This window comes from Legionella impletisoli (assembly GCF_900639875.1).
GTDB lineage: Bacteria > Pseudomonadota > Gammaproteobacteria > Legionellales > Legionellaceae > Legionella_A > Legionella_A impletisoli.
The window spans coordinates 1-49,289 of the sequence record NZ_CAAAIA010000014.1; the positions used below are offsets into that span (position 1 = coordinate 1).

The window sequence follows — 49,289 nt, forward strand, 5'->3', positions numbered from 1 at the left end:
GGCCTAGAAGAACGTATTAAAAAAATCAGAGCAGAATTTGAAGATACAACCACTAAGCTTCAAGCCCAAACCGCACGCGCTGAAGCCAGTGAAGAGCATCAACGTTTAATTTTATTAGATCATTTAAAAACAAGAATTTCAAAAAGCGAACGACTTCTTGAAAAAACACAACAGGAACACTTTATAATCACCCAAGATCGCATTGATAAGCATCAAGATGAAGTTGATTTAATTACAGCACAATGGAAAAGGTTGCAACATACGCCTGATCAGCGAGAAGCGTTTGATCTATTAGTTTTCCGCTGGCATGAAATTCGTATTGAATTAGATCACGCTTTATCTAAAGAAGACGAAAACGTTTCTTCTCGACTGCCTACACAATCCGTAATTCCTGAGTCACCCTCTAGCGAGCTACCCCCTTCAGGTGCATTTGAAGAAGCGATATATCATGGTATTCCACCTGAAATTCCTAGTCCTGATTCAACACCGCCTAATTCTCCAAGTAGTGAACCTAAGGCACCCGTATCTGAGCAGGTAAAATCTCATCAAGATTCAGAAAGTCCAACTTCTACGCATAAGATTTTTGCGTTATTAAATCGAAAGGGAAGTGCCTCTCAAAATCTCTCAAATAAGGATCTATTCGAACAAATTAATGGTGATTATTTAATCCGAATCAACTTCCCTGAAGCCAAAACCCTTACTGAAGAAGAAGCACGTGAGTTTTTAGCGACCGGGACAAAAGTAACATCGCCTGCCAATCATACTTACACGTTAGGGATTAAGGAAGGCAAACCATGGGCCAGCTTGGCGAAAAAAGATGTTCCAGTCGAACAAGATGAAACCACTGAACAACGTCAACAACGTCTAGCATTGACGGTTATGAATATGGTTGAAAATATTCTAAGCAAAGGAACCGTAATTAATATCAAAACTAAAGATCCTTTTATTGCCAAAGTTGCTGATCAATACATCAATCATTTAAAACAAACTGGCATCAGTATTTCAAAATATAATTTAACGGGAGTTGAGTTGAATGATGCTCAAGACCCTGTCATACAAGCTCAAAAAACATTTGAGAAAATGAAACCTAAATATAGCCAGAAAGAACTAGAATCCAAAGCCCCATGGTATCAAGAAGCTCAAGCCTATCGTGCTAAATTACAAGAAAAGATAACACAAGAACAGACTCAATCTTCGAGTCATGGACCTCGCGGAGGGGGATAAATTTGACTATCCTTGAAAAAAGACTTTAATAAATAATAGGTCATACTTGAGTAAAAACAATGAATAAAGCCCTTGCTATTATCTCCATTCTTTTTGGATGCATACTATCTGCAACTGCTGCAGTGCCAGATGAAGGCGTAACCGTTCCGCTGACCTATTATCCTCAATATGGTATTTATACAGCTCAAATTAAAGTTGGGCACGATCCAGTCCAGGAAGTTGAAGCCATTGTGGATACAGGCAGCTCAAGCATGGTATTTACCGGCGATCCGACTTATTGCCCTGATTGTAAGCATTCTTTAACCAAAGGTGCAATAAAACCTGAAAAAATGAAACCTACTCCGCTTAGTAAAGAGATCCCTTTAAGTTATGGCTCAGCCAACGATACAGCCACAGAATATTTAGCTCCGATTCAAGTCACAGATAAAAAAGAACATGCCATTGATATGCATATTTTTGTGCTGAAAGATAGCAATCAACCATCTAGTATTCTTGGAATGATTCATCATGACTTAAGAGAAGACTTGGTAAAATTTACACCATTCTTGGCGAAATTGACCAATCATTTTAGCAAGTATAAGGAAACGACTTTTGTTCTTTGTGGAGAAGATGGCAAAAGTTATTTTCATGTTGGGAAAATGAATTTGCCTAAACCTTTATTTAGCAGCCGTTTACATGAAAGTAAATTTTACGAAATCACGACGTATGGCTTTTATACGCAAAAAGAAGAGCCTATTCCTGGTTCACCTAAAAAGGAAGGTGAAGCAATTATTGACACCGGTACAGGCGGATTTATCGTTTTAACTGATGAGCTATATAAACCCCTTATTAAATACATCAAAGACCATGCCGGTAAAAAGAACCAAGATCTGGATAAAAAATTTTGGGAGCAAAATTATTGTATCGTTAAAAAGGATGTAGACATAGAGGCCTTCCCCACATTAAAAGTCGGGTTTAAAACGCTTTCTCATCAAACAGGATTTTTAACATTAAAACCAACCACTTATTTAAACGGTGCAGGTTGTGATAAGGGCTATGTCCGTTTGGTGTTTATGTCTGGTTTATATGAAGGTCACCCAACTGCTGCTCGTAATGCCCATTTGCGAAAAGCTGCAAATGTTTTTCCTGAAATGATTATAGGCACATCTGTTTTAAATGAGCACCCTCTTCATATTCATCATCATGACGATCCTTATGTCTCTTTTTTTAATAAAGAAGATTTTTGTAAAGCTGAGCAGGTTAAAAAGAGATAAACCGGCTTTTAGAGTAAAAAGATTGGTTATCGATCTCCTACAGTTTTGATCACAATACCCATCGGACTTGATGGCTTCTAGCATGGGTGCTGTGCTTAAAGCACAGCACATAGGGGGAATCGGTTAGGTTAACGTTCAGTATCTTTTTTAATTTCTTGTTTTAAAGGCAACGCTTTCTCGACTTTGGGAAGCTCAACATGTGCTTTAACCGCCGGAGCATTCGCATCACGAATAATTTCATCTGAAGCGCGTTCGCCAGTAAAAAACAGCAAATAGACTAGCAAAAGAATGACAATAGCAATCACCACCGTCAACACTTTTGTCTTAGTACTTGTTTTCTTTTCTTCCCTATCAATTTTTGCCATTATGCATTCTCTCTTGATGCACCTAACATCCAGCGATACTTTTCATGCGCTTCAATACGGTTAGCTAATAAATTAACCGTTCCCTCATCATTATCACTTTGCGCCATATCCATAGCCTTATATAAATCTTTTACAAGTTGACCATGATCATTCGCCAACTCCGTCACCATTTCATTCGCAGTTGAATTTGAATCACCGTTTTTTAATGTTTTTAATTGTTCATATTGACCGAATGTCGCTGGTGCATTGTGTCCTTTAATAAGAATTCGCTCAGCCACTTCATCAACCGCTTCGGCTAATTCACGGTATTGCATTTCAAAAAGTTCATGAAGCGATTTAAATTGGGGGCCTTTTACATGCCAGTGATAATTCTGGGTTTTCAAATATAAAGCGTAGGTGTCAGCAAGTAGAACAGATAACTTCTTAACAAGATCACTCATAATCAACTCCTGTAATTAACTCAATAACGAATAAGGTAAATGCTTTATAAACATCCTTCAGAATTTTTTAAACGATAATAACAACGGTTACGCGTTAAGGATAGTTCATCTTATTCAGAAAAGAAATGATTGCACAGAACTGGCAGGAGGACCTTCTTAAGACGAGTGTAGGCTGGCGCTGTTAAGCCCAGCGATTATTTTTGAACATCCTTCGGTAACTACTGCCAAGGTATTCTTAATGAGAATTGGATTTATGGTAATAATTTTAATCGAGGAGGGTTTGGAAAGATAATTTCTGGGCTTAACAGCCCAGCCTACACCGGTTTTATTTTTAATCTTAGGCTATTCTTTACGTAGACTTAACGTTTAATCACGCGCCAGAGAACAACATGAACACGAAAGGATTATTTTTGCTGGGTGTCTTAATTTCTTTTAATTGTTTATCTGCAGGCCCGCCTGATATCCTTAAAGTGGGGACCTTAGTATATAACCCCCCTTATGAAGAGGCGCTAACCCATAAGAATATTGCTTTCGGATTCAACATAGAAATAATGAATGATCTTTGTAGCGCGATGAGGAAACCATGTGAATTTATTCCTTTGCGTTTTGATGAACTTTTAATTGCACTGAATAAAAACCAAGTCGATTTAATTATTGTTGGGATAAGCTTGATGCCAGTGAATTCTGACCAATATGTATTTAGCCAACCTTATTTCATTAGTGAGGCTGTTTTTTTAATGCTTAGTACGAATAACACAAATGACTTAAATCACAAAACCGTAGGTATTGTTAAAAATACTCTTTTTCCTTATCGTAACCAATATGAATTAATTTATGAAGAAAAAAATCCTAAACTTACCGAGCATAAAGATCAATTGCAATTTAAATTTTTTAATAATTTACCCGAGCTTTTAACTGCCCTAAAAGTTGGACAAGTGGATGCCGTTATTCTAGATGTAGGGGCTGCCAATTATTGGATTCGATCATCGGGAAATCAATTTAAACGGATAGGTCCTATCATCCCATTGCCCAAAGGAATGGCAATTATGACCACAAAAGCTAATAGTGCGCTTATCGATGAAGTCAATAAAGCCATCAACACCATTGAATCGGATAATCAATTGCTGTCAATTTATGAAAAGTATTGGCAGTTAATCAACATCAACGATAATATGAAGGGCCGCTTAATTCCTAAAGCCAATCAAGATATGGTTATCCCTACAGTCGAAAATAATTAAGTCAATGAGTAATTATCATGAGCGAACCACTTTTTCAAATTGAATCGAAACACTTAAATACAATTTCTGAAGAACAAAAACACTTAGCTTTAAATAAACTTGAATCCGGTCATGTGATTTATTTTCCTTCATACTCCTTTATGCCTTTAGAGCAAGAAGCACTGCTTTTTTCTGAATTAATTCTTGATTCCTCGCAGAAAAACATTAGCTATCATTATAAAACTCAACGTTTAAACGGGCTGGCCGATAAGAAATCTCCCGCTTCTTTCGTATCGCTTCTGCAATCATTTATGCATCGTTATGCAGAATATACCCTTGAACTCATTCATTGCATTTTACCTTATTATAAGGATTCAATTCTTTGGGGAAGAACCAGTTATAGACCCGCTGAAATTAAAGGGCGAAAAAGCTCAAAGCGAAAAGACGATACACGACTGCACGTTGATTCTTTCCCCTCTACGCCAGTCAATGGACATCGAATTTTACGTGTTTTTTGTAATGTGAATCCATATGGAAAGCCGCGAGTATGGAATCTTGGCGAACCTTTCATGGACGTTTTAGCTCAATTTTCCCCAGAAATTCCTAATTACAAGCCTTATAAAGCTAAACTTTTACAACTTGTTAAAGCGACCAAATCCCTTCGCACACCCTATGATCACTATATGTTAGAACTTCATGATCGCATGAAATTGAATGACCGTTATCAAAGCCGAGTCAATAAACACCGCTTTGATTTTCCACCCTTTAGTACTTGGATTGTGTTTACTGATCAAGTCTCTCACGCTGCTCTTTCAGGTCAATATCTTCTTGAGCAAACTTTTTATCTACCGGTTTCTAAAATGGCAGAAGAGGCTTTATCGCCGCTTAGACTATTAGAAAAAGAAAAATCATTCTCTTTAGAGATGACCTGAACGTTAAATAACACCGAATAGGAGTGAATAATCCGCTCTTGTGCATGGCCCGAACAAGTCGGGCCACGTGGGGGGAGGAGTCAGGCCAAGTAGGAGGGGAAATTAGGCAAACGTTAAATAACCCCGAATAGGAGTGGAGAATCCGCCCTTGTGGTTGGCCCGAACAAATCGGGCCTCGCGGGGGAGAAGTCGGGGCAAGTAGGCGGGTGGGTACTGTCCCCTACTTGACCCGATTTATTCCCCCTACTTGACCCGATTTATTCGGGTCATCTTGGCAGATAAATAAAAAAAAGCCCGCCAAATGGCGGGCTTTTTAATGGGTGGGGAGTGGCTTACATCATGCCGCCCATGCCTCCCATTCCACCCATGCCGCCCATATCAGCAGCACCAGCAGCTTCTTTCTTAGGTAAATCAGCAACCATGCACTCCGTTGTTAACATTAAGCTAGCAACAGAAGCTGCATTTTGCAGAGCAGTACGAGTTACTTTTGTTGGATCAAGAATACCCAACTCAACCATATCACCGTACTCACCTGTTGCAGCATTGAAGCCAAAGTTACCTTTATTTTCAGCTACTTTATTAACGATAACGGAAGCTTCGTACCCAGCGTTAGAAACGATTTGACGAAGTGGCGCTTCGATGGCGCGACGTAAAATGTCAATACCCATGTTTTGATCAGGGTTATCGCCTTTTACGTTTTTCAATGCTTTTTGAGCACGAATCAAGGCAACACCGCCGCCTGCGACAATGCCTTCTTCAACCGCGGCACGAGTAGCGTGAAGTGCGTCTTCAACGCGCGCTTTTTTCTCTTTCATTTCAACTTCAGTCGCGGCTCCTACTTTAATTACAGCAACACCGCCAGCGAGTTTCGCAACACGCTCTTGTAATTTTTCACGATCATAATCAGAAGAAGTTTCTTCCATTTGAGCGCGAATTTGAGAAATGCGAGCACTGATTTCTTTAGCTTTGCCTTCGCCGTCGATAATCGTTGTGTTTTCTTTGGTCACAACCACGCGCTTAGCAGAACCAAGGTCTTCTAACGTAGCACTTTCTAAGCTCTTGCCAATTTCTTCTGAAATGACTTGGCCGTTTGTCAAAATTGCGATGTCTTGTAACATGGCTTTACGACGATCACCAAAGCCTGGCGCTTTAACTGCACACACTTTAACAATGCCACGCATGTTGTTAACTACTAACGTAGCTAATGCTTCGCCTTCAACGTCTTCAGCAATAATCAATAAAGGACGTCCAGATTTAGCAACACCTTCTAATACAGACAACATATCGCGAATGTTCGCAATTTTTTTATCAACCAATAAAATGAATGGGCTTTCAAGTTCGGCTGACATATTTTGCTGGTTGTTGACGAAGTATGGAGAAATGTAACCGCGGTCAAACTGCATACCTTCAACCACAGATAACTCGTTCTCAAGGCTGTTGCCGTCTTCAACGGTGATAACGCCTTCTTTTCCAACTTTTTCCATCGCTTCAGCAATAATAGAACCAATGGCTTCGTCAGAGTTTGCAGAAATAGTACCAACTTGAGCAATTGCTTTGCTGTCTTTGCATGGCTTAGACATGGATTTCAATTCTTTGGTAATTTCTAATACTGCTTTATCAATACCGCGCTTCAGATCCATTGGGTTCATGCCAGCAGCTACTGCTTTGTGGCCTTCGACCAGTATAGAGCGAGCTAATACAGTAGCGGTTGTGGTACCATCGCCAGCGGCATCCGATGTTTTAGAAGCCACTTCACGGACCATTTGAGCGCCCATGTTTTCAAAACGGTTTTCAAACTCAATTTCTTTTGCTACAGAAACACCATCTTTAGTAACAGTTGGTGCGCCGTAAGATTTTTCTAAAACCACGTTACGACCACGTGGACCCATGGTAACCTGTACCGCATTTGCTAATGCATTTACACCAGCAAGCATTTGTTGGCGAGCTTCATCACCAAATTTTAAATCTTTAGCCATTGTGTTATCTCCTTAATCGATAAAATTACTTCTCAACAACACCCATGATGTCATCTTCACGCATCACGACTAGTTCTTGACCGTCAATTTTGACTTCTGTGCCAGAATATTTGCCAAATAAAACCACATCACCGGATTTGACAGCCAGGGCACGTACATCGCCGTTTTCAAGCACTTTACCAGCGCCTACAGCAACCACTTCACCTTGCATTGGTTTTTCTTTCGCACTATCTGGAATTACAATACCGCCTGCTGTTTTTAGCTCTTCTTCCAGACGTCTAACAACAACACGATCATGTAAAGGACGAATCTTCATACTTGTATCTCCTGGTTGGTTAATACGTTCAGAGCATTCTCTGACATTCTTGCGATGGTTATGGGACCATAATCACCGCTGATGAAAGGCATATGGGGTCATTGCCGTTTCTTTCAAGGGCAGAATGCAAAAAAATTTAAAAAAATTTTCACATTCCCGCTTTTTCTGACTCCTGACTCCTGACTCCTGACTAGTTTGTTGCGTTGCCTGTTTTGGCTTACAATGGTCATAACGAGTAAGTCATTAGGTTAAGTATGAAGAAGTTTGGGTTGGTTGTATTATTCCTTATGATTCCGGTTTTAGGTTGGGCTGCTCCCTTGCCAGCCCATGAAGTGTTTCAATTGGAAGCTTCTGTCCAAGACCCTAATACACTTTTGCTAACCTGGCGCATACAGCCTGGTTTTTTTCTTTACCAAGAGCGAATTAAATTTAATCCCTCGCCTCATAGTAATTTTACCGTAGGATATATTGCTTACCCTCCTACCGAGGAGAAAACGGATAAACGGGGAAAAACGTATCCGATTTATCGGGATCAATTAAAATTATCTGTCCCAGTGTTGGCTAGCGAACCTGGCGAGTCTCTACTTGAAGTTACCTATCAAGGCTGTGCAGACGATGGATTTTGTTATCCTCCCGAAGCAGTCCACTTCAAGCTCGCGTTCAATCCTAAGCTGGCTTTATCAAGCGTCTCTAAAGAAACGACTGATCTTCATGAACCCATCACGGAAGAACCTCCCTCCGAATTTGAACAATTATTTTCCAGTGATAATTTAGTCTTAATCATTTTGGGATTTCTAGGATTCGGTTTACTGCTTTCTTTTACACCTTGCGTGTTACCTATGGTGCCGGTGTTGTCGGGATTAATTGTTGGCCATGGTAAAGACCTAACGACTCGAAAAGCATTTATGCTCTCCTTAAGTTATGTGTTAAGCATGTCGCTAACTTATGCCGCAGTTGGAGCTATTGTGGCTTTACTAGGCAACAACCTTCAAGTAGCCATGCAATCTCCGTGGATTATTAGTTTATTTAGTCTAATTTTTGTGTTACTCGCCTTATCGATGTTTAATTTTTATGATTTACGGCTGCCTTTATCCTGGCAAAATAAGTTGGCAAGCATTACACGAAGCCATGCAGGGGGACATTATTTAGGGGCTGCCTTAATGGGATGTTTGTCCACTTTGATTCTTTCTCCTTGTGTTACAGCCCCTCTAATTGGCGCTTTAGGCTATATTGCTCAAACTGGAAATATTATTATTGGGAGCGTCGCACTGTTTTCACTCGGGCTAGGTATGGGGCTTCCTCTTCTTTTAGTCGGAATATCGGCAGGCAAGTTACTCCCAAAAGCTGGAAAATGGATGAATGAAGTCAAATCCTTTTTTGGGGTGCTGTTATTAGGAATGGCCATTTATTTAATGAGCCGTATCCTGCCTCCCGTCTTCACCATGGCCTTATGGGGAAGCTTATTAATATTTTCAGGCATTTATCTTGGTGCTTTAACGCGTTCCGTTACAAACCCCGAAAAATTCAATCAAGCATTAGGGATTATCTGCATCGTCTATGGCATTTTAATCCTGGTGGGCGCCAGTCAAGGAAACAATAATCCTTTACAACCTTTGGCTTCAATTTCTAAGCTTGAAGTTAAGCAAGACACACCGTCCATGGAGGTCGTCACCTCGTTAAATCAAGCGAAAAGCATCATCAATGCGGCTAAAGGTAAACCAGTATTGCTCGATTTTTATGCCGATTGGTGCACATCGTGCAAAATCATAGCTGCAACCACACTTAAAGATCCTAAAGTAGTATCTGCATTAGAAGATTTTGTTGTGGTAAAAGTGGATATCACTGCCAATGATGCACAATCAAAAGCTCTGATGAAACATTTCGACGTGGTTGCTCCTCCTACTTTTTTATTCTTGAATGCTACAGGAAAAGAACTAACACCATTACGTGAAGTCGGTGACATCACAGCTGAACAGTTTGCAGCAAAACTAAATAAAGTATTAGCCATCATTCGTTAATCACGTTTAGACAAACTCGCACAAAATCCGCTATAATTCGCCCAATTTTAAACACTAGTACTATGTTATGAACAATCGTGTTGGATTTGTAAGCTTAGGATGCCCTAAAGCATTGGTAGACTCAGAGCGCATCATTACTCAATTACGTGCACAAGGATATGAGTTGGTTTCCAGCTACCAAGAAGCAGGTGTCGTCGTCATCAATACGTGTGGGTTTATTGATTCTGCTGTGAAAGAATCTTTGGACACGATAAAAGAGGCAATGGCCGAAAATGGCCGTGTTATCGTCACAGGCTGCCTTGGAGCAAAAGCAGATATCATCAAAGAAGCCTGTCCTGATGTACTCCATATCAGCGGTGCTCATGCTTACGAATCCGTTGTAAAAGCCGTGCATGAACATTTACCTCCCCCTAATGATCCGTTTTCACAACTTATTCCCCCACAAGGGATTAAACTGACTCCACGCCATTACGCTTATCTTAAAATTTCAGAAGGATGTAATCAAAAATGCACCTTTTGCATCATTCCAACTATGCGTGGAAAACTACAAAGCTATCCGATGCAACAGGTATTATCTGAAGCCAAGAAACTCAAAGAGGCTGGAGTGAAAGAATTGCTGGTAATTTCACAAGATACCAGTGCCTATGGAGTCGACACGCGTTATCAAACAGTACAATGGCAAGATAAAACCATTCAAACTCGATTTTACGATTTATGCCAACAACTTGGAGAGCTTGGTATTTGGGTGCGCTTACACTACGTATACCCTTACCCTCATGTAGATGACATTATTCCTTTAATGCGCGATGGAGCGATTTTGCCTTATCTGGATATCCCTTTACAACATGCCAATCAACGCGTTCTAAAAGCAATGAAACGCCCCGCGAGCAGTGAAAATACTCTAGCTAGAATCACAAACTGGCGTAAAATATGCCCTGATATAACCATTCGTTCAACCTTCATCGTAGGCTTTCCGGGTGAAACCGAAGAAGAGTTTGAAGAGCTGTTAGACTTTCTTCAGAAAGCTGAGCTAGACCGAGTCGGTTGCTTCCAATACTCTCCAGTCCATGGAGCAAAAGCCAATGACTTACCGAATCCTGTACCTCCTGACATTATGGAAGAGCGTTATCATCGGTTTATGCAAATTCAAGCAGAAATCAGTCGCAAAAAGCTGCAGGCTAAAATTGGCAGTCAACAAACCGTTCTTGTGGATTTTATTGCAGAAGATAACATCATTGCTCGTAGCGCGAGCGATGCGCCTGAGATTGATGGCCTAGTTTATTTACCGACCAATCCGAATATCAAAGTCGGCACCTTCGTTAAAATCATCATAACCGATAGTGATGATTATGATTTGTATGGGGATTATTTTTCTTAGAGTGATTTAGGATCTCGCCTCAGTCATCTTTTCTGAGACCTGTAGTCCCCTGATAAACCCGCTGACTAAGTTCAAAGACTGCTTGTTGCTCTTTTTCAACGTCTAACCGTTTTGATTGCAACAACGATTGATGTAACGCTTTATGAAAACGCCTGAAAGCGTGGTTTAATGTTTTAAGCGCTTCGTCGCTTAAAACCTTTTCTTCATGTAGGCTTCTTAATTGCAAGAGCGTACTGGTCTTTTTAGCGAGCGTTTCATTTGGATAAGCGAGCACTAAATATTGGATTAAGAATTCCAAATCAATAAGCCCCCCTTCAGAGTGTTTAATGGGATCATTTTCCGTATGAGCATTCATCTTTTTTCGCATTTTTTGGATCTCATGCGCCAGTTCAACGCGGTCTCGTTCGCGAATTAAAACATTCTGTTTTAATTGCTGAAACTGTTTTTGAATCGTTTTGTTGCAAAAAATAATTCTTGCTCGAGCAAGCGCTTGATGCTCCCAGGTCCAGGCTTGGTTATTTTGATATTCAACAAAAGCGTCCATATGACTCACTAAAAGTCCAGCGGAACCAGAAGGGCGAAGTCGTGTATCGACTTGAAATAAAACGCCACTTTGAGAAGGTAAAGTAAGGCCATGAATAATTTTTTGCGTCAGTCGATTAACAAGCGCTTCTTCAGAAGGTTTAGCTCTGTGTAAAAAAACCAAATCCACATCCGAGTTATAATTCATTTCTCGAGCTCCTAACTTACCATAGGCGACGATGGCAAAGCGATTGAGCACTTGTGTAATTGCTGGGAAACGAGGTAATAATTGTTTACAGGCTAGTGTTACCACCTCATGAATAACCACTTCCGCCACATCTGCTAAAAATCGACCCGTGTGCACCGAATTACACTCTCCGTATAACTCTGCTCGAGCTACCAGTAGCCAACACGTTAATTTGAATTGTCTAAGGGTTTCTATTTGTAATTCTTCATCATCGCTATGAAGTAGTTTGGCTTGTAACTGCTTTTGCAAGGTTGCTTTACTAAGTAGCCTCCAACTCTTATCTTGATCAATGAGAACTTCAAGTAAAAAAGGCTGGTTAACTAATAAAGACGTGATGAATGGACTATGTTCAAACCAATGCAACAATTCTTGTAAAACAGAGGGATTTTCAATTAATAAAGCCAAATAGGCACTTCGACCTACTATACTCTCAAGCAAATGAATAACCTGGAGTAATACAACATCGGTCTTTTCAACACCCGTCAATTCATTCATTAAAAGAATCATAAAGCGATCAAGTCTTAATCTTGCAATCTGTGAGAGTCTTCGACAGCGCGGGCCGTGACGAAAGGCACTGAGGATCTGATAACATCGCTCGGGTTCTTGATACCCTAAGCTTGATAATAAATTAATCGCTAACCCTGATTCAACATGGCCGTGCCATAAATTCATTAACTGGTTTGCCAAAAGACGCTTCTCATCTTCATAAATATCCGCTTTAGCCAATACTTTTGAAAATGAATGATTAATAATTCTTCGATATTGTTCAATAAGCTTGGAAGCTTCTTCCCAATCATCAAATCCTAAAGCTAAAGCGACTTGTTTACAGGCTGTTTTCTCAAAGGGTAAGTGATGAGTTTGTTGATCCGCTCTGGCTTGCAACGCATTTTCTAATCGACGCAAAAACCAATAGGCTTGTTCTAGAGATTTTGTATGCGATACAAGTCCTTCCTCTCTTAACACCTGCAATGCGCTCATAGCACTTTGTTCTTGTAATTGAGGTAATCGTCCTCCTCGAATCAGTTGAAACGATTGAATAATAAATTCGACCTCGCGAATACCGCCACGGCCTCGTTTAATATCATCAAACATAGGGTTTAATTGGACTTCTCGCTCAATCATCCCTTTCATACTTCGTAACGACTCAATGACACTGAAATCAACATAACGTCGATACACAAAAGGATTTATCAATCGTTCAAACCATTGACTATTGCCATAAGGATCCAATTCTATCAACCTTGCCTTAACCATGGCATAACGTTCCCAATCTCTGCCCTGCTCTTGATAATAAGTTTCCATGGCCGCTATCGAACTCACCAATGGACCACTATCTCCGTAAGGCCTTAGACGAAGATCAACACGAAATACAAACCCATCTGGTGTAACAGATTGTACTATTTGCATAAACAATTGGACTAATTGGGTGAAATATTCTTGATTAGTAATTTCTTGTTTCCCGTTGGTCTTACCAGTTGACGAATAGGCGAATATCAGATCAATATCCGATGAAAAATTTAATTCTCGACCACCAAGTTTGCCCATGGCTATAGCAAAGAACCCTACAGGGCATCCCACTCTATCGCAAGGAGTCCCATGGAGAGGTTGTATCAGGTTATGACAAAATTTTATGGTGTGTCTAACGATTGCTTCTGCAAAAAAAGACCAATCGGTTGTGGTCATATTTGTGCTGGCGTAGCCAGCAAGCTCTCTTAAATAGAGTCTTAACAGGTGGCGATGTCGAAGCTGTCGCAATGCGCTAGCAAATTGGTGCTGTGTTAAATCGAGAGATATTTCTCTAATCAACTGTTGATAATCAGATTGTGTAAGTCGCGTGACACAATCATCTTCTAACAGCAACTGCTTTAAATGTTCTTGTTGTTTTGCAGCATAGTCACTAACTAAGAGCAATTTTAATACAGGAAGCGAATGTGAAATCGCTTCGAAATGGCGGATGTATAATGACTCTCTCAATTCAACTAAATTAGGCAAATTCGACTCTCCTATTTTCCCGCCATAATGTTCTGACTATACTTTAATCTTTCAAAACGCGAGATTAAAGCCGCATTTATTTAAAGTATAAAACTCGCATTATGAAAGATTACAGGTATATACTAATATTTAGTTAGGATTCAAGCGGATGGCATGATGAAAAAACGCTATTTTCTTTTTACTCTGTTCATTTTTTTTGTCTCAATATCTTTTGCACAACAACCAACGATCCCCACTCCAACATTACGGGTAGCAGTGGATCAGTTTGCTCCTCCATTTTGTATGCGCGCAGCCAATCAGCAGTTGTTCGGATACGATGTGGATATGCTTAAAATCATTTGCAAAGAAATCAATCGAAACTGCCAATTCCAACCAATGCCCTTTAAGGACATTATTCCAAGTCTTTTAAGCGATAAAGCAGATATAGGCATCGGAGCCATTGCAATCACACCGGAACGTGCAAAAGAGGTTTTATTTTCTAAGCCTTACTTACCTAGCTTTTCACAGTTTTTAGCTCAACGAAAACATGCTGAACAACCGTTCTCATTAACTAATTTAGCCAATAAATTAATAGGAGTTGAAGAAGGAACCGTGTTTAAATCTTTAGTTACCTTATTAGGAATAAAAAACCCAAACGTTATTATCTTTCGCTCTGAAGATGAGATGATTGATGCTCTTGGCGAAGAAGAGTTGGATTATATTTTACTGGACGCAGCGACTGCACGTTTTTGGAGCATTAAAGCGTCTAGTCACGTACGCACGGTAGGAGAGCCTTTACCCTATGCTTATGGATTAGGAATCGCTGTAAATCCCAAAGAAATCAACCTTCTCCCGGCTATCAACGATGCCATTACTAAATTTCAAAATAGCCCCGATTTTAAACAACATTACATGACTTATTTTGGTAGTGGGCAATAGTAGTCAGCCTACTGTGCAACGCCTATTTTAAGTGTAACATGAAGTACACGAGCGTTTTGAGGCGCTTTCTTATTTGAGATTGACCCTTAATGACCGTTTCCAAACAGGTCTAATGAATTGTTTGACCTTGCGTAATGCATTGACTGATCACTTGCCGGGTAACATAATCACCTTGATTTGCCCCATAAAGTGATTGAAAATGCTGCGCAATGGCTACAACCCAATTAGCTAAGCGAAAATTCATGCGTTTTTCGTTTTGATTAACGACCAGCTCAAATAGTCCTAGGGTATTGCTTTCCTGGTCTTTTGCGTATTCTTCCATGATTAACTGGGCGATGTGCATATCTTTATTTTTGGTTGGCCAATTATTAGTCATTCTACCCCCTTTACATCAAACGCTAGTGTTGGGACCATCCTGAGAACTTACTTTTTTATATTGGGATTATTTTTTAAATTTCAAGCCAAAGTCGTGAAGATATTATGCCATATCGGCAATTATTTATCAAATTGTATTATTTATGCACTAAAATATCGGGTATTTATCAATCGGAGCTAGCTTTTAGAATTAACCGTTACAAAGCCTTGTGATTCATGCCAAAGTGTTATAAATAATACCATCGTAATCGGGCCAACAAATAAGCCCAATAGCCCAAGAGTCTCTAATCCGCCAAGTATTCCAAACAATACCGCTAAGAAAGGCAATCGTATCGCCCCGCCAATGAGTGCGGGTTTTACGAAATGATCAGCAACAAACATCACTAACGTACCCCATATGACCACAACAACAGCAGCGATAAGACTACCATTTGCAAATAAAATTAAAGCAACAATGGCAAATACGATTGGAACAACGAAGGGGATCATGGCTGCAAACGCCGTAATAAACCCAGTTAACGTAGGGCCAGGAAATCCAACTAATCCGTAACAAACTCCCATTAAAATACCAACGCCAATACCAACGACAATTGTACCATTTACAGTTGCCCTTAATGCAGAGGGCAATCTATCGGCATAACGAAACCAGCGACTGCCAAGACAATTCTCGCCAATGCGATTAATCTGATTAAAGAGATTAAGACCATCACGATAAAAGAAAAACAAAGAAAGGACGGTAAAACCAACTTGGAAACTACGATTTGCCAAATTTAAACCCACCTGCTTAATATAGTAGCTTGCTGGTGTGAGTGACATGTGTAAATTGGTCAGAACGTTTTTAACATTTCCAGGATTGCCAACGTGTTCGTTCCAATAGGCGATTAATTCATTACTGAAAAAAGGAAAATCACGAATAAACTCTGGGGCTTGTCCACCTTCCCGATTAATTTTTTGGATGTAATTAATAAATAACTGAGTTTCTTTAACTAATAAGGTAATTAACCAACTGATTGGAATAAGTAACAATAAGGCTAACAAGAGAGTAAAGGTAAAGGCAGCTAAGTTTCGACGACCACCTAATAATCTTGACCAACGCTGATACATAGGAAAAGTAGCGATCACAATGATCGCAGCCCAGCTTATCGAGGGAATAAATCGATGGATGATAAATATCGCCAATGCAACAATACCGATGGTCATACCGATGCTGATTAATTCTTTATGATTTTCGTTCACATGAATCCCCAAGCCATTAATTGCAATAGAATCCAAGCCATTAATGCTGCAATCACATCATCTAACATAATCCCAAGCCCACCTTTTACTTTCCTATCAATGAACCGAATGGGTTCGGGTTTCCAGATATCAAACAAACGAAATAAGGCAAAACCGACAATGACCCATAAAAATCCAGGTGGGGCCAAAAACATCGTTATCAAATAACCGACTACTTCATCCCAGACGATGCCGGAATAATCATGAACTCCAAGATCGCTTGAAACTTTCTGAGAGGCATAAACGCCAAGCACAAAAGCGAATATCGTAAAAAACACATATACTGTCCAGGGCGTGCCTGCAAACAGGAGATATATTGGGATAGCTGCCAGAGTTCCCCAGGTGCCTGGTGCAGGTTTAATAAGCCCACTACCAAAGCCAAAGGCGATGAAATAGAGAGGATCCTGCAACACTTTTTTTGATAATTTTACTGTGCTCACCGACAATTCAACCATGGTCAAGAAAAATAAATAATAAGGCTTAACTAAACGGGTTTAAAAATGCCTATACCCTTTTATGGTTAAGGGTTTAACGAGGCCATTTTTCTGACCGCGCAATCCTGGCTGAGCCTCAATGTTACCAATCAGATGGGCGTTTAACCCCTCCAATAAGAGCATCTGAAGCATTTCATGCTCAAGCATAGGGGAAACGGTATAACATAATTCATAATCATCCCCTCCTTGAAGTGCAAATTCAATAGCCTCCTCGCCTTGATAAGCCAAAACCATCGGATGCACCGGGATGTTTTTAAGATTTAGGCAGGCTCCTACTTGGCTTGATTCACAAATATGATTTAAATCAGCGCTTAACCCATCGGAGATATCAATTGCCGCAGAAGCGAAACGTCTAAGCACCTTCCCCATATCCACACGTGGGGTAGGCCGAAGCAGCCTATCCATTACCGTTTCTTTATGCAAAGCGTTAACATTCTTTTTTTCAAGAAAGTCAACAGCTAAGGCCGAAGCGCCTAAAAGACCTGTCACATAGATCTTATCCCCAGGTTTGGCACCATCACGCCTTACCGCTTTACTGGCGGGAACCAAACCATGAAGGGTTATGGTGATGCTGAGTGGGCCTTTAGTGGTATCGCCTCCAATAAGTGCAATGTTATATGGTTGCATGGCCTCATTTAAGCCTTTTGAAAATCGAGACAACCAAACTTCATCAGACTCAGGCAATGTTAAAGAAAGAGATAACCACGAGGGCTCTGCCCCCATTGCAGCGATATCGCTGACATTGACCATGACGGCTTTATACGCAATATCAAACGCATCCCATGAGGAAAGAAAATGGCAATCCGCAACCAACGTGTCCGTGGTGACAATTAATTGCATGTCTTTGGGGACTGTTAAGCAGGCGGCATCATCTCCAATGCCAAAAACGACATCATTACGTTGACTAGGAATAGATTTAAAAAAACGATCAATTAATTCAAATTCATTCATCGTTATGTTCTATTTCTTTTGCTCTAACGTCTCTGGCAAGATTGTTTAAAACACCATTAACGTAACGATGTCCTTCTTGAGAACCAAAAGCTTTAGTCAGGGTTACCGCTTCATCAAGAACGACACGATAAGGAATTTCTGGGCAAAACATCAATTCATATCCGCTTAGTCTTAAAACGGTTAGTTCGATAGGATTCAAACTGTCAATGTGTCGATCGAGATACGGAGCAAAAGCATTTTCAATTTCATTCAGATGATTTACAACACCATGCAATAACCGGTGCAAGTAGTTTGAATCCACTTTTGTCATATCGTTGCTCGCATGAAACTGGGCTTCAATTTCATAAAGCTCGCTGTTGGTCATTAACCATTGGTACAAAGCTTGTAAGGCGAGTTTTCGTGCGCGCCGCTTACCTTTAATTGTTTCAGTATTCACCATTACCTCATGAGGATGTATCGTTATTCATTTGATCAATTGTTTGTCGAAAATCGCTCACATCCTTAAAGCGTTTATAGACCGATGCAAACCTTACATAAGCTACATGGTCTAAGCGGTATAACTGTTCCATAACCCATTCGCCAACTTGCCTGGATTCAATTTCACGCTCGCCGTTTTGCCGAATTTTTTGCAATATTGTGGCAATCGATTCTTCCAGATCATCCACGCTGACAGGCCTTTTTTCCAATGCACGAAGCATACCTGCGCGTAAATTATCAATACTAAAGGCTTCTCGGCGACCATCTCGTTTAATGATCGCAGGCATAACCAGCTCTGCAGTTTCAAACGTAGTAAATCGTTCATTACATTGGAGACATTGCCTTCTTCTTCGAACTTGTGCACCGTCTGCAATCAACCGGGAATCGACCACTTTTGTTTCTTCAGCATGACAAAATGGACAATACATAATTTAGCCACTATAAACGGGAAAATCATGACAAAGCTCTAAGGCTTGATGTTTCACTTTTGCAATCCTAGCTTCATCGGTTAGATCCTCCAAGATATCTGCTATCCAACCTGTTAATAAACGAATTTCCGGTTCTTTAAAGCCTCGAGTGGTCACTGCCGGGGTTCCTAAACGTAACCCACTCGTCACGAATGGGGAGCGGGGGTCGTTTGGCACAGAGTTTTTGTTCACGGTGATGTTTGCTCGCCCCAACGCTTCATCCGCATCTTTACCCGTGATGTTTTTTTCAATGAGATCCAAAAGTATTAAGTGGTTTTCTGTGCCTCCTGATACAATTTTATGGCCTCGTCCCATTAAGCAAGATGCCATCGTTTTTGCGTTATTAATCACTTGCTGCTGGTAGCGTTTAAAGTCAGGTTGCTGTGCTTCTCTAAAAGCAACGGCTTTTGCTGCAATTACATGCATTAAAGGACCGCCTTGCGTCCCTGGAAAAACAGCGGAATTTAATTTTTTTTCCAAAACTTCATTCGCTCTGGCTAGAATCATACCCCCACGAGGACCTCGGAGGGTTTTATGGGTGGTAGTAGTCACCACATCGGCATAGGGGATTGGTGAAGGATATAAGCCGGCTGCAATTAAGCCTGCAACATGCGCCATATCCACCATAAGCCACGCATTTACTTTATCTGCAATATCTCGAAATTTAGACCAATCAATACGTTGAGAATACGCAGAAAAACCCGCAATGAGCAGTTTTGGTTTATGCTGTAACGCTAATGCTTCAACTGCATCGTAATCGATAAGCCCTGTGTTTGGATTAAGCCCATACTGGTAGGCCTCATACAATTTTCCAGAAAAGTTAACTTGAGAACCATGAGTTAAATGACCTCCATGTGGCAAAGCCATGCCGAGCACCTTATCTCCTGGTTCAAGCAAAGCCATCATGGCTGCAGCATTTGCTTGTGATCCAGAATGAGGCTGTACATTTGCATAATCCGCACCAAAAAGCGCTTTGGCACGTGTAATCGCAAGACGCTCAACTTCATCAACGTACTCACAGCCTCCGTAATAGCGCTTCCCTGGGTAGCCTTCCGCATATTTGTTTGTCAACTTAGAGCTTTGGGCTTCCATCACCCGTGGACTTGCATAATTTTCAGATGCAATTAATTCTATGTGATCCTCTTGACGTTGACTTTCTGCTTGTATTGCCTTAAGCAACGCATCATCAAATCCAGAAATGGTATAACTGCCATCATACATGGTAAGTCCTTACGAATAGCTGATAAAATAACCAATAGTTGATTCAATTCTTGCCCAATAGTGACCAAAGCTTTATTTAACAATTAAGTCGTTACGAACGGATTTGACATCTTCTACGCTAGCCGCAATCACTCCCGCACGTTTTTTAACAATATCGCTATTCACAAAGCCGCTCAACTGAACCTCATCCTTAAACGTTTGAACGTTAATTTTGAATGCTCTTGGACCAAGCGTATCGATGAGTTTTGCTTTTACTTTAGCAGTAACTGCCGTGCTATCGAGATATTCACCAGTGCTTTCACGAACTGAAGTTGCAGAGCAAGCCATAATCCCAACACAAACCATCGCTAAAAAACTAAGCTTTAATGCTTTGATCATTCTATCTCCCTAAATAACGTGAGTTCGAAAGAAAAGTCATGCATGACTTTTGTGGCGCTAAACAAATGTTATCCCGTAAAAAAAGCGAAACTTTTTGTACGGGATCCATTCAAAATAAGTCGGCTCGATATCAACAAAAATTGGATTTTTCTGATATCGAACTTACGTTAAATATTCAGCCTAAGAAGATTATCACATTGCTCAAAGGATTTGAATGAAAACGAACGCTCAATCAGACGTCTTTATTTAGAATGATGTGCCATGAATGGGGTCTATCCGGTAGACAAACCCCTTGGCTACTCAAAAGTGAAAATCTCTACTTTTTAATTTGAACCTGAGACTGATTACTTTTAAGTTGTTTACTAAAGTATGGAATGATCTCGATGGTAGACCCAACACTTGGGTAACCAGAATACAAATGGAAACCATTAAATGACTGAATGCTTACATACATGTCGTAATGGCAGTACCCATAGTAAAACAAGGAAATATAATGCGGAGGATCGCTTGGCAACACATTAAATCGTAAACCTTCACCATCATCAAACATACCATAGACTTGTACTGGCTCATAACTATTGTTGACGATCATAATTTCACATCGCCCAGGCCAGTTAACACTCTTAGCCGTTTTTTTAACTAAACTACTGCCTTTTTGCGAGTGAGCATGCTGGCTCTCAGCATAAGCCTGGCCAAAACATAAGATAAAACAGAGAAACAATAATGATGTTCGCTTCATGGTAGAGAGTACCTCAAATTACGTGAAGCCAAATAGTAACAAAGTAATTATTTTAGTCAATAGGTTTTGATAATAGACACCGATTTGTAAAAAAATGTCTCTGTCTACTATAAGAATGCAATCTGTACAAAGATCATAACTTTCAAAATTGCACAATTCGTCCTATTATTTGAAAGAAGCGACCAATTCTGTCGACTATATAGATGAGCGCATTAAGGGGTTGCTGTTGCTTACCAAAACAACGTATTACCTAATCTAAAATGATATTAATAGATAAAAAGCTTGCGTTAAATTTGTATATTTACAATAAGATTTGTCAATAGACCCAGATTACAATAATCTATTCGTGTATCTTTATCTTAGCTTATAGCTAATTAACCATTGATTAAGAGGGTGTATTTCATCCATGAACAATACTAGGTTGAAAAAGCGTTTAACAATCATGATCATCGCACTTGTAATTGTATTTGGCGGGATTATTGGTTACAACCTGTTTAAAAGCTATATGATGAAACGCTATTTTGCAACCTATGAAGCTCCTGCCGTTACAGTTTCTTCTATTGTAGCCAAAAAAGAAAACTGGAAACCTACCCTTTCTGCCGTGGGAAATTTTGTCGCAGTAAACGGAGTTGATGTGAACTCCGAAGCCTCGGGCAATGTTGTGGCAATTCATTTTGAATCGGGTGAATTCGTACAAAAAGATGCACCACTGATTGATATCGATGACGCCGTTGACGAAGCCACTTTAAAATTTAACCAATCTGAACTTGCCTTGCAAAAAATTAACTATCAAAGACAAGTAGACTTATTTAAACGCGGCGCAACACCGAGCTCAAATGTGGATGCTGCCCGAGCTAAACTATTGCAAGCCGAGGCTGATGTTGAAAAAACTGAAGCGGTCATCCGACAAAAGCATATAACAGCCCCCTTTGCAGGGCGATTAGGAATTCGAAAAATTAATTTAGGGCAATTTATTTCTCCCGGTGAAACCAAGATTGTAACATTACAATCAATGGACCCATTATTTCTTGAATTTTATTTGCCCGAACAATTGTTAAAAAAATTACATATTAATCAAGACATCACGTTTTCTGTGGAGGAAAATCCAAATTTCTTATTTAAAGGAAAAATTACTGCCATCAATGCCAAAGTTGATGTCAATACCCATAATATTTTAATTCAAGCCACTGTTCCGAATTGTCCAACTGAAGCCCTTAAAAACCCGGAGAAATCTCCATTGGTTAAAGTTGTTAAATCAGAATTCCATCAAAAGCCTATCGTTCTTTGCTCTCCTCTACTCAATAAAAAGAATAAAGTCGATAAATTTAATTTTATCCCTGGCATGTTTGCGAACATTGAAGTAGATCAACCCACCTTAAAGGATGTCGTAGTATTGCCAACCACCTCGATTTCTTACAGTTTGTATGGCGATGCTGTCTATTTGATTGAAAAAGATAAGGACGGTAAAAAAGGAAAAGATGGTCAGGATCATTTATATGTTAAACGCGTTTTTATTAAAACGGGCGATCAACAAGGTAACTACACAGTGATAGAAAAAGGAGTTAAAGCAGGTCAAGAAGTCGTAGGGTCTGGTGAACTTAAATTAGATGATGGAACACGGGTCATTATTAATAATGATATAAAACTTACGAATACCCTTGATCCAAAAACCTTAGGCAAATAATTTTTTATCCGATTTGCTCGATTGAGCTGGAATGAATATGAAATTTACTGATATTTTCATCAAACGCCCTGTTCTGGCAAGCGTTATTAGCTTGCTCATCTTCCTTTTCGGGCTAAATTCCATTTTGAAAATGCAGGTTCGGCAATTTCCTAGAATGGATAATACGGTCATTACAGTCACCACAGCCTACCCCGGGGCTGATGCAAACCTTATTGCAGGGTTCATTACAACCCCACTTGAAGCAGCAATAGCTAGTGCTGAAGGGATTGATTATCTCACCTCCTCTAGCACACAAGGTATTAGCACAATTACAGTCAACGTAAAGCTTAATTTTGATCCACAAATTGCGTTCACAGATGTGATGAGTAAGGTACAACAAACCATTAATATTTTGCCTCCTGAATCGCAGCAACCTGTTATTGTTAAATCCTCAGATACCTCAACCGCCTTGTTATACTTAAGCTTAGACAGTGTGGAAATGACGCCACAGCAGATTACAGATTACGCGACCCGAGTCGTGCAACCCAAAATCCAAACGGTTGAAGGCGTTGCAAAGGCTGAAATTTTAGGCGGCCAAACCTATGCCATGCGTATTTTTCTTGATCCTATAAAAATGTCGGCTTTTAAAGTCACGCCTAGTGATGTTTTTCAGGTTTTATCCAGTAATAACTTTTTAACTGCTGCTGGAAGTACAAAGGGTGAGTATGTTGCCATTAACATCAAAGCCAATACCAACTTAAGTTCTGCGGAAGAATTTAAAAAGCTCATTGTTCGCGCCGATAGTGGCTCAATAATCCGATTAAAGGACATTGCCGAAGTAACGCTTGGCTCACAAAACTATGATACCTCAGTGACCTTCGATGGAAAAAAGGCGGTGTTTATTGGAATTACGCCGACCCCTTCCGCTAATCCTTTAACTGTTATCCAGAATGTCCGTGAAGTATTTCCAAGCATCACTAAGCAATTTCCTCCTTCATTGGAGGGTACTATTGTTTATGATGCCACCGAATTTATTCGCGCATCAATTGATGAAGTGATTTCAACTATTGTGGAAGCTGCCGTTATTGTGGTGGTGGTCATCTTCTTGTTTTTAGGCTCTATTCGTTCTGTTTTAATTCCCATGGTTACTATCCCCCTATCGCTGGTTGGGGTATGTACCCTCATGTTGTTTTTGGGCTATTCAATTAATTTATTAACGCTGCTTGCTTTTGTTTTAGCTATTGGATTGGTGGTTGATGATGCCATCGTAGTGGTGGAGAACATTCACCGCCACATTGAGGAAGGAAAATCGCCTTTTGATGCAGCCATCATAGGTGCACGTGAAATTGCCACACCAGTAATTGCCATGACCATTACTTTGGCCGCAGTATATGCACCTATTGGATTTATGCAAGGACTGACTGGCGCGTTATTTAAAGAGTTTGCCTTCACCCTTGCCTGTGCCGTCATTATCTCCGGTATTGTTGCGTTAACGCTCTCCCCCATGATGTGTTCTAAGATTTTAGCTTCTGAAAAAGGCAGTAATAAATTTGTTAAGTGGCTTGATGATTTTTTTAATCGACTCAAGCAACGATATCAGCGAACACTTCATAGTTTGCTTGAAACACGGGTTATCGTTTTATTGTTTGCAGTCGTCGTTTTATTAATGTTGCCTTACATGTATACAAAAACAGCTCAAGAAACCGCACCAGAGGAAGACCAAGGCTTCTTTTTTGTGGTGGGTAGCGCTCCGCAGTATGCCACATTAAATTACGTTGAAACATTTACGAAACCGTTTCAAAAAATCTATAAGAGCTTTCCTGAAACAGCACATTATTTTACCATCAACTCGGGGTCGCCTATATCAGGACTCGTATTGAAACCTTGGGGAGAGCGTGAAAGTCAGTTTCGTTTAAAACAACCCTTACAAGAAAAGCTCGATCAAATTACCGGTCTTAAAACCTTTGCCGTTATCCCTCCTCCCTTACCTGGCGGAGGCGGTGGTGCCCCAATCCAATTTGTAATTAAAACAACCAATGACTTTCAAAGCTTATTTGAAATCTCAAACAAGTTACTTGAAAAAGCAAAACAAAGTGGGTTATTTATCTTTCTTGACAACAGCCTGCGGTTTAATCAGCCTGAGATTGTTTTAGATATTAATCGTTCGAAAGCTTCGGATTTAGGTTTGAATATGCAAACAATTGGAAGCAGCTTAACCAGTGCTCTCTCTGGCGGATACGTCAATTTCTTTGATTTGATGGGAAGAAGCTACCAAGTCATACCTCAGCTTGATAGACCATTTCGTTTAACTCCTGAGCAACTGGGTCAGATTTACTTGCGAACGTCAAATAACACGATGGTTCCTCTTTCCACCATAGTAGAACCAAGCTCAAGAACACAGCCCAATGCACTTTCTCACTTTCAACAACTTAATTCGGCAACCATTCAAGGAGTGATGATGCCGGGAGTGAGTTTAGGCCAAGCCCTCAATTATTTAGAAGAACAAGCCGAATCCATTTTACCACAGGGCTTTGAATACGATTATGGCGGACAATCTCGACAGTTTATTCAAGAAGGGACCACCCTGATTATCGTATTTTTCATGGCGGTATTAGTTATCTTTCTGGTTCTAGCTGCACAATATGAAAGCTTCCGTGACCCTTTAATTATTCTAATTAGTGTACCCATGTCTATTTGCGGGGCGTTGATTCCTTTAAACTTAGGGGCTGCTACCATTAATATTTATACACAAGTTGGATTAATTACGTTGATTGGCTTAATCAGTAAGCATGGGATTTTAATCGTTGACTTTGCGAATCATTTACAACGAGAAAAAAATCTTACTCGGCGTGAAGCGGTTGAAGAATCCGCAGGAATTCGATTACGTCCAATCTTAATGACTACTGCTGCAATGGTATTCGGGGTAATTCCTTTATTAATTGCAAGTGGCGCCGGAGCAGAAAGTCGTTTTGATATTGGTCTTGTGATTTCTTCTGGAATGTTAATTGGTACATGTTTCACTTTGTTTGTAGTGCCTGCAATTTATACCTATTTGGCGGCAGATCATCGTAAGCATGGAAAATATGAAGAACCCACCCCTGTTTCACCCAAGCATAACGGGTAGAATGACGTTATAATTTTTAGCCCCGCGTTGGTCTAAAAGGCGGTCCTACTCTTTAGGGCCTGTTACAATTTGTTTCACGTTGAGTTCGTTAAATAGGGCTTACTATTCACCTCACTCAGCTAAAATTTGAGCATAATCATCTCAATTTTTAGCTCGCGAAACAAATTGTAAACAGGCCCTAAAATTATGTGGTAAAATTCGCAAATTTTTAATTAAACAGGTTAAGCAATGGATAAAACATATTCCCCACAATCGATTGAAAAAGCATGTTATACACGATGGGAAAGCCACCATTACTTCCAACCCCGAGGTGAAGGCGAGTCATTTTGCATTATGTTACCTCCACCCAATGTCACTGGCAGCTTGCATATGGGGCATGGCTTCCAACATACTTTAATTGATGCACTCATTCGTTATCAACGCATGAAAGGTAAAAAAACCCTATGGCAGCCAGGAACCGACCATGCTGGCATTTCAACCCAACTTATTGTTGAGGGACAATTGGCCAGAGAAGGTTTATCACGTAAAGACCTAAGTCGTGAAGAATTTCTTAAGCGTGTATGGAAATGGAAAGAAGAGTCTGGCGATACCATCACCCGTCAAATGCGCCGCATAGGCAGTTCGGTGGATTGGACACGTCAACGTTTTACAATGGATGCAGGACTGTCTGCGGCGGTGCAAAAAGTATTTGTTCAGCTTTATGATGATGGATTAATTTATCGGGGCTCAAGGCTCGTCAACTGGGATCCGAAGTTAGGAACCGCCATATCCGACTTAGAAGTTCTATCTGAAGAAGAAGAAGGAAGCCTATGGCACATTCGTTATCCCTTAGTTGATTCGGAGGAATTCATTGTTATTGCAACCACACGTCCTGAAACTCTGCTGGGCGATACGGCGGTTGCAGTCCATCCTGAAGATGAACGTTACAAGCATTTAATCGGAAAAGAAATTCAATTGCCGCTATGCGATCGAACCATTCCCATTATTGCCGATGAATACGTTGAAAAGGACTTTGGCAGTGGTTGTGTAAAAATCACACCAGCACATGACTTTAATGACCATGAAGTCGGTAAGCGTCACAATCTCCCCTTAATTAACATCTTTACTAAAAAAGCGACCATTAATAAAAATGCGCCTATCAAATATCAAGGGATGGATCGATTTGTCGCGCGTGAACAAATTATTGAAGATTTGCAGGAACAAGGCCTATTAGTCAAAGTTGAACCACACAAGCTCAAAGTACCTCGTGGAGAAAAATCAAACGTTATCATTGAGCCTCTATTAACAGATCAATGGTATGTCAAAACAAAACCCTTAGCCGAACCCGCCATTGATGTTGTAAAAAAAGGTGAGATTCGCTTTATTCCAGAAAACTGGACAAAAACTTATTACCAATGGATGGAACATATTGAAGATTGGTGCATCAGTCGACAATTATGGTGGGGCCATCGTATTCCTGCTTGGTATGATAACCAGGGTAAAGTTTACGTCGGTTATAGTGAAAAAGACGTACGATTTAAATATAACCTTGATCCCTCTGTATCGCTTAAACAAGATGAAGACGTTTTAGATACTTGGTTTTCTTCTGCCCTCTGGCCTTTTTCAAGTTTAGGCTGGCCGGAACGCACGAGTGATTTTGAAGAGTTTTATCCAACTCAAGTTCTTTTCACTGGCTTTGATATTATTTTCTTCTGGGTCGCTAGAATGATCATGATGGGCTTAAAGTTTACTGGGAAAGTACCCTTTAAAGAAGTCATCATCACAGGTTTGGTTTGCGACAATGAAGGGAAGAAAATGTCCAAATCTAAGGGTAATGTACTTGATCCTATTGATATTATTGATGGCATTAATCTCTCATCGTTAATTGAAAAACGAACGGCTAATCTTATGCTTCAGTCGGTCAAAGATAAAGTAACAAAAGCCACTCGCAAGCAATTCCCCGAAGGAATTGATGCGTATGGCGCGGATGCTTTGCGCTTCACTTTCTGCTCTCTTGCTTCCAATGCCCGTGTGGTTCGATTCGATATGGGGCGGGTTGAAGGTTACCGAAATTTTTGCAACAAACTTTGGAATGCCTCTCGTTACGTACTCATGAATACCGATGAAGATTTATCAGACTTTGGGGATAATGCCTTTCAATATAGTCCCGCAGACTATTGGATTTTATCCAAATTACAAGCAGTGAAAGCCACTTGCCATCACTATTTTGAAACCTATCGTTTTGATCTACTAGCCAATACTTTGTACGATTTTGTTTGGCACGAATATTGTGATTGGTACCTTGAGCTCTCAAAGCCTGTCTTATATGACGAAGAAGCATTAGCCGCCAAAAAACGTGGTACTCGTAGAACTTTAATTCATGTGTTAGACCAAATTCTAAAACTTCTGCACCCAGTGATGCCATTTATTACCGAAGAGATTTGGTTGCGCATCACCAAGTTTACTAGCGACAATGCTGAGAGTATTATGCTCAGTAAATTTCCTGAAGTTGAAGAACACCTCATCGATAACTCGATTGAAGAGGAAGTGGAATGGCTTAAAAAAATTATTCAATCCATCCGTACTATTCGCAGTGAAATGTCGATTAGTCCTGCTCGGCAAATTCCTTTAATTCTTCGAAATGTCAGTGAAGAAAAAGACGCTTTAGTGAAAAAATATTTAGCGACGTTGGTTTCACTCGGCAAACTTTCGCAAATTAACGTTTTAGATAAAGGCGAGGCTATACCGGCTTCAGCTACTGCCGTTGTCGGAGAGTTGGAATTACTTATTCCAATGGCAGGCTTAATTGACAAAGAAGCTGAGCTTAGCCGTTTAGAAAAAGAAATTTCTAAACTCGATAAAGACATTGCAATGGCTGAAGGAAAGCTTAACAATCCAAACTTTACTGATCGCGCACCAAGAGAAATTATTGAAAAGGAAAAAGAAAAAATGACTCTGGCAAAAGCTGCAAAAGAAAAGCTTAAAAAGCAACAGAAGAAGATTGAGTCGTTGTAACAAAGAAGGAAATCATAATAAACCGTTGGGCCAAGGCCCAACCTACGTTGTTCATGTTATTCATTATGAAGCGCTTTGTAGGTTGGGCCCTGGTCCAACATCGTTATGAAGAGAGACAGGAGGAGTATGAGAAATTGCCAAACGCATTAGTCAAATCAGAGATTACTCTTCAGAAATCTCACGTCTCATAACGCGTCGGTCAATCCAAGCCGCGAGTAAAATAGTCGCTATAACACTCAAAATAACTCCATAATTATGCCAGGTATCTTTTGTTATTCGTAAGGCATCCGGTGAGTGAAAAATTGAAAAAGGAATAGCCAATAAAACATCAATTAATGCGGAGCCCGCGACCAAACCACACGCAATGAGCGTTCCCACTTGCTTATGACGTTGTAAAGATTCATCGGATAAAACCCGACGTTTTAAATGTGTGTTTACAAACAATGCGATTAAGCCGCCAATAAATAAAGGAAATGATGAGGCGATAGGCAAATACATTCCGATGGCCACGCCCAAAATAGAGAGTTGAACAAACCGTTTTAGATTAAATAATCGCTCAAGAGCAATGATAAGTATAATTACTCCCCCTCCAACAAACATCATGCTCCAAGGTAATGTGTTTTGAAAGACTGCTTGGGTTACAGCGGATAAAAGTGCTGCTGTTGGTGCGGGCAGGGATTGGCTCACATCCATTCCAGGAGAAGGCATCACCCCGGCTATGCCATATACATTAAACAGCAGCTGCATAACGGGTGGAATAATTAATGAAGACACAATGACTCCGAGCAAGAGCATCAATTGTTGTTTCCATGGAGTTGCACCGACCAATTGTCCTACTTTTAAATCCTGTGTATTATCATTTGCAATCGCAGCAATCCCAGTTACCACAGAACCAATGATAATCGTAATGGCCTCTGCGGCAAGCAATTGCTGCTCACTTAAAGGCAGTGGTACAACACGGTTTAACACACCAAGTAATATCCAGGCTGCAAATAAGATCCCGGCAATTACAATAGAACTCCCAGGACTTGCTGTTACACCCACCATCCCGGAAAAATAAGCGGTGATGACTGAAAATAAAAAACCCACAATTAAAACATACATAACGAGCGCGAATACGAGCGTAGGTGAATATTCTCCATCTAACCCTGCTTGTTCAAGAGGAAATAAAAACTGGAAAAACAAAAAGAGCATTGCGGCCAAAATAAAAATCGCAATTAAAATGTAAGGTACGGGAATATCGCGATCGGTTCTAGGTATTCGCTCACCTCGACTACTACTGGATAAAAAAACTCGTAAAGAACTTCTCATATTGCGCGCTAGAGGCTTTGCCAATTTGGCAAACGTCCAAATTCCAGCAAATAACATTGCCCCAATACCTAAATAACGCATCTCGCTGTTCCACAAATACATAGCCGCTTTATGTGCTGGATATTGGGCTAAATATTCAGGGTAAAACTGACTAACAATAGGCATGGCAATAAGCCAAGAAATAAACGCGCCTAAAAAAATGCTAATCGCCATATCATGGCCAACCAAATAACCAGCACCAATCATGGTTGCAGAAAACCCCGCTCCAAATCCAAATATGGAACGTTTTGCAACAAACCAGTAGCTCCAGCTATTTGCCAAAACTTTAAACCCGATTTGAAGCAACTCTAATACACCACCAACAATACCACCCAGTAAAATTTCCTTAATACCTACTTTTTCAGTCGAGGTTTTTAATACTTCAGCAATTGCCTTTCCTTCAGGAAATTTCAATGTTTCGTCATGAACTAAAATTCGCCTCAATGGGATGGAAAACAATACGCCTAAAATCCCACCACTGGCTGCAATGAAAAAATTGGTAAAATAATCAAAATGATGCCAATACCCGATAATAATTAATGCTGGAATCGTGTAGACAATACCTCCCGCGACTGCTTCTCCCGCAGAAGCGGCTGTTTGCACCGCGTTATTTTCTAGTATCGTTGCGTCTTTAAAAAATCGTAAGATACCCATTGAGATAATCGCAGCAGGGATTGAAGCAGACGTTAAAATCCCGAGCTTTAATGCTAAGTAGGCATTTGACATCGCCAGAATCAACGTTAAAAATATCGCTAAAAAAACACTACGAACCGTTAATTCTGCAATTTTTTGTTCATTGGTTATAAACGAAGAAAGATCATTACTCATTAATTCTCCTCCAGGAATTCTCGCCTTGGAGTACATGCAAGGACCACCCTAGATATCTAGCAGAGGCAATTACACAAAACGACAAGAATCGCTGATTATCCTCAAATTGCTTAGGAAGCATATCTATTCCTCATGGCGTAATGACTTCCAGTTACCCTGAATGAAGCACTCGGGGTGATAGGGAAATCCAATTTGATAACATAGCTCAGCAGCATCGGTTACAGGCCATCGCAAAAGTTCTGCTCTCATCCCAGCCTTGAGCGATCCAACTTTTTCGGCTATACCTAGCGCTCGAGCGGCTTGATATGTGACACCACTCCACACTTCAGGGACGGTCAATGAAAATAATTGACAGCCCATATTCATCACCAGCAATATTGAAGTGATTGGTGAAGAGCCAGGATTGCAATCCGTAGCAATTGCCATACCTAGCCCCTCTTTACGAAGTTGCGCTATAGGAGGCTTTCGAGTTTCGTTTAGGCAATAAAAAGCCCCGGGCAATAGTACAGCCACTGTCCCCGATGAAGCCATAGCTCGAATGGCATTTTGGTCAAGATATTCCAAATGATCACTTGATAATGCCCCAAACGAAGCCGCCAATGAAGAAGCGCCTAAATTCGACAATTGCTCTGCATGACATTTTACGGGCAAAGATAAATCTCTAGCAGCTTTGAACACTTGCTCCGTTTCTTTAAGCGAGAAACCGATGGATTCACAAAAAACATCAACGGCATCCGCAAGCCCTTCATTAGCTACAGCAGGAAGCATTTCTTGACACAAGTAATCGATATAGGCCTGACTTCTTCCTTTGAAATCGTTCGGAATGGCATGAGCGCCTAAAAACGTTGTTTTGACTCGAACCCCGGTAATTTCACCTAATTTTCGAGCCACCCTGAGCATTTTAAGCTCAGTTTCTAGATCGAGCCCATAGCCTGATTTAATTTCAACTGTTAAAACGCCTTCAGATTGCAATGCGCGTAATCGCGGTAAAGATTGTTCTAATAACAAATCTTCGGAAGCGTCTCGTGTTTGTTGAACTGTACTTAAAATTCCACCACCGGCCTTTGCAATTTCAGCATAGCTTATTCCGTTTAAACGCTTTCTAAACTCATTTGCACGGTTTCCGGCATAGACAAGATGGGTGTGACAATCAATAAGTCCAGGAGTGATTAGCCGACCAGCGCAATCTTCAACCCGCACTGCATCCTGATAAAACGCTTGCGGTAACTCATTATGAGGGCCACACCAAGCAATGATTTCGTCATTAATCGCAAGGGAATAATTTTGGTATTGTTTTCCTTCGTGGTCAATTATCGTCGCATGAGTAAGGATCAGATTACACAAAGCCATGGATATCATTCCCAGGTAGGTACAAAATGAGAAGAGCTAAGCCAAGCAGCATGATGTGAGGTATCATAAATATCCCACTCTTGGGATTCAAACTCGTTTTTAGCCACATCCAATAAAAGCCAGCTTAAAAATAACGCGACCGTTTCTGGGGAAATTAATTTTCCTTCCTGTTTCAACGTCTTAAAAAACAGAAGCTTTTCATCGTCCATGTGACTTGCTTTTCTTATCATCGCTTGCATATCGGTATCGATAATGCCAGGCATGACGTTCGCGAACGCTATGGCATTTTGTTCCAGTTGCCAGCATTTCGTTAACATCAGAAGAGCTGCTTTTGAAACACAATAAGCTGCCCACCCCTTTACAGCAAAGTGAGCCGCCCCTGAACCAATATTTAATACGCGGCCATTTTTTAATAAATCGCTTAATAATTGCGTTAAAAATAAAGGAGCTTCTACGTTTGTAGCCATTGTATTTTGCCACTCAGCTTCTTTAATCTCAGTAATGGGCGATATGGGTTCAATCGTACCAGCGTTATGGATTAATCCTTTAATCATTGTATACGGCTCTATATAATCTTTAATCTGCTGACGACCTTTTTCACTCGCCACATCCGCACAGAGACAAGAAAGATTCGGGTGCATGGACGCAGTATCCGCTAATGGTTTTTCGCGACGTCCAACAATTAAAACCAATTGTTCACGTGACGCTAGGTTTAAGGCTAAAGCACGGCCAATGCCACTGCCACCACCGGTTATAATAAACACCTTCAATAGAACCTCTTAATCGATTTTGAGGAATCATATCAGACCCACCTTTTAAGGACTACTATTTTCATAGATGGGATTTAAATGAAGGGCAGTCGCATCATAGGATGGATAAATTTAAGAAGCCTGTTATCATATATACAAATTTCAGCAAGGAGCTGGATTTGCTTAAAGACCTTAAACACTATACTCCCCCAGACCCATCTCTATGGCAAGGACGAGAAGACAGCCTGCCAGGTGAGCGCTATTTTCAACACGTTGAATGGGTAAATATCCAAAACCAAGACTTACCTATTGAACTTAAAACCGTCCTTTTAGGATTTGCTAGCGATGAAGGCATTCGCCGCAATTTAGGTCGAGTGGGTGCCAAATTAGGACCTGACGCTATTCGCACTCAACTTGCCAAACTAGCCTGTCATGAGGATCATACCCTGATTGATGTCGGTAATATTTTTTGCGAGCAAGGCGACCTTGAATCCGCTCAAGCTGAATTAACTAAACTGATTTCATACTGCCAACAACAAAGGAAATTCACGATTGCTTTGGGCGGAGGGCATGAGATTGCTTGGCCTCATTATCGTGGTCTTGCAGAATGTTTCCCTAAACTCGGCATCATCAACTTCGATGCCCATTTCGACATAAGACCCTTAGTCAATCATCAAAGTTCTTCAGGTACTCCTTTTGCCGAAATCAAAGCCCATTGTGAGCAAAAGGAGCGACCTTTTGATTATTGTTGCCTGGGTATCCAACGAGCAGCCAATACTAAAAGTTTATTTGATAGAGCAAATGAATGGAACATCTCTTACTTAACTGCCGAGCAAATCAATCAAGAAAGTTTGGCCTGGCAAATGGCTTTTTTAGACGATTTTATTATTCGACATGAGTATCTTTATGTTTCAATTTGTTTGGATGTATTTGATGAATGCTACGCGCCTGGAGTTAGTGCCCCACAAGTCATAGGGATCAATCCTTGGCAGGCATTATCTTTATTGAAATATATCAAACAAACTGGCAAAGTGATAAGTCTTGATATTGCCGAATTGTCCCCCCCTTTCGATGAGCGACAAAAAACTGCCAGACTCGCGGCGATATTTTTAACGGAGTTACTTAATTTAACGAATGAAGGAAGATAACGCATGAAAAAAACGGTTCTTTATGCTGCTCTAATAGGCACTTTGGCTTCTCCAATTTATGCTGATGATACAATTGCCCAAGCCAATCCTTCACAACCTGCAGTTGTAAAACCAGGCATTCAAAATGAAGCCCCCGCAAGCACAACGCCACAACCAGCCACTACACCAGAAGCCGCTGCAGCAACCCAAGCCAATCAACCGATTAGTTGTGAATATAAAATTCCTCCTGAAAAAACCGATGTAAGCGAATCGTTGATTAAATCATGGGCAGAATTTGCTACGGTAAAGGCATTTGAATTGGATGCACCAACCCTAGATCAACAAATGGCAACGTTAGAAAAATGTTTCACCAAGCAAGGATGGGAAGGATTCAAAACTGCTTTAGACAAATCGGGTAACCTAAAAGCTATACAAGCCCAGAATTTAACAGTCAGTAGCCAAGTTGATGGGAACATCGTTGTTAATCCCGCGAAAGAAAACCAATGGAAAGTTACCATTCCGCTCGAAGTGGTTTATCAAAATCAACAACAACGATTAACCCAACTTTTATCCGTTGATGTGTTAATCGGTCGTAAAGTCACAGGTGATCTAGGTATTATGCAAATGATTGCAATTCCTAGAGTTGCAGGTGAAGCGAAAACTGCTCCCGCAGCAGAAATAGACGTATCCAAAACTCCTGAAGAAACAAAAACTCAAACAGGACTAGAATAGGGCTTACGCATAAAAAACTCGTCTTTACGAGCCTGCTAGCCCTGTTGTGGAAAACACCTTAAAAGAGCTTGGCGAGAGTCCATCTCCCGCTCTATGGGCCCTCTCCTCGTATCCGGGAGAGGGGGAAAATAAGGTTGAAGTGCTTTGATAGCGCTAGCGAAGCAATCCAGATCGATGCTCCGTTGAAATCCTGCAATTGCTTCACTTCGTTCGCAATGACGACGGTATAAAAACCAGTACTCTCAATTCCAATGGGTATATCTGGAATTTGATTTTAGGGATTATTTATAGGGAGTTTTATGAAGTATTCCTTCACCATTTTATCCAGCTTAATTTGCTTTAATACGCATGCAAATGTTATTCAGTATTTCACAGGAATTAGTTACGCCAATCCTGCTGAATTGTTTAAGGTAAAAAATAATGAGCTCATTTTTGGCGGTACTGGATTTGCAACAAACGCACGATTTCAAGGAAACCAGTTCAACTTCAATACATTTCAATATGATACAGGGACTTCTTATTCCAAAACGGTAAGTATTCTCCCTTATGGCCGCATTGCAAAGCGTTATAACGGTAATTGGGTCTTTGCGGTAGACGTAACACAACCTTTTCATTCCAATTTAAATTGGGGAAATAATTCATTTACTCGTTATGCCGCCACGCAAACGTATTTAACCGATGTCGACATTAGCCCTCGAGCTTCTTATCAATTTAACCCTAAATGGTATGCTGGTGCTGGCTTAAATTTTAATTTCTTAAAAAATAATGAAACGAACTGGGCGCTTCCTTCTGGTCCAACCACATATGCAAATCTAGTCAATCGAACTTCAGGATTTGGGTTAGGTTTTGATGTAGGTTTATATCATATTATAAACCCCACAAACTTTTTGGGGCTAACCTATTATTCATCCATTAAGCAACAAACCAGGGGCACGAGTATTTTTCAAAATAACATCAATACGTCATTGAGTTTTGATTTTCGAATGCCGGCAACCACCATATTAAGCTATGTACATTTGTTTAACGAAAAATGGTTAACCAGTTTACAATTATTTTATTCGGAATGGGATGTTAATCAATACGCCATTTTTAGAAATACCAGCGCCCCACCACCCTTAGATCAAGATTTTATTTTTACAATGAAATTTCGTAAATCGTTAGCCTTTTTAGCTATCCTTCGGCATCAATTATTTGAAAAAATAGGCATTACTGGTGTCGCTATGGTGGACGACGGTCCGGAACGAGATGCTTATAGAACAATTAACTTTCCCGCAGATACGCAATATTTTTTAGGCATTGCAGCGGATTATCATCCAACACCTGCCACAACACTGGAGTTGGTCTATGGGTATGGTTTTTCAAATACGAGAATGAATAACCACGTCACGCTTGGCTCGCAACAACTTCCCTTTACTACCGGAAAAGTTCGTATTTATGCCAATGTGGTAGATTTGAAGTTTAAATTACAAGTTTAGGGCTTAGAACATGGCCAAGGCATACTGTGAGCCAATTAAATCCAAATGCCGTCTTTGAGAATGAAGTGAAGCAATCCAGATCGACCTTCGTTATAATTTTGTAATGGATTGCTTCACTTCGTTCGCAAGACAATATATTGTTCTATATTTTCATGGTATGCGCTTGCCCTGGAGCTTAGGAATCATTTCTATGAAACATAATCTTTATCCCCATCTTCATCCGGATACGATAAAACAGTAACTTGTGTTCCAATGTCGATGAATTCTTCATTTAACCATTTGGCAGCGCTCGGTAGAACACGGATGCATCCATGACTGGAGTTCGTTGGAGGAACTTCATAGGCTGCATGAATTGTGAAGCCACGGTAAAAATACATGCAGTAAGGCATTTTTGCCCCACCTTCGGTTTGAATGGGATACTCACCTGATTTACAGTCTATGCCACGTTTGTTATATACCCTAAAGGTGCCCGTTACAGTGCGACATGGTTTATTAATGTCTTCACAAAAGTCTTTGCCGCCTGAGGCACTACCTGTCATCACACGTTTCCCCTCTATATCATAAGCAGCCCAAGCCGCTGCTTTTGGATCAAAGAAAAATTGCTTTTTCCCTGTAGATTTAATCTCTTTGGGAAAGTAATTTTTTCCTCGAGTATCTCTGAGATAATGCTTCGTGTGATGAACAATTCCATTATCATCGGTAATGTAGGTTGATTCATCAAATTCGACGCACGCTGTTAAAGCAAAAGATAATAACAAAACAATACGATATGCCTTGTTCATGTAAGTAATCCTAAAGTATTTTTAGAGTTTATGCATTTTTCGCCAGATTAAGGTAAATCACTAGTGTGTTAACCGGCGATATTTAATTCGATGAGGACGGTTGGCCTCATCTCCGAGCCTTCGCTTTCGATCTTCTTCATAATCACGATAATTGCCTTCAATAAAAACAACTTCTGAGTCCCCTTCAAAGGCCATTAAATGAGTACAAATGCGATCCAAAAACCAACGATCATGCGAGATAACCACCACACATCCAGGAAAATTAAGAATAGCATCTTCCAGTGCACGCAAGGTTTCGACATCTAAATCATTACTCGGTTCATCAAGCAACAAAACATTCCCGCCACGTTTTAAGAGCTTTGCTAAATGAACACGATTTCGCTCACCACCGGATAACTGGCCCATTTTTTTCTGTTGATCATTTCCCTTAAAGTTAAAACGACTCACGTATGCTCTGGAAGGCATTTGAAATGAACCCACTTGAATCATATCTTGACCATCGGTAATTTCTTCCCAAACGGTTTTATGATCATTGAGATCATCACGCATCTGATCCACATATGAAAGATTTACCGTATCGCCCATTCTAATTTCGCCGGAATCAGGCTTATCTTGTTGGGTAAGCATTTTTAAAAACGTTGATTTTCCAGCGCCATTAGGTCCAATAATACCTAATACCCCGCCCTTAGGTAATTTAAAACTGAAATTATCCATCAACAATCGATCGCCAAATCCTTTACAAAGATTAACGCCTTCGATGACTAAATCACCGAGCCGTTCACCAGGTGGGATATACAACTCATTGGTTTCGTTTCGTTTTTGAAATTCTTTCGAATTTAGCTCTTCGAATCGCTGAAGCCTTGCTTTATTTTTTGCATGACGGCCTTTAGGTGACGTTCTAACCCATTCAAGCTCGGCTTGAATGGCGCGTTTATGAGAAGCCTGTTGCTTTTGTTCAGACTCAAGTCGTGCATTTTTCTGTTCAAGCCAAGACGTATAATTACCTTTATAAGGGATCCCTTCGCCGCGATCCAATTCCAAAATCCATTCGGCTGCGTTATCAAGAAAATAGCGATCGTGTGTTACAGCAACGACGGTACCTTCAAACTCTTCTAAATACCGCTCTAACCAAGCAACGCTCTCAGCATCTAAATGGTTGGTTGGCTCATCAAGTAATAACATATCAGGGTTGGATAAGAGCAAACGACATAGGGCCACCCGTCGACGCTCTCCGCCGGATAATACCTGGATAGGTGTATCCCAATCTGGAAGTCTTAAAGCATCTGCAGCGATTTCAAGCTTACGAGAAAGATCCCAACCACCACCTGCCTCAATTTTATGTTGCAACTCGCCTTGCTCTTCCAATAAAGTGTTCATTTCTTCATCGCTCATTGGCTCGGCAAAGCGAAGACTGATTTCATCAAATTTCGCCAACAGTTCCTTCATCTCAAACACGGCTTCTTCGACCACTTCTCGCACCGTTTTATCTAAATTAATTTCAGGTTCTTGAGCTAAATAACCAATTTTAATTCCTGGCTGTGGCCTTGCCTCACCATCAAATTGCGAATCAACGCCTGCCATGATGCGAAGCAGTGTGGATTTTCCTGAACCATTGAGACCTAATACACCAATTTTAGCCCCGGGAAAAAAACTTAATGAAATATCTTTTAAGATAAACCGCTGATTATCAACTACTTTGCTCACTCGATTCATCGTATAAATGTATTGCGATGCCATTAAAACCTCTTAGTTTAAACACTTAATGCTTTGGAACACTTTAATTCCAATTTAAAATAACTTTTCCTGAATGACCTGAGGCCATAATCTGAAAAGCAGCCTGATATTCGGATACTGGATAATGATGAGTAATAACCGGTGTAATATCTAAGCCACTTTGTAGCATAGAAATCATTTTATACCAGGTTTCAAACATTTCACGGCCATAAATGCCTTTGATAACCAGCCCCTTGAAAATCACATCATTCCAATCAATAAATGTTTCTTGCGGCGGAATGCCTAATAGCGCAATACTTCCACCGTGATTCATGGATTTGATCATATCATTAAATGCCATCGGGTTTCCTGACATTTCCAAACCCACATCAAATCCTTCCGTCATGCCGAGCTCTTGCATGACATCGCGAAGTGACTCGTATTTAACGTTAACTGCTTTGCTTACGCCCATTTTTCGTGCTAAATCCAAGCGATAATCATTGACATCTGTAATCACCACATGACGTGCACCAATGTGGCGAACAATAGCTGCGGCCATAATTCCTATAGGACCTGCTCCTGTGATAAGCACGTCTTCGCCAACCACATTAAAGGCCAATGCACAATGCGTGGCGTTACCTAATGGGTCCATCACAGCAGCTTGGTCATCTGTAATGTTATCAGGCAATGCCAATACATTACTGGCAGGCAATGCTAAATACTCACCAAAACATCCAGGGCGATTGACGCCAACGCCTAAAGTATTTCGGCATAAATGACGTTTTCCGGCGCGGCAATTACGGCACATACCGCACGTAATATGCCCTTCTCCAGAAACGCGCTGCCCAACTTTCAGGCCACGAACTTCTTTCCCTAACTCGACAATTTCACCATAAAATTCATGCCCTACCGTCATTGGAACAGGTATGGTGGCTTGCGCCCAATCATCCCAGGAATAAATATGAATATCCGTTCCACAAATGGCGGTTTTTTTAATTTTAATTAAAACATCATTCACACCAAAATCAGGAACAGAAACATCTTCCATCCAAATACCAGGTTCTTGTTTAGACTTAACTAATGCTTTCATACCTGCCTCTTGAATTGTAAAATTTAAATTACTTCGAGCTTTTTACCTATTTTTTCAAACGCATTTAAAGCGTTATCTAAATGGTGTTTGTCTAATGCAGCAGACATTTGCGTACGAATGCGCGCTTTCCCTTTTGGCACAACAGGAAAAGAAAACCCAACCACATAGACTCCTTCTAATAATAATTGATTGGCCATTTGATTAGCTAAAACGGCATCACCTAACATCACGGGAATAATCGGGTGCTCTCCTGGAACTAAATGAAAGCCCAACTGGGTTAAACCCTCACGAAAGTAGTGGCTATTAAGTTTTAGTTTTGTCATCAACTCAGTACTCTCTTCAAGTAAATCCAGTACGGCAATCGACGTTTTAGCAATGACGGGCGCAAGGGTATTGGAAAATAAATAAGGACGAGAACGTTGCCTTAACCATTCCACCACCACGCGGCTTGAGGCAGTGTACCCACCCGACGCACCTCCTAAAGCCTTCCCTAAGGTCCCAGTTAAAATATCAACTCTATCACAAACCCCAAAGTGTTCGGGTGTGCCTCGACCATTTTCTCCAATAAACCCTACCGCATGAGAGTCATCTACCATCACCATGGCATCATGTTTTTCAGCCAGTTCACAAATAGCAGGTAAATTGGCTAATATTCCATCCATTGAAAAAACGCCGTCCGTGGCAATGAGACGAAATCGAGCTGATTTAGCTTCAATAAGTTTTGCCTCTAAATCTCTCATATTGTTATTCGCATAGCGATAACGAGCCGCTTTGCATAAACGGACACCATCGATGATGCTTGCGTGGTTTAATTCATCGCTAATGATGGCATCTTCAGGCCCTAATAACGTTTCAAATAAGCCAGTATTGGCATCAAAACAGGAGGAATATAAGATCGAATCTTCTTTGCCTAAAAACTGACTTATTTTGTATTCGAGTTCTTTGTGGGGCGTTTGTGTCCCACAAATGAATCTTACCGAGGCCATCCCATAGCCATATTCTTCTAAAGCTTTTTGACCCTCTGTGATTAACTTAGGATGATTCGCCAAACCTAAATAATTATTGGCACAAAGGTTTATTACTTCTTCATGATTAACGTGAACTTCAGCTTGCTGCTGGCCCGTTATGACACGCTCTGATTTAAATAAGCCCTCATTTTTAAGCGTATCCAATTCGGCTAATAAATAATCCGTAAAACGGTCCGGCACGTTTGCTCTCCTTTAAGTTTTATAAATTTAGCGATAATATCAAATTTTAAACAGTGTGGAAATGTCTCTTATATTTTGCAAAAAGCGATAATTAACGTCAGCTCAATAGAAAAAGTTATTGATGACTTTTATGCCGCTAAATGAATGCTATCTCGTACAAAATAAGCCCGTTGATACCAGCAACATTAGAATTTTGCTGGTACCAACGCACATTAATTATTAGAATGCTTACTACACTAGTAGCGAGCAATGTTTTATTTAATTCATTGCCTGTCGCACCTTCCCAGAAATCTTGCTAAAATCAACCCATCGATTTAACCTAAATTCAGCAGTTGAATCATCACAAGCGAAGCTAATGTGCTGAAGATTCAAGCGATTTATGATATTTTTTATTGAAGACGTATCCCCCATACGGTGAAAGAAAAAATAGCGAAAATCGCTTGAAGATTCACTGCAGTAGCTGTTCGAGGTAGATTCAACTGCCAAATTTAGGTTAACCTAAGTTATTAATCCTTTGGTGAAGTCAATGAGTACCCATAAAGAATGCATCAATATGATAAAACAACAATTACGTACTGGCGACGTACTTGATGAGACTATTTTAAGTTTATACAAAACCATCCCAAGAATTGATTTTGTTCCTGAAGAATATAAACATTTCGCTTACTCCGATATGCGCATTAAACTTGCACACAATCAAAGAATGATGACTCCTCTTGAAGAAGCCAGTCTATTACAAGCGCTTAAATTGAACGGAACTGAAGTGGTCCTTGAGGTAGGCACAGGAACTGGATTTCTAACGGCTTTGTTAAGTCGTTTAAGCAAAAAAGTTATCAGTGTGGATTATTTTTCTGATTTTACAGCCCATGCTAGAAAACAACTCGAAGCGCACCAATGTCAAAATATTGAATTGATTACAGGTGACGGCTGTCGAGGCTGGTTAGACAAAGCACCTTATGATGTAATGGTATTCACTGGTGCCATTGATCAAATCACTGAGACACATCGACTGCAGCTTTTACCTGGCGGTCAAATGTTTGTTATCGTGGGAAGTGCTCCCGTCATGCAAGGACAATTGCATCGTTTAGATCATGATGGTAATTGGGAAGCCGAATTAATTTTTGAAACCTGTACACCACCCTTGATTGATAAATTAAAACCGAAAGAATTTGTGTTTTAGGACTCAGGTGAATGAAAAAAACGCTTTTGTGTTTGTTGCTAAGCTCAGGATTGTTTTCTAACGTATTTGCTACTGATCTAATGGATGTTTATCAGCAGGCCTTAGAAAATGATCCAACGTTCAAAGCAGCCTACAGTACATTTATGTCAAACACAGAGCTACTTCCTCAAGCTCGTTCCGGGCTTTTGCCACAATTATCAGCTTCTGGGCAAGTCAGTCGAAACGATATCAATGTTCGTGCTGGAAATTTTAGCTCGGAGCAAACTTACAATAGCCATATGTGGCAGCTTACCGCATCTCAAGCGATTTTCAACTACAAAACCTGGTCACAAGTCCAACAAGCAAAAGCATCCGTTAAAGCCGCACATGCAACATTTAACAGCGCAGCTCAAGATTTAATTCTTAGGACGGCTACAGCCTATTTCGATGTTTTATTTGCAAGAGACACACTTAATTTTGCCGAAGCCAAACTAAGAGCGAATAAACGACAATTAGAGCAAGCACAACAACGATTTAATGTGGGTTTAGATGCCATTACTTCAGTGTATGAGGCCAAAGCAGCTTATGATCAATCCATCGCAGAAGTGATTTCTGCCAAAAACAATCAGGTGAATCAAAGCGAAAATCTTCGTAAATTAACCAATTATGTATATGAGGAATTAGCCCCACTAAGAAATAGCCGCGTTCCTCTTATTTCTCCTGAACCCAACGATGTAAATGAATGGATTGCAACCGGTTTAAAGCAAAACTATAATTTATTAGCATCAAAGTATTCCTTACAGGCTGCCCGGGAAAACGTAAAAGCATTGAGTGCTGGAAATTGGCCAACGTTATCTCTTCAAGGAAACAGCAGCAGAACATACAACACCGGTTCCTCAAGCAACTTTTTCGTTCCTGCATCACAACAAACATCCTCAGTTGCCTTAGCTCTAAATCTACCTTTTTATCAAGGGGGTCTCGTGCAGTCCCAAACGCGTCAAGCGCAATTTGACTTTCAAACTGCGAGTGAGCAGCTTGAGCGAACCTATCGTGATGTGGCGGTTAATAGCCAAATTGCCTTCAATACGATTATCGATGGGATCAGCAAAGTTAAAGCAGACCGTCAAACCATTGTTTCTCAAAAGAACTCTCTCGAAAGCACAGAAGCTCAATTTGAAGTTGGAACCCGAACCATGGTGGATGTGGTAACTGCTCAACAACGTCTTTTTGAAGCCCAAGAGCAGCTAGCACGTGATCAGTACGGGTTTATCAAAGCCATTCTTCATTTAAAATACTTAGCCGGAACGCTGAACGTAGATGATCTCGCTGAAGTCAATTCCTGGCTAAACACCAGGCGAATTAATAGCTTACCTTTGCAACCTAAAGTCCCGAACAAAACATGCATCGTAAAATCAGCCTGATCTGGCTATTCGCAAGAATTATGTTAATATTGCGCGAATTTATAGCAATTAACAGGGTAATATGGCTACGACATCCTCTGCAGTAGAAAAAAAATTATTACATTACACCGGAAAAGCCATCGCCGATTTTAATATGATTCAGCGTAATGATCGTGTCATGGTTTGTTTATCCGGTGGTAAAGACTCTTTCACCTTGCTCACCTTGCTCCATGCGTTACGAGTTCGTTCCAATTTTAAATTCGAATTATTCGCTTTTACCTTAGATCAAGCTCAACCTGGTTGGGATGATCGTGCATTGCGCACCTGGCTAGCTGAACGGTCTATTCCTCATGAAATTCTTACCCGAGACACTTATAGTATTGTTAAAGAAAAAATACCCGAAGGTAAAACCTACTGCTCATTATGCTCAAGATTAAGGCGAGGTATTATTTACCGTTATGCTGAAGAACATGGATTTAATAAAATTGCACTAGGCCATCATCGCGATGATTTAATTCGGACCTTAATGATGTCCATTCTCTACAACGGCGATATCCGATCGATGCCTCCTAAATTGCTGAGCGATAATAAAAAACATATTGTGATAAGACCGCTGTGTTATGTTCAAGAAAATGACATCATTCAATACGCGAAAGAACAAGATTTTCCTATTATTCCTTGCAATTTATGTGGATCACAGGAAAACTTAGCAAGAAAAAAGGTTGGTCGCCTAATTGAATCTCTTGCTGAAGAAAATCCTAAAGTTCCCAGCAATATTCTTCATGCTCTGCAAAGTTTAAAACCCAGCCAATTAATGGATCAAACGCATTGGAATTTTAAACACTTAGAAGATGAGCTCCAAGGCCATTCAAACGATGAAGAAATTCAGGAATTTTCTGAGCAAGAATCGTGTTAAATAGGAATGAGTGTTTCTTGAAAGATAAAATAAGTAATCAGAGCCGTTTCTGTTAACAATTAACCTCACTTAGTATAGAATACTGAGTCTATAATCTACAAGATAGCCATTGAATGAACTATATGCTAAACAATAATTACCGAAAGTTTCGAATTTACAAACGACGCAATTTAAAGTTTGATTTTATAGCAGCCATTGTTGTGTTTTTAGTCGCAATTCCCTTGTGTTTAGGAATTGCACTTGCCTCTGGCGCGCCTCTTTTCTCTGGAATTATCAGCGGTATTGTAGGTGGCATCGTGGTTGGCTCACTCAGTGGCTCTCACGTTAGCGTCAGTGGACCTGCTGCTGGAATGGCGGCCGTCGTTTTGGCAGCTCTTACGCAACTTGGTGATTTTCACACCTTTTTATTAGCCCTTACCTTGGCCGGTGTGCTTCAAATCATTGTGGGAAGTGTTCGCGCTGGATTTATTGCAGATTATATTCCTTCAAATGTTATCCAAGGCTTACTGTGTGCAATTGGAATACTCCTTATTGTTAAGCAATTGCCTCTTGCCTTTACTCTGTCTTCTTCGCTTGCAGAACTAAAACAACACTTGCTGGAAACGACTGAAGGACTCAGCATCCACCCTTTATATGAATTGTCTTATCATATCAATAGTGGTGCCTTGATTATTTCATTAACCTCCTTGGCTATTCTAATTTACTTCAGTAAAACAAAAATTAGATGGTTAAAAGTAATTCCCGGCCCGATTGTTGTAGTCATTGTCGGCATTATCTTAAACGAATTATTCGTTCTAACTGACTCTTATTTAGCACAAAATAGTCCTCAATTAGTCAATATTCCAGAAAACGATGGGCTAGCTGACTTTTTTTCTCAGCTAAGCTCCCCTAACTGGGCGGCAATCACTAATCCTAAAGTCTATTTATACGCTTTTGTTCTGGCAACGGTTGCCTCATTGGAAAGCTTATTGAACATTAAAGCCGGTGAGCGATTAGATAAAAAACGTCGTTATTGCTCCAAAGATCAAGAATTAGTTGCTCAAGGATGTGGAAATCTTATTTCAGGTCTAATTGGTGGGATCCCAATTACGTCCGTTATTGTACGAACGTCTGTAAACATTCAAGCAGGAGCAAAAACAAAAATCTCCACCATTTTCCATGGTTTTTTTATTCTATTTGCAGTAATGCTTATTCCGCAAATGTTAAATAAAATCCCACTTTCATCGCTAGCCGCGATTCTCATTTACACAGGGTATAAACTCACTAGTCCAAGCATTTACTTAAACATTTACCGCCAGGGCTTAGACCGATTTATACCATTTATAACAACACTTGCCTGTATTGTTTTCTTTAATTTGCTCGCCGGTATCTTAATTGGCCTATGTGTGAGTTTGTTTTATATTCTGAAATCAAACAGTCAGGTTCGTATCGACATCATTAAAGAACGATATCCAAACGGCGTTATCAATCGCTTAATATTGCCACAGCAAACCACGTTTCTTAATAAAGCATCGTTGGTGGCCGAATTAGATTCGATACCTAGAAATTCACAATTAATTATTGATGCTCGTTATTCGGATTATATCGATAAAGAAATCATCGAGTTTATTAATGATTTTAAATCCGAACAAGCACCTCATAAGCAAATTTCCTTGAATCTTATTGGGTTTAAAGACCATTACGATATTCACAATTACGTAGATTTTATCAACGTCACAACCTACGATGTTCAGTCCATGCTTACTCCTGAGCGTGTTTTAAATATTTTAAAAGAAGGAAATCAACGCTTCATTAACGACACTCGAATTCATCGCAGTTTGAAAATCGATGTTAAATTTTCCGCCTCTACCCAACATCCGATTGCGGTAGTGCTTGGTTGTATTGATTCTCGCGTTCCAGTTGAAACCGTTTTTGATATGAGTTTTGGTGATCTATTTTGTATCCGAGTAGGTGGCAATGTCATCAATCCGGATGTTTTAGCTTCCATGGAATATGCTTGTCATATTGCCGGAGCAAAATTGATTGTCGTCTTAGGTCATACTCGTTGCGGAGCGATTCAAGCTGCTTGCGATCAAGTTCATGAAGGTCATATCACTCAGTTACTTGCTAAAATTGAGCCTGCCATTCAAGCTGAACAAAGTACCTCTTCCAATCGCACAAGCAACAACATTGATTTTCTACAAAATGTAACGGAGCTAAATATTGCCAATACCCTCAACCAAATTTATAAAACAAGCACTATCCTTAGGAAGTTGCTGGATGAAAATTCAATTGGCATGGTTGGGGCCATTTACGATGTCAGTAGTGGCGTAGTCAATTTTAAGGATTTTTCAAGCGAAGTATTGCTTCTCAACAAAAAACAAGGTGAATCTTTAGTACCTCATTTACAACACATTATTAAGTCCGCTAAAAAAGATGCCAAACCTGACGAACAAAAGGTATTAGAAGTAGAAGCATGAGTCTCGGAAACTTTCTATACCTTGGTCAGGGGATATCATTTTAAAATAAAAATAATTCAGGAGATTATATGCGAGCGTCGCAATGGTTATACGCCACCCTTAAAGAAAACCCTACTGACGCTGAAATCGTTTCACATCAATTGATGTTACGTGCTGGAATGATTCGTAAACTCGGATCAGGGCTTTACACCTGGATGCCCGCCGGTTTAAGGGTCTTGCAAAAAGTCGAGCAAATTGTCCGTGAAGAAATGAACCGAGCTGGTGCGTTGGAAATGCTCATGCCTGCCGTTCAGCCGGCAGAGCTTTGGCAAGAAACAGGTCGCTGGGACACGTTTGGTGGGCAGTTATTAACCATGAAAGACAACAGTGGACGCGATTATTGTTTTGGACCAACGCATGAAGAAGTCATTACCGACATTATGCGTAATGAATTACGCTCCTACAAGCAACTGCCGGTTAATTTTTATCAAATTCAAACCAAATTCCGTGATGAAATTAGACCTCGCTTTGGGGTGATGCGCGCTCGAGAATTTCTCATGAAAGACGCTTATTCGTTTCATCTTACCCAAGAATCACTGCAAAAAACCTACGATGCAATGTATGAGGCTTATTGCCGCATCTTTGATCGCTTGGGCTTAAAATATCGTGCCGTAGAAGCGGATACAGGAGCAATTGGAGGCTCTGCCTCTCACGAATTCCAAGTGTTGGCCGATTCAGGAGAAGATTTAATTTTTTATAGCGACCACAGTGACTATGCGGCCAATATTGAACAAGCCACGAGTCTTATTCCTCCCAAAGCAACTCGAACTACTTCAAAAACCATCGAGAAGGTGGCCACCCCTAATCAAAAAACAAATCGCGAGGTGGCTGAATTTTTAGACGTTCCTTTGGAGCAAACCGTTAAAACCCTGGTGGTTCGTGGTGAAGAACACCCCTTGGTAGCTTTGGTTTTGAAAGGCAATGATGAACTTAATGAAGTGAAAGCTTCGAAACACCCCTTGATTCAGTCTCCCTTAAAATTTGCTGATGAGCAAGAAATTTTAAATACACTTAAAGCACCCGTTGGTTCTATTGGGCCGGTGCATTTATCTATTCCTATCATTGTCGATCATCACGCGATGGCTTTGGAAGAATTTATTTGCGGCGCAAATGAGGCCGAACACCATTATTGTCATGCTGCTTGGGGCCGTGATGCCAACCCAACCGATATCTATGACCTAAGAAACGTTAAGGTTGGTGATCAAAGTCCAGATGGTCAGGGAACTCTGCTGGCTTGTCGCGGAATTGAAGTAGGCCATGTTTTTCAATTAGGCGATAAGTACGCCAAAGCAATGAATGCGGCGGTAGTAAACGAAGATGGGCAATTACAAACCATGTTGATGGGATGTTATGGCTTAGGGATCTCCCGCGTGGTGGCCGCCGCCATTGAGCAGCATCATGATGAACGGGGTATTCGATGGCCAAATTCCATTGCACCGTTTCAATTAGTCATTATCCCCATTAATAGTCATCGTTCACCTCACGTGCAAGAAAAAGCCGAAGCGTTGTATCAAGCTTGTTTAAATAAAGGCATTGAGGTGATGCTTGATGATCGCAATGAGCGGCCAGGTGTATTATTTGCAGATAATGATTTAATTGGCATCCCTCATCGCTTCGTGGTGAGTGACAAACATTTAGAAGCAGGAATGGTTGAGTATAAAGCACGTCAAAACGACACGGCCACAACCATTTCATTAAACGAAATAGATACGTTTTTAAATAGCCTTAAATAACCTTACGTCTTAACCTAATATGCTCCAACGTGCTTTGGCTTGACCAAAGTATCCATTTCAATGCTAGTGTATCACTCCGAACATTTGGATACCTCGGTCAAGCCCATAGATATCTACACAAAAAGAATAATTAGTATTTAATATGGGATTTTAGTAAAAGTGGATAATAATAAATGGATTTAGAGTTACGCCATAAAAAGCGTTATGAACAATTAGTAAGGTC

40 protein-coding genes are annotated in these 49,289 nt (G+C 40.4%); 19 read left to right on the plus strand and 21 right to left on the minus strand.

Annotated features, from left to right (window positions below):
• Positions 1 to 1,224 (plus strand): hypothetical protein (locus E1O41_RS11815; protein WP_165481188.1); only part of this gene is annotated, 1,224 nt, incomplete at its 5' end.
• Between the two features lie 59 nt (positions 1,225 to 1,283).
• Positions 1,284 to 2,477 carry a pepsin/retropepsin-like aspartic protease family protein gene (locus E1O41_RS11215; protein ID WP_131777426.1) on the plus strand — a complete coding sequence of 398 codons (1,194 nt, stop codon included), beginning with the start codon at positions 1,284 to 1,286 and terminating at the stop codon, positions 2,475 to 2,477.
• Positions 2,478 to 2,605: 128 nt separating this feature from the next.
• On the opposite strand, the gene E1O41_RS11220 is transcribed toward E1O41_RS11215, so the two are convergent.
• A complete protein-coding gene (locus E1O41_RS11220; protein WP_131777427.1) occupies positions 2,606 to 2,842 on the minus strand; it encodes a hypothetical protein in 237 nt (78 codons plus the stop codon).
• On the minus strand, positions 2,842 to 3,282 hold the full coding sequence (locus tag E1O41_RS11225; RefSeq protein ID WP_131777428.1) for a Dps family protein: 441 nt from the start codon (positions 3,280 to 3,282) through the stop codon (positions 2,842 to 2,844). Before E1O41_RS11225 ends, E1O41_RS11220 begins: the two co-directional genes overlap by 1 nt.
• 389 nt (positions 3,283 to 3,671) lie before the next feature.
• Here E1O41_RS11225 and E1O41_RS11230 point away from each other — a divergent pair, with 389 nt between their 5' ends.
• Positions 3,672 to 4,520: a transporter substrate-binding domain-containing protein gene (locus E1O41_RS11230; RefSeq protein WP_131777429.1), complete on the plus strand. Its 849-nt coding sequence runs from the start codon at positions 3,672 to 3,674 to the stop codon at positions 4,518 to 4,520.
• Positions 4,521 to 4,537: 17 nt separating this feature from the next.
• On the plus strand, positions 4,538 to 5,431 hold the full coding sequence (gene kdoO, locus E1O41_RS11235) for a Kdo hydroxylase KdoO (protein ID WP_131777430.1): 894 nt from the start codon (positions 4,538 to 4,540) through the stop codon (positions 5,429 to 5,431).
• 332 nt (positions 5,432 to 5,763) lie between these two features.
• Here kdoO and groL read toward each other — a convergent pair whose 3' ends face one another.
• Together groL and groES are read right to left on the minus strand one after the other, a co-directional pair.
• Positions 5,764 to 7,407: a chaperonin GroEL gene (gene groL / locus E1O41_RS11240; protein ID WP_131777431.1), complete on the minus strand. Its 1,644-nt coding sequence runs from the start codon at positions 7,405 to 7,407 to the stop codon at positions 5,764 to 5,766.
• Between the two features lie 25 nt (positions 7,408 to 7,432).
• On the minus strand, positions 7,433 to 7,723 hold the full coding sequence (groES, locus tag E1O41_RS11245; protein WP_131777432.1) for a co-chaperone GroES: 291 nt from the start codon (positions 7,721 to 7,723) through the stop codon (positions 7,433 to 7,435).
• Positions 7,724 to 7,977: 254 nt separating this feature from the next.
• On the opposite strand from groES, the gene dsbD reads away from it, so the two are divergent.
• Both dsbD and rimO read left to right on the plus strand, forming a co-directional pair.
• The gene (dsbD, locus tag E1O41_RS11250; RefSeq protein ID WP_131777433.1) at positions 7,978 to 9,741 is read left to right on the plus strand and encodes a protein-disulfide reductase DsbD; all 1,764 of its coding nucleotides are present in this window, start codon (positions 7,978 to 7,980) and stop codon (positions 9,739 to 9,741) included.
• A 67-nt stretch (positions 9,742 to 9,808) separates the two neighbouring features.
• Entirely contained in the window at positions 9,809 to 11,119 is a 1,311-nt protein-coding gene (rimO, locus tag E1O41_RS11255) for a 30S ribosomal protein S12 methylthiotransferase RimO (protein ID WP_131777434.1), read from the plus strand.
• A 19-nt stretch (positions 11,120 to 11,138) separates the two neighbouring features.
• Here the strand turns inward: rimO and glnE are convergent, their stop codons facing one another.
• Positions 11,139 to 13,880 carry a bifunctional [glutamate--ammonia ligase]-adenylyl-L-tyrosine phosphorylase/[glutamate--ammonia-ligase] adenylyltransferase gene (glnE, locus tag E1O41_RS11260; protein WP_229669391.1) on the minus strand — a complete coding sequence of 914 codons (2,742 nt, stop codon included), beginning with the start codon at positions 13,878 to 13,880 and terminating at the stop codon, positions 11,139 to 11,141.
• A gap of 153 nt (positions 13,881 to 14,033) precedes the next feature.
• On the opposite strand from glnE, the gene E1O41_RS11265 reads away from it, so the two are divergent.
• The gene (locus E1O41_RS11265) at positions 14,034 to 14,798 is read left to right on the plus strand and encodes a transporter substrate-binding domain-containing protein (protein ID WP_131777436.1); all 765 of its coding nucleotides are present in this window, start codon (positions 14,034 to 14,036) and stop codon (positions 14,796 to 14,798) included.
• Between the two features lie 109 nt (positions 14,799 to 14,907).
• Here E1O41_RS11265 and E1O41_RS11270 read toward each other — a convergent pair whose 3' ends face one another.
• The 8 genes from E1O41_RS11270 to E1O41_RS11305 all read right to left on the minus strand — a co-directional run bounded on the left by E1O41_RS11270 (position 14,908) and on the right by E1O41_RS11305 (position 20,436).
• Positions 14,908 to 15,174 (minus strand): hypothetical protein, encoded by a 267-nt coding sequence (locus E1O41_RS11270; RefSeq protein WP_131777437.1) that lies wholly within the window; start codon positions 15,172 to 15,174, stop codon positions 14,908 to 14,910.
• 176 nt (positions 15,175 to 15,350) lie between these two features.
• Entirely contained in the window at positions 15,351 to 16,409 is a 1,059-nt protein-coding gene (locus E1O41_RS11275; protein ID WP_131777438.1) for an AI-2E family transporter, read from the minus strand.
• On the minus strand, positions 16,406 to 16,888 hold the full coding sequence (locus E1O41_RS11280; RefSeq protein WP_131777462.1) for a phosphatidylglycerophosphatase A family protein: 483 nt from the start codon (positions 16,886 to 16,888) through the stop codon (positions 16,406 to 16,408). The genes E1O41_RS11275 and E1O41_RS11280 overlap by 4 nt, the downstream gene beginning before the upstream one ends.
• Positions 16,889 to 16,942: 54 nt before the next feature.
• Positions 16,943 to 17,893, minus strand: coding sequence for a thiamine-phosphate kinase (gene thiL / locus E1O41_RS11285; RefSeq protein WP_131777439.1), 951 nt, complete (start codon positions 17,891 to 17,893; stop codon positions 16,943 to 16,945).
• Positions 17,886 to 18,329: a transcription antitermination factor NusB gene (nusB, locus tag E1O41_RS11290; RefSeq protein ID WP_131777440.1), complete on the minus strand. Its 444-nt coding sequence runs from the start codon at positions 18,327 to 18,329 to the stop codon at positions 17,886 to 17,888. The genes thiL and nusB overlap by 8 nt, the downstream gene beginning before the upstream one ends.
• Before the next feature lie 7 nt (positions 18,330 to 18,336).
• A complete protein-coding gene (gene nrdR, locus E1O41_RS11295) occupies positions 18,337 to 18,798 on the minus strand; it encodes a transcriptional regulator NrdR (protein ID WP_131777441.1) in 462 nt (153 codons plus the stop codon).
• A gap of 3 nt (positions 18,799 to 18,801) precedes the next feature.
• On the minus strand, positions 18,802 to 20,058 hold the full coding sequence (gene glyA / locus E1O41_RS11300) for a serine hydroxymethyltransferase (RefSeq protein WP_131777442.1): 1,257 nt from the start codon (positions 20,056 to 20,058) through the stop codon (positions 18,802 to 18,804).
• A gap of 72 nt (positions 20,059 to 20,130) precedes the next feature.
• Positions 20,131 to 20,436, minus strand: a complete 306-nt coding sequence (locus E1O41_RS11305) for a BON domain-containing protein (RefSeq protein WP_131777443.1) — start codon at positions 20,434 to 20,436, stop codon at positions 20,131 to 20,133.
• A 38-nt stretch (positions 20,437 to 20,474) separates the two neighbouring features.
• Between E1O41_RS11305 and E1O41_RS11310 the strand changes: the two genes are divergently transcribed.
• A complete protein-coding gene (locus tag E1O41_RS11310) occupies positions 20,475 to 20,654 on the plus strand; it encodes a hypothetical protein (protein WP_131777444.1) in 180 nt (59 codons plus the stop codon).
• Between the two features lie 98 nt (positions 20,655 to 20,752).
• Here E1O41_RS11310 and E1O41_RS11315 read toward each other — a convergent pair whose 3' ends face one another.
• Positions 20,753 to 21,175, minus strand: coding sequence for a hypothetical protein (locus tag E1O41_RS11315; protein ID WP_131777445.1), 423 nt, complete (start codon positions 21,173 to 21,175; stop codon positions 20,753 to 20,755).
• 421 nt (positions 21,176 to 21,596) lie between these two features.
• On the opposite strand from E1O41_RS11315, the gene E1O41_RS11320 reads away from it, so the two are divergent.
• The 3 genes from E1O41_RS11320 (at position 21,597) to E1O41_RS11330 (ending at position 28,956) form a co-directional block, all read left to right on the plus strand.
• A complete protein-coding gene (locus E1O41_RS11320) occupies positions 21,597 to 22,859 on the plus strand; it encodes an efflux RND transporter periplasmic adaptor subunit (protein WP_131777463.1) in 1,263 nt (420 codons plus the stop codon).
• A 37-nt stretch (positions 22,860 to 22,896) separates the two neighbouring features.
• Entirely contained in the window at positions 22,897 to 25,962 is a 3,066-nt protein-coding gene (locus tag E1O41_RS11325; RefSeq protein ID WP_131777446.1) for an efflux RND transporter permease subunit, read from the plus strand.
• Positions 25,963 to 26,190: 228 nt separating this feature from the next.
• On the plus strand, positions 26,191 to 28,956 hold the full coding sequence (locus E1O41_RS11330; RefSeq protein WP_131777447.1) for a valine--tRNA ligase: 2,766 nt from the start codon (positions 26,191 to 26,193) through the stop codon (positions 28,954 to 28,956).
• A 162-nt stretch (positions 28,957 to 29,118) separates the two neighbouring features.
• On the opposite strand, the gene E1O41_RS11335 is transcribed toward E1O41_RS11330, so the two are convergent.
• The 3 genes from E1O41_RS11335 to E1O41_RS11345 all read right to left on the minus strand — a co-directional run bounded on the left by E1O41_RS11335 (position 29,119) and on the right by E1O41_RS11345 (position 33,248).
• Entirely contained in the window at positions 29,119 to 31,134 is a 2,016-nt protein-coding gene (locus E1O41_RS11335; protein ID WP_131777448.1) for an OPT family oligopeptide transporter, read from the minus strand.
• Positions 31,135 to 31,257: 123 nt separating this feature from the next.
• Entirely contained in the window at positions 31,258 to 32,484 is a 1,227-nt protein-coding gene (hutI, locus tag E1O41_RS11340; protein WP_131777449.1) for an imidazolonepropionase, read from the minus strand.
• 5 nt (positions 32,485 to 32,489) lie between these two features.
• A complete protein-coding gene (locus E1O41_RS11345) occupies positions 32,490 to 33,248 on the minus strand; it encodes an SDR family NAD(P)-dependent oxidoreductase (protein WP_131777450.1) in 759 nt (252 codons plus the stop codon).
• 164 nt (positions 33,249 to 33,412) lie between these two features.
• On the opposite strand from E1O41_RS11345, the gene hutG reads away from it, so the two are divergent.
• From hutG to E1O41_RS11360, 3 genes are all read left to right on the plus strand, one after another.
• Positions 33,413 to 34,381, plus strand: a complete 969-nt coding sequence (gene hutG, locus E1O41_RS11350) for a formimidoylglutamase (RefSeq protein ID WP_165481190.1) — start codon at positions 33,413 to 33,415, stop codon at positions 34,379 to 34,381.
• Positions 34,382 to 34,384: 3 nt separating this feature from the next.
• Positions 34,385 to 35,092 carry a DotI/IcmL family type IV secretion protein gene (locus tag E1O41_RS11355; RefSeq protein ID WP_131777452.1) on the plus strand — a complete coding sequence of 236 codons (708 nt, stop codon included), beginning with the start codon at positions 34,385 to 34,387 and terminating at the stop codon, positions 35,090 to 35,092.
• A 299-nt stretch (positions 35,093 to 35,391) separates the two neighbouring features.
• Positions 35,392 to 36,567 (plus strand): OmpP1/FadL family transporter, encoded by a 1,176-nt coding sequence (locus tag E1O41_RS11360; RefSeq protein ID WP_131777453.1) that lies wholly within the window; start codon positions 35,392 to 35,394, stop codon positions 36,565 to 36,567.
• Between the two features lie 188 nt (positions 36,568 to 36,755).
• Here the strand turns inward: E1O41_RS11360 and E1O41_RS11365 are convergent, their stop codons facing one another.
• From E1O41_RS11365 to E1O41_RS11380, 4 genes are read right to left on the minus strand one after another with little or no spacing between them, the layout of a single operon-like run.
• Positions 36,756 to 37,349 carry a L,D-transpeptidase gene (locus E1O41_RS11365; RefSeq protein WP_131777454.1) on the minus strand — a complete coding sequence of 198 codons (594 nt, stop codon included), beginning with the start codon at positions 37,347 to 37,349 and terminating at the stop codon, positions 36,756 to 36,758.
• A gap of 60 nt (positions 37,350 to 37,409) precedes the next feature.
• Positions 37,410 to 39,086 carry an energy-dependent translational throttle protein EttA gene (gene ettA, locus E1O41_RS11370; RefSeq protein ID WP_131777455.1) on the minus strand — a complete coding sequence of 559 codons (1,677 nt, stop codon included), beginning with the start codon at positions 39,084 to 39,086 and terminating at the stop codon, positions 37,410 to 37,412.
• A gap of 40 nt (positions 39,087 to 39,126) precedes the next feature.
• Complete coding sequence (gene tdh / locus E1O41_RS11375) at positions 39,127 to 40,152, minus strand: L-threonine 3-dehydrogenase (RefSeq protein ID WP_131777456.1); 1,026 nt, start codon at positions 40,150 to 40,152, stop codon at positions 39,127 to 39,129.
• A gap of 23 nt (positions 40,153 to 40,175) precedes the next feature.
• Positions 40,176 to 41,360, minus strand: coding sequence for a glycine C-acetyltransferase (locus E1O41_RS11380; RefSeq protein ID WP_131777457.1), 1,185 nt, complete (start codon positions 41,358 to 41,360; stop codon positions 40,176 to 40,178).
• 526 nt (positions 41,361 to 41,886) lie between these two features.
• Here E1O41_RS11380 and E1O41_RS11385 point away from each other — a divergent pair.
• From E1O41_RS11385 to E1O41_RS11405, 5 genes are all read left to right on the plus strand, one after another.
• Complete coding sequence (locus E1O41_RS11385; protein WP_229669392.1) at positions 41,887 to 42,540, plus strand: protein-L-isoaspartate O-methyltransferase family protein; 654 nt, start codon at positions 41,887 to 41,889, stop codon at positions 42,538 to 42,540.
• Positions 42,541 to 42,551: 11 nt separating this feature from the next.
• Entirely contained in the window at positions 42,552 to 43,940 is a 1,389-nt protein-coding gene (locus E1O41_RS11390; protein WP_131777458.1) for a TolC family outer membrane protein, read from the plus strand.
• A 61-nt stretch (positions 43,941 to 44,001) separates the two neighbouring features.
• A complete protein-coding gene (ttcA, locus tag E1O41_RS11395) occupies positions 44,002 to 44,835 on the plus strand; it encodes a tRNA 2-thiocytidine(32) synthetase TtcA (RefSeq protein WP_131777459.1) in 834 nt (277 codons plus the stop codon).
• A gap of 113 nt (positions 44,836 to 44,948) precedes the next feature.
• A complete protein-coding gene (locus E1O41_RS11400; protein WP_131777460.1) occupies positions 44,949 to 47,294 on the plus strand; it encodes a bifunctional SulP family inorganic anion transporter/carbonic anhydrase in 2,346 nt (781 codons plus the stop codon).
• A gap of 68 nt (positions 47,295 to 47,362) precedes the next feature.
• On the plus strand, positions 47,363 to 49,066 hold the full coding sequence (locus E1O41_RS11405) for a proline--tRNA ligase (RefSeq protein WP_131777461.1): 1,704 nt from the start codon (positions 47,363 to 47,365) through the stop codon (positions 49,064 to 49,066).
• Positions 49,067 to 49,289 lie beyond the last annotated feature (223 nt).

What these genes read in the sequence shown, in the direction of transcription:
- E1O41_RS11215 (WP_131777426.1), top strand. Translation starts at nt 1,284, where the DNA reads ATGAATAAAGCCCTTGCTATTATCTCCATTCTTTTTGGATGCATACTA.
- E1O41_RS11220 (WP_131777427.1), bottom strand. Translation starts at nt 2,842, where the DNA reads ATGGCAAAAATTGATAGGGAAGAAAAGAAAACAAGTACTAAGACAAAA.
- E1O41_RS11225 (WP_131777428.1), bottom strand. Translation starts at nt 3,282, where the DNA reads ATGAGTGATCTTGTTAAGAAGTTATCTGTTCTACTTGCTGACACCTAC.
- E1O41_RS11230 (WP_131777429.1), top strand. Translation starts at nt 3,672, where the DNA reads ATGAACACGAAAGGATTATTTTTGCTGGGTGTCTTAATTTCTTTTAAT.
- kdoO (WP_131777430.1), top strand. Translation starts at nt 4,538, where the DNA reads ATGAGCGAACCACTTTTTCAAATTGAATCGAAACACTTAAATACAATT.
- groL (WP_131777431.1), bottom strand. Translation starts at nt 7,407, where the DNA reads ATGGCTAAAGATTTAAAATTTGGTGATGAAGCTCGCCAACAAATGCTT.
- groES (WP_131777432.1), bottom strand. Translation starts at nt 7,723, where the DNA reads ATGAAGATTCGTCCTTTACATGATCGTGTTGTTGTTAGACGTCTGGAA.
- dsbD (WP_131777433.1), top strand. Translation starts at nt 7,978, where the DNA reads ATGAAGAAGTTTGGGTTGGTTGTATTATTCCTTATGATTCCGGTTTTA.
- rimO (WP_131777434.1), top strand. Translation starts at nt 9,809, where the DNA reads ATGAACAATCGTGTTGGATTTGTAAGCTTAGGATGCCCTAAAGCATTG.
- E1O41_RS11265 (WP_131777436.1), top strand. Translation starts at nt 14,034, where the DNA reads ATGATGAAAAAACGCTATTTTCTTTTTACTCTGTTCATTTTTTTTGTC.
- E1O41_RS11270 (WP_131777437.1), bottom strand. Translation starts at nt 15,174, where the DNA reads ATGACTAATAATTGGCCAACCAAAAATAAAGATATGCACATCGCCCAG.
- thiL (WP_131777439.1), bottom strand. Translation starts at nt 17,893, where the DNA reads ATGAATGAATTTGAATTAATTGATCGTTTTTTTAAATCTATTCCTAGT.
- nrdR (WP_131777441.1), bottom strand. Translation starts at nt 18,798, where the DNA reads ATGTATTGTCCATTTTGTCATGCTGAAGAAACAAAAGTGGTCGATTCC.
- glyA (WP_131777442.1), bottom strand. Translation starts at nt 20,058, where the DNA reads ATGTATGATGGCAGTTATACCATTTCTGGATTTGATGATGCGTTGCTT.
- E1O41_RS11305 (WP_131777443.1), bottom strand. Translation starts at nt 20,436, where the DNA reads ATGATCAAAGCATTAAAGCTTAGTTTTTTAGCGATGGTTTGTGTTGGG.
- E1O41_RS11310 (WP_131777444.1), top strand. Translation starts at nt 20,475, where the DNA reads ATGCATGACTTTTGTGGCGCTAAACAAATGTTATCCCGTAAAAAAAGC.
- E1O41_RS11315 (WP_131777445.1), bottom strand. Translation starts at nt 21,175, where the DNA reads ATGAAGCGAACATCATTATTGTTTCTCTGTTTTATCTTATGTTTTGGC.
- E1O41_RS11325 (WP_131777446.1), top strand. Translation starts at nt 22,897, where the DNA reads ATGAAATTTACTGATATTTTCATCAAACGCCCTGTTCTGGCAAGCGTT.
- E1O41_RS11330 (WP_131777447.1), top strand. Translation starts at nt 26,191, where the DNA reads ATGGATAAAACATATTCCCCACAATCGATTGAAAAAGCATGTTATACA.
- E1O41_RS11335 (WP_131777448.1), bottom strand. Translation starts at nt 31,134, where the DNA reads ATGAGTAATGATCTTTCTTCGTTTATAACCAATGAACAAAAAATTGCA.
- hutI (WP_131777449.1), bottom strand. Translation starts at nt 32,484, where the DNA reads ATGGCTTTGTGTAATCTGATCCTTACTCATGCGACGATAATTGACCAC.
- E1O41_RS11355 (WP_131777452.1), top strand. Translation starts at nt 34,385, where the DNA reads ATGAAAAAAACGGTTCTTTATGCTGCTCTAATAGGCACTTTGGCTTCT.
- E1O41_RS11360 (WP_131777453.1), top strand. Translation starts at nt 35,392, where the DNA reads ATGAAGTATTCCTTCACCATTTTATCCAGCTTAATTTGCTTTAATACG.
- E1O41_RS11365 (WP_131777454.1), bottom strand. Translation starts at nt 37,349, where the DNA reads ATGAACAAGGCATATCGTATTGTTTTGTTATTATCTTTTGCTTTAACA.
- ettA (WP_131777455.1), bottom strand. Translation starts at nt 39,086, where the DNA reads ATGGCATCGCAATACATTTATACGATGAATCGAGTGAGCAAAGTAGTT.
- tdh (WP_131777456.1), bottom strand. Translation starts at nt 40,152, where the DNA reads ATGAAAGCATTAGTTAAGTCTAAACAAGAACCTGGTATTTGGATGGAA.
- E1O41_RS11385 (WP_229669392.1), top strand. Translation starts at nt 41,887, where the DNA reads ATGAGTACCCATAAAGAATGCATCAATATGATAAAACAACAATTACGT.
- E1O41_RS11390 (WP_131777458.1), top strand. Translation starts at nt 42,552, where the DNA reads ATGAAAAAAACGCTTTTGTGTTTGTTGCTAAGCTCAGGATTGTTTTCT.
- ttcA (WP_131777459.1), top strand. Translation starts at nt 44,002, where the DNA reads ATGGCTACGACATCCTCTGCAGTAGAAAAAAAATTATTACATTACACC.
- E1O41_RS11400 (WP_131777460.1), top strand. Translation starts at nt 44,949, where the DNA reads ATGAACTATATGCTAAACAATAATTACCGAAAGTTTCGAATTTACAAA.
- E1O41_RS11405 (WP_131777461.1), top strand. Translation starts at nt 47,363, where the DNA reads ATGCGAGCGTCGCAATGGTTATACGCCACCCTTAAAGAAAACCCTACT.